This is a genomic window from Curvibacter sp. GW821-FHT09D12 (assembly GCF_059416245.1).
Window position 1 is genome coordinate 1 of the sequence record NZ_JBWKOU010000032.1, and the last position, 57,671, is coordinate 57,671.

Annotated in this window: 44 protein-coding genes and 1 pseudogene (1 of these 45 running past the window's edge); 24 read left to right on the top strand and 21 right to left on the bottom strand. The window is 59.3% G+C overall.

Features of this window, described 5'->3' with window-relative positions:
* Nucleotides 1-115: 115 nt before the first annotated feature.
* The 7 genes from AC07PT_RS27955 to AC07PT_RS27985 are packed head-to-tail and all read right to left on the bottom strand — an operon-like array spanning nt 116 to nt 6,839.
* Entirely contained in the window at nt 116-901 is a 786-nt protein-coding gene (locus AC07PT_RS27955) for a glycosyltransferase family 2 protein (RefSeq protein ID WP_494658858.1), read from the bottom strand.
* Nucleotides 902-956: 55 nt separating this feature from the next.
* A complete protein-coding gene (locus tag AC07PT_RS27960; protein ID WP_494658859.1) occupies nt 957-2,909 on the bottom strand; it encodes a hypothetical protein in 1,953 nt (650 codons plus the stop codon).
* Complete coding sequence (gene rffA, locus AC07PT_RS27965) at nt 2,906-4,054, bottom strand: dTDP-4-amino-4,6-dideoxygalactose transaminase (protein WP_494658860.1); 1,149 nt, start codon at nt 4,052-4,054, stop codon at nt 2,906-2,908. The genes AC07PT_RS27960 and rffA overlap by 4 nt, the downstream gene beginning before the upstream one ends.
* Complete coding sequence (locus AC07PT_RS27970) at nt 4,051-4,824, bottom strand: class I SAM-dependent methyltransferase (protein WP_494658861.1); 774 nt, start codon at nt 4,822-4,824, stop codon at nt 4,051-4,053. The genes rffA and AC07PT_RS27970 overlap by 4 nt, the downstream gene beginning before the upstream one ends.
* Nucleotides 4,821-5,189, bottom strand: a complete 369-nt coding sequence (locus AC07PT_RS27975; RefSeq protein ID WP_494658862.1) for a GtrA family protein — start codon at nt 5,187-5,189, stop codon at nt 4,821-4,823. The genes AC07PT_RS27970 and AC07PT_RS27975 overlap by 4 nt, the downstream gene beginning before the upstream one ends.
* Nucleotides 5,177-5,872 carry a GNAT family N-acetyltransferase gene (locus AC07PT_RS27980; protein ID WP_494658863.1) on the bottom strand — a complete coding sequence of 232 codons (696 nt, stop codon included), beginning with the start codon at nt 5,870-5,872 and terminating at the stop codon, nt 5,177-5,179. Before AC07PT_RS27980 ends, AC07PT_RS27975 begins: the two co-directional genes overlap by 13 nt.
* Nucleotides 5,865-6,839, bottom strand: coding sequence for a glycosyltransferase family 2 protein (locus tag AC07PT_RS27985; protein WP_494658864.1), 975 nt, complete (start codon nt 6,837-6,839; stop codon nt 5,865-5,867). The genes AC07PT_RS27980 and AC07PT_RS27985 overlap by 8 nt, the downstream gene beginning before the upstream one ends.
* A 1,230-nt stretch (nt 6,840-8,069) precedes the next feature.
* On the opposite strand from AC07PT_RS27985, the gene AC07PT_RS27990 reads away from it, so the two are divergent.
* Nucleotides 8,070-8,942 carry a sulfotransferase domain-containing protein gene (locus AC07PT_RS27990; RefSeq protein WP_494658865.1) on the top strand — a complete coding sequence of 291 codons (873 nt, stop codon included), beginning with the start codon at nt 8,070-8,072 and terminating at the stop codon, nt 8,940-8,942.
* A gap of 380 nt (nt 8,943-9,322) precedes the next feature.
* On the opposite strand, the gene AC07PT_RS27995 is transcribed toward AC07PT_RS27990, so the two are convergent.
* The 6 genes from AC07PT_RS27995 to AC07PT_RS28020 form a co-directional block, all read right to left on the bottom strand.
* Nucleotides 9,323-11,200, bottom strand: coding sequence for a glycosyltransferase family 2 protein (locus AC07PT_RS27995; protein ID WP_494658866.1), 1,878 nt, complete (start codon nt 11,198-11,200; stop codon nt 9,323-9,325).
* 231 nt (nt 11,201-11,431) lie between these two features.
* Complete coding sequence (locus tag AC07PT_RS28000; protein WP_494658867.1) at nt 11,432-11,866, bottom strand: DUF2304 domain-containing protein; 435 nt, start codon at nt 11,864-11,866, stop codon at nt 11,432-11,434.
* 57 nt (nt 11,867-11,923) lie between these two features.
* Nucleotides 11,924-13,906: a tetratricopeptide repeat protein gene (locus tag AC07PT_RS28005; RefSeq protein WP_494658868.1), complete on the bottom strand. Its 1,983-nt coding sequence runs from the start codon at nt 13,904-13,906 to the stop codon at nt 11,924-11,926.
* A 48-nt stretch (nt 13,907-13,954) separates the two neighbouring features.
* Nucleotides 13,955-15,793 (bottom strand): glycosyltransferase, encoded by a 1,839-nt coding sequence (locus AC07PT_RS28010; protein ID WP_494658869.1) that lies wholly within the window; start codon nt 15,791-15,793, stop codon nt 13,955-13,957.
* Nucleotides 15,794-15,951: 158 nt separating this feature from the next.
* Nucleotides 15,952-18,519, bottom strand: a complete 2,568-nt coding sequence (gene cphA / locus AC07PT_RS28015) for a cyanophycin synthetase (protein WP_494658870.1) — start codon at nt 18,517-18,519, stop codon at nt 15,952-15,954.
* 41 nt (nt 18,520-18,560) lie between these two features.
* Complete coding sequence (locus tag AC07PT_RS28020) at nt 18,561-20,780, bottom strand: cyanophycin synthetase (protein ID WP_494658871.1); 2,220 nt, start codon at nt 20,778-20,780, stop codon at nt 18,561-18,563.
* 183 nt (nt 20,781-20,963) lie between these two features.
* Between AC07PT_RS28020 and AC07PT_RS28025 the strand changes: the two genes are divergently transcribed.
* The 10 genes from AC07PT_RS28025 to mdtD all read left to right on the top strand — a co-directional run bounded on the left by AC07PT_RS28025 (nt 20,964) and on the right by mdtD (nt 29,376).
* Nucleotides 20,964-23,267 carry a cyanophycin metabolism-associated ABC transporter gene (locus tag AC07PT_RS28025; protein ID WP_492348905.1) on the top strand — a complete coding sequence of 768 codons (2,304 nt, stop codon included), beginning with the start codon at nt 20,964-20,966 and terminating at the stop codon, nt 23,265-23,267.
* Nucleotides 23,268-23,276: 9 nt separating this feature from the next.
* Entirely contained in the window at nt 23,277-23,750 is a 474-nt protein-coding gene (locus AC07PT_RS28030) for a cyanophycin metabolism-associated DUF1854 family protein (RefSeq protein ID WP_492348906.1), read from the top strand.
* 35 nt (nt 23,751-23,785) lie between these two features.
* Entirely contained in the window at nt 23,786-24,490 is a 705-nt protein-coding gene (gene queC, locus AC07PT_RS28035; RefSeq protein ID WP_492348907.1) for a 7-cyano-7-deazaguanine synthase QueC, read from the top strand.
* Nucleotides 24,491-24,638: 148 nt separating this feature from the next.
* Entirely contained in the window at nt 24,639-25,094 is a 456-nt protein-coding gene (locus AC07PT_RS28040; RefSeq protein ID WP_492348908.1) for a hypothetical protein, read from the top strand.
* A gap of 260 nt (nt 25,095-25,354) precedes the next feature.
* Complete coding sequence (gene rplM, locus AC07PT_RS28045; protein ID WP_019575878.1) at nt 25,355-25,783, top strand: 50S ribosomal protein L13; 429 nt, start codon at nt 25,355-25,357, stop codon at nt 25,781-25,783.
* 9 nt (nt 25,784-25,792) lie between these two features.
* Entirely contained in the window at nt 25,793-26,185 is a 393-nt protein-coding gene (gene rpsI / locus AC07PT_RS28050; protein WP_492348909.1) for a 30S ribosomal protein S9, read from the top strand.
* A 93-nt stretch (nt 26,186-26,278) separates the two neighbouring features.
* Nucleotides 26,279-26,986, top strand: coding sequence for a DUF6776 family protein (locus AC07PT_RS28055; protein ID WP_492348910.1), 708 nt, complete (start codon nt 26,279-26,281; stop codon nt 26,984-26,986).
* A 39-nt stretch (nt 26,987-27,025) separates the two neighbouring features.
* A complete protein-coding gene (locus AC07PT_RS28060) occupies nt 27,026-27,421 on the top strand; it encodes a bactofilin family protein (RefSeq protein WP_492348911.1) in 396 nt (131 codons plus the stop codon).
* A gap of 58 nt (nt 27,422-27,479) precedes the next feature.
* Nucleotides 27,480-27,845, top strand: coding sequence for an iron-sulfur cluster insertion protein ErpA (erpA, locus tag AC07PT_RS28065; protein WP_027476533.1), 366 nt, complete (start codon nt 27,480-27,482; stop codon nt 27,843-27,845).
* A 79-nt stretch (nt 27,846-27,924) separates the two neighbouring features.
* Entirely contained in the window at nt 27,925-29,376 is a 1,452-nt protein-coding gene (gene mdtD / locus AC07PT_RS28070; protein WP_492348912.1) for a multidrug transporter subunit MdtD, read from the top strand.
* Nucleotides 29,377-29,468: 92 nt separating this feature from the next.
* Here mdtD and AC07PT_RS28075 read toward each other — a convergent pair whose 3' ends face one another.
* Together AC07PT_RS28075 and AC07PT_RS28080 are read right to left on the bottom strand one after the other, a co-directional pair.
* Entirely contained in the window at nt 29,469-30,599 is a 1,131-nt protein-coding gene (locus tag AC07PT_RS28075) for an anhydro-N-acetylmuramic acid kinase (protein WP_492348913.1), read from the bottom strand.
* A 56-nt stretch (nt 30,600-30,655) separates the two neighbouring features.
* A complete protein-coding gene (locus AC07PT_RS28080) occupies nt 30,656-32,011 on the bottom strand; it encodes a peptidoglycan DD-metalloendopeptidase family protein (protein ID WP_494658872.1) in 1,356 nt (451 codons plus the stop codon).
* A 202-nt stretch (nt 32,012-32,213) separates the two neighbouring features.
* Here AC07PT_RS28080 and tyrS point away from each other — a divergent pair, with 202 nt between their 5' ends.
* A complete protein-coding gene (gene tyrS / locus AC07PT_RS28085; RefSeq protein ID WP_494658873.1) occupies nt 32,214-33,449 on the top strand; it encodes a tyrosine--tRNA ligase in 1,236 nt (411 codons plus the stop codon).
* Between the two features lie 61 nt (nt 33,450-33,510).
* Here tyrS and AC07PT_RS28090 read toward each other — a convergent pair whose 3' ends face one another.
* Entirely contained in the window at nt 33,511-34,506 is a 996-nt protein-coding gene (locus AC07PT_RS28090) for a LysR substrate-binding domain-containing protein (protein WP_494658874.1), read from the bottom strand.
* Between the two features lie 128 nt (nt 34,507-34,634).
* Between AC07PT_RS28090 and AC07PT_RS28095 the strand changes: the two genes are divergently transcribed.
* Nucleotides 34,635-35,180 carry a DUF2917 domain-containing protein gene (locus AC07PT_RS28095; RefSeq protein ID WP_494658875.1) on the top strand — a complete coding sequence of 182 codons (546 nt, stop codon included), beginning with the start codon at nt 34,635-34,637 and terminating at the stop codon, nt 35,178-35,180.
* A gap of 30 nt (nt 35,181-35,210) precedes the next feature.
* Here AC07PT_RS28095 and AC07PT_RS28100 read toward each other — a convergent pair whose 3' ends face one another.
* Nucleotides 35,211-36,131, bottom strand: coding sequence for a DUF6279 family lipoprotein (locus AC07PT_RS28100; RefSeq protein ID WP_494658876.1), 921 nt, complete (start codon nt 36,129-36,131; stop codon nt 35,211-35,213).
* Between AC07PT_RS28100 and glmU the strand changes: the two genes are divergently transcribed.
* Together glmU and AC07PT_RS28110 are read left to right on the top strand one after the other, a co-directional pair.
* Nucleotides 36,130-37,539: a bifunctional UDP-N-acetylglucosamine diphosphorylase/glucosamine-1-phosphate N-acetyltransferase GlmU gene (glmU, locus tag AC07PT_RS28105; protein WP_494658877.1), complete on the top strand. Its 1,410-nt coding sequence runs from the start codon at nt 36,130-36,132 to the stop codon at nt 37,537-37,539. The genes AC07PT_RS28100 and glmU overlap by 2 nt on opposite strands.
* Nucleotides 37,539-38,303: a sensor histidine kinase gene (locus AC07PT_RS28110; RefSeq protein ID WP_492348920.1), complete on the top strand. Its 765-nt coding sequence runs from the start codon at nt 37,539-37,541 to the stop codon at nt 38,301-38,303. Before glmU ends, AC07PT_RS28110 begins: the two co-directional genes overlap by 1 nt.
* 31 nt (nt 38,304-38,334) lie before the next feature.
* On the opposite strand, the gene AC07PT_RS28115 is transcribed toward AC07PT_RS28110, so the two are convergent.
* Nucleotides 38,335-38,829 carry an Lrp/AsnC family transcriptional regulator gene (locus tag AC07PT_RS28115; RefSeq protein ID WP_492348921.1) on the bottom strand — a complete coding sequence of 165 codons (495 nt, stop codon included), beginning with the start codon at nt 38,827-38,829 and terminating at the stop codon, nt 38,335-38,337.
* 158 nt (nt 38,830-38,987) lie between these two features.
* On the opposite strand from AC07PT_RS28115, the gene glmS reads away from it, so the two are divergent.
* From glmS to AC07PT_RS28145, 6 genes are all read left to right on the top strand, one after another.
* Entirely contained in the window at nt 38,988-40,889 is a 1,902-nt protein-coding gene (glmS, locus tag AC07PT_RS28120; RefSeq protein ID WP_494658878.1) for a glutamine--fructose-6-phosphate transaminase (isomerizing), read from the top strand.
* A gap of 815 nt (nt 40,890-41,704) precedes the next feature.
* Nucleotides 41,705-45,208 carry a type I restriction-modification system endonuclease gene (gene hsdR, locus AC07PT_RS28125; RefSeq protein ID WP_494658879.1) on the top strand — a complete coding sequence of 1,168 codons (3,504 nt, stop codon included), beginning with the start codon at nt 41,705-41,707 and terminating at the stop codon, nt 45,206-45,208.
* A 42-nt stretch (nt 45,209-45,250) separates the two neighbouring features.
* Complete coding sequence (locus tag AC07PT_RS28130; protein ID WP_494658880.1) at nt 45,251-46,708, top strand: class I SAM-dependent DNA methyltransferase; 1,458 nt, start codon at nt 45,251-45,253, stop codon at nt 46,706-46,708.
* A 101-nt stretch (nt 46,709-46,809) separates the two neighbouring features.
* Complete coding sequence (locus tag AC07PT_RS28135) at nt 46,810-48,075, top strand: restriction endonuclease subunit S (protein WP_494658881.1); 1,266 nt, start codon at nt 46,810-46,812, stop codon at nt 48,073-48,075.
* A complete protein-coding gene (locus AC07PT_RS28140; RefSeq protein ID WP_494658882.1) occupies nt 48,072-49,748 on the top strand; it encodes an AAA family ATPase in 1,677 nt (558 codons plus the stop codon). Before AC07PT_RS28135 ends, AC07PT_RS28140 begins: the two co-directional genes overlap by 4 nt.
* Nucleotides 49,748-50,839 carry a hypothetical protein gene (locus AC07PT_RS28145; protein ID WP_494658883.1) on the top strand — a complete coding sequence of 364 codons (1,092 nt, stop codon included), beginning with the start codon at nt 49,748-49,750 and terminating at the stop codon, nt 50,837-50,839. The genes AC07PT_RS28140 and AC07PT_RS28145 overlap by 1 nt, the downstream gene beginning before the upstream one ends.
* Nucleotides 50,840-50,847: 8 nt before the next feature.
* Here AC07PT_RS28145 and AC07PT_RS28150 read toward each other — a convergent pair whose 3' ends face one another.
* Entirely contained in the window at nt 50,848-51,003 is a 156-nt protein-coding gene (locus AC07PT_RS28150; protein WP_494658884.1) for a hypothetical protein, read from the bottom strand.
* A gap of 332 nt (nt 51,004-51,335) precedes the next feature.
* Between AC07PT_RS28150 and AC07PT_RS28155 the strand changes: the two are divergent.
* Nucleotides 51,336-52,123: pseudogene (locus tag AC07PT_RS28155) on the top strand (IS3 family transposase); the annotation flags it as partial.
* A gap of 523 nt (nt 52,124-52,646) precedes the next feature.
* On the opposite strand, the gene AC07PT_RS28160 reads toward AC07PT_RS28155, so the two are convergent.
* A complete protein-coding gene (locus tag AC07PT_RS28160) occupies nt 52,647-53,285 on the bottom strand; it encodes a hypothetical protein (protein ID WP_494658885.1) in 639 nt (212 codons plus the stop codon).
* A 174-nt stretch (nt 53,286-53,459) separates the two neighbouring features.
* Here AC07PT_RS28160 and AC07PT_RS28165 point away from each other — a divergent pair, with 174 nt between their 5' ends.
* Both AC07PT_RS28165 and AC07PT_RS28170 read left to right on the top strand, forming a co-directional pair.
* Nucleotides 53,460-55,199: a TnsD family Tn7-like transposition protein gene (locus AC07PT_RS28165; RefSeq protein ID WP_494658886.1), complete on the top strand. Its 1,740-nt coding sequence runs from the start codon at nt 53,460-53,462 to the stop codon at nt 55,197-55,199.
* A gap of 429 nt (nt 55,200-55,628) precedes the next feature.
* Nucleotides 55,629-56,981: a TniQ family protein gene (locus tag AC07PT_RS28170; protein WP_494658887.1), complete on the top strand. Its 1,353-nt coding sequence runs from the start codon at nt 55,629-55,631 to the stop codon at nt 56,979-56,981.
* A gap of 34 nt (nt 56,982-57,015) precedes the next feature.
* Here AC07PT_RS28170 and AC07PT_RS28175 read toward each other — a convergent pair whose 3' ends face one another.
* Nucleotides 57,016-57,671 carry the 3' portion of an AAA family ATPase gene (locus AC07PT_RS28175; RefSeq protein WP_494658888.1) on the bottom strand. Its footprint extends 460 nt past the window's final position, so only the last 656 of its 1,116 coding nucleotides appear in the window; its start codon lies beyond the right edge, outside the window; the stop codon is at nt 57,016-57,018.

The following is a 57,671-nucleotide window of genomic DNA, read 5'->3' on the forward strand; positions in this document are numbered from 1 at the left end:
CATGTCCGCGCTGATTGGCGTGGACATGAATACCTTATGGCGAGGGCTCTGGATAGATGACTTGGCCGGTTGCTTACCGTTACCCGCCCGGTGCCGGGGTCGATACAGTACGTACTCAGCGATTGGCACGTGATCGATACCAGACCGCATAGGGCTGAGCCAGCCACCATTTGAGAGGCACACTGCCATGGTATTTGCGCACCACTGTCATGGCCTCCTGATAGTGCAGGCGACGTAAAGTGTTCGTCTTGGTTGCAGCGTGTTCACGATTGGTGGCTACAAAGCGATCGATAAAATGCAATGGTCCCATGGTTTTATACATGCGCCACCATAGGTCGTAATCCATCGCCATATGCAGATTGGTGTCCAAGCCACCAACTGCCTCCCAGGCGGACCGGCGCATTAACGTCGCTGGTTGTGCCACTATGCATAGTTGGGAGAGCCACCACTCGCTGAATGAACGCGTCCAGATCGCGTGGCTTTTGCCGTTTCGCTCAACAAAGTTCCAGGCTCGACCATAGACCATGGCTGCCGTTGGGTGGCATTGCAGTTCCGAGAGCAATGCTGTCAGCCCATTCGGTAGATACCAATCGTCACTGTTTAGCCAACATACATAGGGTGCGCTGCCAAGGGAAATTCCCTCATTGATGGCGGCCGATTGGCCCGCATCGGCGTGGCTACGCCAACCCGCCAGTTTCGATTCCCACCGCCGGATGATGTCCAGTGAGTTGTCGCTAGAACCACCATCCATGACAAACACCTCAACTGGCAGATCATCAGCAAACACCGATGCCAACGCCTGCTCAAGGTACATGCCTTGATTGAAGGAAGGGATGGCAACGGTAATGAGGGGCAGAGGGATAGGCATCAGTTCGGAGTTCGGCAGTTTAAAAACTGGCATGCAGAAGTCTAGATTGTAAGCGATTCAGACTTGTACACTATTTTCTACTTATAAACTACTGAATTTTATCAAATCTCAAAGTACTTTGTTGTTGAATGAATTGAGCACTGAGACGTCGTGCATCAGTTGGCGTTGAAAATGATTTATCGAAAGATATTTCATAATCGTCGCATTGCACATGTTTAAGAGGAAAGGTTAATTCGTTTTCACCAAATCTCTGTGCCTCAACGGTGGCTATAACTGTTCCAGAATCTCTTGCTTTCATTACCATTGAAAATGGAGGTAGAAATTCCGATTGATTTGGGTTGGCTATCATTACTTTCATCGTTAAGCGCCCACTGAGAGTGAGTTTGTTGCAGAATTCGGCCTGTCCGACCGAAAGATGCAGTTTTTCCGCAATCCAGTTGTCATTGTATTGTGCGAATTGCAGATGTTCTTTTGAGGTTGGCCGGTACCATATATCGAAATATTTCCCATTTTTGTGAATCGTTGTCATCATTCTGAACCCAAGCTCAGGGCCGATTGTTTTAAAAATTCCAGAAGTTTCTCGTATTGCATCATTAATTCCGAAGTGAGGTGGGAAGAGATAGTTCTCACGAGCTGCAATGTAGAAATTGGTTGAAGAGTTGAACTTTATATATTCCCGAGCAGGCATGCCTTTTTCATAAACGTTGGCGAGGTTGCCGGAGGTTAATTTTTTATCTACATTCCAGGATAAGCCAAGAAAATCCAATGGGCCGATGCCGTGATAGTTTGTCGCAACGACCGGTTCTATATCGGATTTGTTGAGGAGGAGGGCTATGTCGTTGGTAATGATGTTGCTCTCACGTAATCCTATCAAATAGCTCGTTTCATAGCGCCATGATCCAATGAGGAAGTAAGTTGCGTAGATGGCGGTTAATATCGTGAGGATAATGGACTTATATTTTTTGTTGTTGGTTGGTTGTAATGCTGGTCGGTGCACTTTTTTGTAAATGAGTGCGATGCATTCAGAGAGAATTAATGCCGAGCAACAATATATCCAGAAAACAACTTGTATGTTAAGCGTTGATGCCATTAATAATGGGATACATACGGAGAACGCTGTGGGTAGGAAAGAAAATATTTTTAGTTGTTCTTGAGCACTTTCCGAACGATATGCAAGGGCAACGGCGACTATCGTGGCAAGTGTGGCGGGAAGAATTATTGGGTTGTAAAGAGTTAAGTATTTGCCATACTGTATGATCACATCAGTCCTGCTGGATACGCCGCCTAATGACTTCCAGGCTGCTGCAGTGGCGCCAAAACTGGCTTCATACATATAATCGAATGTGACTTGATAGTGTTTGGCAAATATGGGGGCACTTAGTAGTAGGGTCAGGCCGATTCCACTGGCGGTGCCTATTGCATTTTTCTTGTCTCTATTGATTAGGCAGGTGCTGAATATGTGTGTGAATGCAGCGATCAATATAAAGACAATATCTACAGTTCTAAGTATTAGGCCGAGTGCTGTGAGAATGCTTAAGTGAGTTGGGCGATTTTTATGCTTTGAATTGAGGGCGATTAGATAAGATATTATCCAAAGCCCCACATTGAATTCCGTTGTTAGAGTTGTGAATAATCTGAAGAAAAAGGTATGACTGCATATTATTGCGCACAAGAGTAGGGCGTATTTGGCAGACTTCATCTTGCTGGCGTAGATGAAGAAGCTGAATAAATAAATAGAGTTAACTAAAATCGGAATATAGTTCCTGGGGAGGTTGTTGTAGCAAAGCGCTGCGATAATCGAGCTTAGTGCGTTGCTTATCGGCCAGAAATATACCTCGCCACGGGCATGTGGTGTCGATATGGTGTGCTCGGATGCATAAAAAAGCCAGTCATTCATCAGCCTGGCGGTAGCAAAATAGTTGAGTCCATCATAATCTGGAATGAAGGGGGAAAATCGGCCGATGAGTATAATCGCACTCGCAATGAGTAGTGCTATTGAAATCAATGCTAGGCGATTGGGGGTTGGACGGGGGCGGGTCATTTGTCTTGAAAAAATTGGTATATCATGTCAATGATCTGATGAGTATGGCTCTCCACGCCGATCCAAAGTGGTAGCCTGAGCAAACGATCAGAGAAGATTTTTGTATTCACAAGAGACCCGCTGGTGCGGCCATACTGTAAACCTGCTGGTGAATCATGCAGAGGTACATAATGGAAAACTGAATTGATATTTTTTGAGCCAAGATATGTAATTAGTTCTGTTCTTATCTTTAGTGATTCTACGATAATGTAGTACATGTGTGCATTGTGTTTGCAGTTCGAGGGTATGGTGGGGCGAATAATTTTGCCGCGCTCAGATAATTCCCGAAGTTGGATATTATATGTATCCCAAATGGCAAGTCGTCTCGCGGTGATGTCATTAGCCTTTTCCATCTGAGCCCAAAGAAAAGCGCTGATAACTTCGCCGGGTAAATATGACGAGCCAATGTCTGTCCATGTATACTTGTCAACTTGCCCTCGGAAAAATTGACTTCTATTTGTTCCTTTTTCTCTGATTATCTCTGCACGTACAGTGAATTTTTCGTCGTTCACTAGGAGTGCACCCCCCTCACCAGATATCAAGTTCTTGGTTTCGTGAAATGAATAGGTGCCTAGGTTTCCGATAGATCCAAGAGCTCGCCCTTTGTAAGTTGACATAATGCCTTGCGCGGAATCCTCAACCACTAACAGGTCATGACGTCGTGCAATCTCCAGGATGGCGTCCATCTCGCAGGCTACACCTGCATAATGTACAGGTACGATGGCCCGAGTTTTTTCTGTTATTGCTGCTTCAATTTTTGTTTCATCAATATTCAACGTGTCCGGTCGAATGTCTACAAATACCGGTACACCGCCCCGAAGAACAAATGCGTTAGCGGTCGAAACGAAGGTGTATGACGGCATGATGATTTCATCGCCGGGCTTGATGTCACAAAGCATCGCTGCCATTTCCAGCGCGGCGGTGCAGGAATGAGTTAGCAGAGCCTTCCTAGTTTGGCAGTTGCTCTCCAACCAACGATGGCATTTTTTTGTAAATTCACCATCACCTGATAAATGCCCGTTGAGATGGGCTGCTTCAATGTAAGAAAGCTCCCTGCCAGTCATATATGGCTTATTGAAGGGTATCGCCTTGAGATTCGTTGTCATAGTGTGGTGGCGGTTTTTTGAGCTACGATGAAGCGGGACCCACCTAGAGGGAGGGTGACGATTTTTGTAAAAATAAAGAACTCAATTTTTAGTATTTTTGAGAGTATTGAGTTTGTAAATTTATTGATCTTTAGTCCCGGAATTTTTTCTGCTGATAGTTTAATATTTTTATTGTTGCGTAATCGTGATACGTACATGATTGGAAGTAGAAGGCTAACGAACGATGTGCTGAAAATGGGGTTTAAGCCAGCAGCAGTTAATTTATTTCTGATTTCTTCGTGCGAATATCGTCGTACATGGCAGGCATAATTATCAATATGACTCCATAGCCATCTGTGCTGTGGCACTGTGATGTACAGTAATCCGTTGGGTTGGAGGGCCTCGGATATTTGTTGTAAAACTAGTTCGTCTTCTTCTATGTGTTCAAGAACATCGAATGCCCCGATTGCATCAAATTCGGATTGGAAAGGAATATGGCGAGCATCCATCTGCATGAAATTTACTCGTGGAGATCTGTTTTTGGCATAAGATATTCCTTCTTCAAAGTACTCACTTGCATAGATGCTCGTACTCGGAAAATTATCCGAGATTGCAGATACTACAAAGCCGGTGCCGCAGCCGATTTCTAGAAATTTGTCAAGCTTCTTGCTGTATTTGTTTAACGCCCAGATAATCAGTATATTTCTGAATTGGAACCAAAAGTTGGATGATTCTAGTCTGAATAATTCGTTGAAATATTCGGCTTTAAATCCTGGCGTGTTGGTTTTCATTTTTGGGCAAATACGAATATTTTGAAGACGAAAAACAAGTTGATTGCAACGACCGCAATGCCTATCGCTTGAGCGATTCTTGCATCAAAATTCAAATAATCGATTAAAAAAGTGAGGGTGATAAAATTAATTAGATAACCGATTATGTGTGCAATTAAGAAGCGAGGTAAAGTCTTTTGATAGCTTGCTCTGTTGGAGAAAGTCCAGTTCTTGTTCCCGAGAAATCCAATGCATGCCCCAGATGCATAGCACAGTGTCATGGCGATGATTGGCGGTAAATTAATGTGAAGTGCGAGTAGGTAGAGGCAGTATATGGAAAGGTTGCTGGCCCCGCCAATCAAGATATATCGTATTAGTTGATGCATTCGATCGTGGCCGAGTTAACTCTGTGGTAGATGTCTTGCGGGTTTTTGAAAGAAAAACCGAGAGATATAAAGAGTTTTAGCATGGCAAGATTGGCGGCTGATATTGAACTTCGCACGCAGGTATGTCCTTTTGCAAACATATCAATACATGTGGAGCTCCACCAATATTTGGTCAAGCCTCGACCCCGAAAAGCTGGGTCCACTGCATGAAGTACCAATGAATTGTCTTGATATGCGATGAATCCGCAGACCTTCGTTTGCCAGCAAAGTGCGTAAACTTGATTTAATTGAATCAATTGCTTTAACCAATTGTCGTAGCGTTGGTCGGCATCTTCGTTCTTAATTTTGAAGTCTCTGTGAAATCGTCCATGAGAGAATGCACCATGACAGATGGTGAGAAGCCGATCTGCATCAAAATTTTGAGAAATGGTTACGTCAGGATGAACGTGTGATTTTAAATTCTCAGGTGTGCAATAGGGCTCAATTAATGTGTCTGTGTAATAAAACCCATAATCATGTAGTAATTTCTTTGAAGCAAGTGGATCAATTTTTATGCTCTGATGCCCATCTAACTTGTTTGCTGCTTTTAATGTGTCTTCGGAGTAATCCATAATTTGCCATGCGGGTATTTTGAGCGCAATTGCGTCCCACGGGCTTGCAGTGATTTTGGATGAGTTATTCATGGAATGTTGTCCTTCTGATAATGTAAAGAGGCCGTTTTTTGCATTCGTCAAATGTTTTGCCTAAATAAATTCCGAGAATGCCGAGTATTGATATTATGAGGCCGCCAATGAAGTATAGAGAGACGATTAGGCTATTCCAGCCCGGAATGGCAGATCCATACAAGAGCGCATGCATCAAGATATAGCTTCCATACAGGAAGGAGCATAATGCCATTATGAATCCGAAGCGCACGGCCAAGCGAAGTGGTTTGTCGGAGTAGGCAATGATTGTCTCTGTTGCCAGTTTCCATAGTTTTTTTAAGGTATAGCTGGACTGACCTGCATGGCGTTCTGCATGAGTTACTTCAATACTGCACGTTGGGAAACCCAGCCATTGAATTAGTCCACCAAAAAAGCGCAGTTGTTCGTCCATTTTTTTAAAGCTGGAAACTACTTTTCGAGAAATGATTCTAAAGTTTCCTACTTCACCATCGAACTCAATTTCCGCAAGGTAGGAGAATATTTTGTAAAATATTTTGGAGCTGAATCTCTTTAGGATGGGGTCCTGTCGCGATCCGCGCCGTGCGAGTACGATGTCAAAGCCTTCCATTGCTTTCGCATAAAGTCGAGGGATTTCCTCTGGGCGATCTTGAAGATCGCAATCCATTACGACAACCCAATCTCCAACGCTATGATGCAGGCCCGCAGTAATGCCATAATGTTGACCAAAATTGCGACTGAATTGAATGCCTCGAACCCTGTCATCAGCCTTCGAAAGGCGTTCAATATGCTCCCATGATTGGTCTCCTCCGCAGTCTTCAATCAAAATGATCTCGAAATCTGAAGATATATGGTTCAAAGCAACGCAGAGACGATGGTAAAGCTCATCAAGGCACTTTTCTGCCTTGTATACAGGAATGACGACGGATATGATAGGTTGCTTATTTGAACCGGTCATGGCTGCAAGGTCGGGTGCATTGTGTGGCATATGGCAGTTATTTGTGGCGGGGGAAACTACGCACAATACAAGTACGAAGGGCGAAAAGCCCTGTACAAGGTGTGTGCGTCAAGCCGTTGATCGAATTACCATTCAGACCTAACGTAAGTCTGGCGCAGTTCAATGCTGCTACTAAGTGATTGGTACCAACAGAAAGGGGGAGCATGTTCTCGGGTTGCACATTGGTTTCCCTGCATCCTGGATGCCATACATATCGCATTTCAAAAGTACCGTAGTCAAAATATGTGGGCAGGCGAGGTTGGGGGCTCACAAGTGATCGTGTCCTCGGGTTGGGCCACTTTGTGGCTAGCGTTGTCAGCGGACCAGGCAACAAATATCTCCATGCCGTAGAAGTTTTGCACTTGTGTGTTCAATGTCGCTCTGTATCAATGAACTGCCCTGATGGACTTAACCATAACAAAGCTTGACTTGGCAGGGGAACTGTTACGCGCCTCGTCTGGGCCAAACTCAAGCCAACGCAACGCGCAGCACGCTTTGTTGGCTGCCTCGCGTGTACGGCCAATACCTCACCGTCAATATGGTCGGCGCTCTACTGGGCGGCAGGCGGGTATGCTCGCGCAAAGATTTCGCATGTGTTGTAGACGGGCCTTGGCCTGCATGTGCCGCACACTACGGCTTAGACTGTTCGGAAATGGGCAGTTAAAGCGAGCATTCTGCATGACTTTGGGTCCTGATTTCCTCACTTTTCAATCCTCATCTGCCGCTGGTGCTCCTAGACGCGAGGTGGCTCGATTGGCGCGATGTTGGACATGGGGGTCCTAATAGCACGGATCGAAGCAGCAGATGTCGTAGGGTCACAGGGCTGGTGCGATGTGAGCTGTGTGTTGGTTGAGTTCAGTTTGTACGATCGCAGAGAGCCACCCAAGCCCCTATAGAGTCTGCATTTCTCATGGCACTCGCTAACCTAGGGCGGATGACGCGGATGACGCGGATGACCTGGTGGCATGGCGGCAGCCGTCACGCACCGCACCAAGCCAGGTGCAATGTTGACGACTTCGCCTGCGAGACAGGGGAATTCAACGGTAACTGACTCATTGCTGGTGGGCTGCAAGCTAGGCGATACGACATCGAGTCGAAGTGGCGATCAGTCACTGTACCGCGCCTGTTTCTACCCGGCATGAGGACCATGAATGCTATGCTTCAGCAGCTCGTGTTCCAGCCATTGCCGGCCACAGCGAAACAACAGATATACGATAATTTATGATCACTTGGCTGGCTTCTTACCCGCGGTCCGGCAATACCTTGCTGAGAACCCTCTTTCAAAGCTGCTTTGGCCTGCAAACTTATGATGCCGAGGCGAGACATGAGCGTGATGAGTTTTTTTCAGCTCCGGAGGGGCAGGCCATAGGTCACCTGAACCTTAATATGCCCTGGGAAGAGTTTTATGCAGATGCATCCACTTCCCCCGAGATGCATTACGTGAAAATCCATCGATCTCCCCTGGATAGGCACAAAACAATTTATGTCGTACGGGATGGGCGAAAATCAATTCTCAGTTACCTTGAATACCATGCACGGTTCACGCAGGGCTTGAGTACATCGCTGCCCGCCTTGATCATGGGATTGGATTTTTATGGTGGATGGTCTGAACATTATCGCTCATGGCAACAGGGTGATGGGCAAATGCTGTTGCTTCGCTACGAGGATCTCGTCAATGCGTCAGACGCGATTTTGCAGAAAATTGGGGATTTCATAGCGTGCCCCGTGCTCAGGCCTTGGAACAATCCATTTGAGAAGCTTCATCAAATGAAGCCGGAGTTCTTTCGTCAAGGACGTGCAGATTGGGGGGGGGACTCACGATGGACTTCGTTGATTAATGGGCTATTTTTTCACGAGCATGGCGAATTGATGCTTGAGCTTGGTTATGCGTCAAGTGACGAAGTTCAGATGGCGCGTACGTCACTGCCTAGCGAAATAATAGAACTTAGTGGATCTCTATTGGGGCTGAAGAACGAGATTCAATATTATAAAAAAGAATGCGAGGCGCGATTGAGGGTAATAGAGGAGCTTGATCAAGCCTGTAAAGATCGCTTGAGAGTAATTGAGTCCTTGACCCCATGTCTCAAAATTTAGAGCTTGTAGATCGCGAGAATAGAGTTTTCAAGTTAAAAATCCCATTAATATATTTGAGTGAATGTGGCGGGCTGCATGAGGCTTAACAGGCCGAAGAAATACCTCACTGATCAGACTGTGTGCTGAGGCCGCAGGCGGTAAGCTCCCGGCACCCTGGGATTCCTGACTCCCATGCGCGTCACCGACACATTCACCGAGAGCCTGTTTTCCTTTCGCAAACCTACTGAGTTCGGGCCAAGGCCTTTCTCGGGGCGGGGCAGTATTTCAGCAGCCTGCTAGGTCTTCGTGACCGCTTAGATTGCTTGCGCGAAATTGTGACGATTTGGGGCGCCGTGCCTAAGCCTGAGCCAGGGTTTCTTGCCTGGCAGGGCCGACAAAGTTCAGTGTGTCAGGCGATGCAGTCGGTCGGCGACCAGATGCTTGAGCATGAAGAACCAGATTGCATTTCTGATCTCGTGATGGCTGGGTTGCCGCCCCAGCAAGCGCTCCCGGATCCTCGTCATTTCCTGTTGACCGATCTCATTGATGTTGGCCGAGGTTTTTTGTGCTTCGTGGATTCGGAAAGCGCCAATAAGTTGCGGGATGTGGGCAAATTGGGCACCCGCATCTCGGAAGCGCACCAGCAGGTCCCAGTCCATGGCAAAACGGAACGACTCGTCAATCTGAGCCCCTACCTTGTCCCAGATACGACGGCGCCAGAACATGGTCTCTTGTGGCACGAAGTCCGCCCATGACAGTACCTCTCCGTCATGACCTGGCATGATCCATCGACCTATCTCTTGATCGTTTTCGTCGATCAGCACGCGGTTGCCGTACACCACGTCGACTTCGGGATGGCGTAGGAAGTAATCCGCTACGGCACCCAGGGCATTGGGCAGCAGCAGATCGTCGGAGTTGAGCCAGCCCATGATTTCGCCGTTGGTCTTCTGGAAGGCACGGTTAATGGCCTGGGATTGACCGCTGTCCTTTTCCGACACCCAGCCTGTCAGACGGCTTTGGTAGCGCTGCAATATGGCGACGGTGTCGTCTTGCGAACCACCGTCTTGCACAAAGTATTCTAGGTTGGGGTAACCTTGTTCGAGTACGCTCAATAGGGTGCGCTCAATGTAATGCCCTTGACCGTAACTGGGCGTGACGATTGAAATCTGCGGCGCCTTTTCAGCCGCCAACATGACCATCTTGGTAGGCGGAAGCACCATGGTCTTTGGGGGGTACTGGTATAAGACTCCAAGGCCAGGTTTCATTGCTGATCTCAATACATTGAATCCCCAACGCAGCGGCAGCAATATAATTCGAACGAGCTGTAAGCCGTGGCGAATAAAGTTGCTCAACAATCGTCCTGGCAAGAATGCCAGATAAAGGATGCGATAGGCGACAAGAGCTTTAGCCAACGCTCGAATGATTTCTTCTTTTTCGATCAGTATCGTTCGCAGCGCTTCTGTATGTTGCAACGGTTCTGTTGTTACTGCGCACGGGACCTTTGGTTCCCCATCGGGGACTCCCGCTTGGCTCTGGCGAAAATTCCTGTTGTCGACCGTATCATTCAGCATGGCGTGCTGGCGTTGTATCAGAATATCTTTGTCTATTAACTGTTGTTGAGCATGGTTGAATTGGACAGCCAGATTCGAATAGTCTCGAACTTGGTGCATAACAGTCAGCCAATTTGTGCCACGGTGTTGACCGTATGCTTGCAGCGCCTCACGAGCATTCGCCGGAAAGAAAGCAATGACATCATTGACAACCATGATTTCATGATATGAGCTCAAATTCCGCAACGCGCTTATTACCTGTTGTAGCGTGGGCCATTGCGAGATGTCGTGTGGCGCTGGGGGGGGGGCAAGAAAAAATCTTGCATCATCGATGAGTACCACGGAGCTTGGATTTAACGTTCGGAGTGCTGCCAATTCCTCTAGCAGCGGGCATTGTGAGGTTTCTCCTGTGGCGCCAGAGGCCACGCACCAGTGAGCATCGAGCCAATACAACACGGCGGTCTGGCACAACTTCTGCTGCAGTTCACCAAGTCGCGTTGGTGAGTGGCCGTGGTGGATGGTGACTCCGGAATGCCCTTCAAAACGCGCACTGGCAGCTTTCCAAAGGGTGTCAGAGTCTTCGATGGAGTGAACTACATCAAAGCGCGACGCCATTGCTTGTGTGGTGTCGCCTTTGAAGGTGCCAGACTCCACGAACACCTTGAGTTCGAGAGTTGAACACAGTGCATCCACCAAATGGGGATCTAATGAAAAAGTGACGGCACCCATGGGTCGTAATTTATCCTATTGATAGAGCGGCGCCTCGTGGCTGGCAGTGCGTACGTTCCAGGCGCACGGACTGAGGACTTGGTGAAGTCGACAGCAGCGTTGAGGTTACAGCAACCATTGTCAGGGGCGTTGCTGCGCCCTTTGAGGCGCACCTCATTGGACCGTAAGTGGCGTGGTATATCGAGGTTACAGGAGAAGCGTGGGCACGAGGAAGGCCATGAAGGGAATCCTTCACATTTCCAGTTCTCGCTGGGGATCAGATTGGAGGCACGTGGTCAATTCATTGATTTGGTGATCAGGTGCGTCTATGGCGGCTTTCACCTGAACAGTGGAGCAGGAGGTGTTGAGATCATCGACTTGTTGGGCTAGCAAGGCAATTTTTTGGTTGATTCGCTTGAGTTGTAATTCAAGACGTGTATTCAAAAGGTCAGCATGCAAGGCCTTGACCAAGGCAACAAGCAATGCCAGCAGCAGCAGCAGTGTCGGAGGATAGGCAATGCCGACAAAGCCCGCAAGATGATCGATCAATCCTGGCCAGAGCCCAAAGAGGGCCGCCACAGCGGCAATCAGGATCCAGAATAGGCCATGGCTCAGGTGCAGATGGTCCCGCCGCAGCAGGTACAAAATAAGGCCCGCCAGCCCCAGGCCCAGCAGGCTGGTGGTCAATTGAAGATGCGCCATGTTAATGAAGTTGAAAGGCCCTTGAGGCCATGTTGCTTATGATTACTTCTTGGGCGGCGGGATGCTAGGTAAAAGCTCGCTCTTTAGGGCCAAATAAATTGGATTGTGTGGCTCGGCTCGCAGCGCAATTTCAAGATCTTTTTGCGCCGCGCCGTTTTGTCCAAGGTAATGTTGTGCCAGAGCCCGTGCATAGATAGCCTCTGCGGTTGGTCGCTTGTCGATCAGCGGGTTCAGTATCTCAATGGCTTTTGAGGCTTCATTTTTTCCGATATGTGCCATTGCCATGCCCACCAAGGTGCGGATGTTGTCGGGCTTTTTCTGCAGCAGGAGTTGGTAGTCTGCTATTGCTGTATCGTATTCTCGCGCAGCAACGGCGGCTTCAGCATGGCGACGACGGCCCAATTCCTGCTCCTGTGCAGTCTGTGGCTTGTTCAGCGCCTGTGCGTAACTTTGCATGGCGGCCGCGAACTGACCTTGGGCATACAAGATCTCACCGCGCTGGAAGTACAGCGCCGCCTCCTGAAAGCCCATGGCCTCGGCCTGACGCAACTGGGCGAGTGCTTGCGCGGGTTGTTTGAGTTGGGCGTAGCTCATGGCCAGGTTGAAGCGCGCAGAACCCAGTGGCTCGCCAAGTTGGGTGGCCAAGCTGAACAGGCGCAAAGCTTCCTGGTACTCCTCGCGCTCGAGTTGCGCGCTCCCCATGTTGAGAAAGGGTCGCCAGCGGCCTACAGCATTGGCTTCTGCCTCAATGTCCACTTTATCGGCTGCATCGGTCCAGGCAGATTGGGGATCGCGCAGCGATTGCACGCGTTCAAAGCTCAGTCCTGCCAACACAAGGGCAAGCAATACGGTGGCTGGGTAGATCAGTCGATGTTTGAATCCGATCAAGGGAAGGGACGCTAGCATTGGAAGGCTGAGCGCCCACAAATAGCTGCGGTACAGCACGAACGGATCTTGAATCCAGACAGTACTGAACTCCGTGCCGAACATCAAAAGTGGAAACAATAGACCCAGGCCGATCAAGCCAAGAACGTCGGACCGACGCAGTACCAGCCAAGCGGATACGCCTAGCAGGCACAGGTAGGCAAGCGCTCCGCCAATGGCCTGCATGCTGAGTAGACTGAGCGGAAACTCCGGACGCAGGTCGATAGACATCCAGCCCACATTTGGGATGAGCCACAGCAGACCGTAGCGGAAGAAAAGACCCATTTGGTTCGCGATGCTCAACGACCAAATATGCTGGCTCACGCCGGGGTTAAGCGCATCCAGTTGCTGGGCGTAGGCCTTGGACGTGTCGTCAAACAACTGTCCCAGCACTCCGGGGTAGTGTCGGGACAGGAGCAGTGCGCTCAGCGCTAACACGAGCATTGCTGCGGCCGCGAGCATCGTAATCCGACGGCACCCAGGCCGTCGCACAAATATATACAAAGGCAGGGCGAGTGTCGCAGCGGTCACGGCGTATTCCTTGCTGAACACTGCCAGAAGATAGGCCAACGCGGCGACGCCAAGCCAGGACTTGCTGCCGCGGCTCAGACCGTGCACCCAGGCAAGGCAAGCCATCGCTACGAAAAATGCCGCCATGACGACCGAGCGTTGGATCAGGTAGGCCACTGCATACACCGCTACAGGATTGAGTGCGAACAGGACTGTGCCGAACTGTAGCGCGGCCTTGTTCGAGGACTCAAATTGAGGTGCCGCCGCCATCTCCTCGGGAAACGTTGTGTGTTCAAGCAATGCGCGGCCGAGCGCATAGAGTAGAGCGCAGGTGCCAAGGTGCCAGAAAACATTGAACAGGCGCTGTTTCCACCAACCTTCGCCGAACAGCGACTGCAGCCAGACAAAACTGCCGTAAGAAAGCCCGCGGATCTGTGGCCACAGCCCCCCGTAGTGTTCGAACACTGTGCCATCACTGAGTCGGGCATCGTCGAACAACAATTGGTTGCCAAAACCCGAGCCATAGACGACACAGACCAGTGCGGTTAAAAGTACGCCAAAGGCAAGTGAGTGGACGGGAATCTTTTTCATTGTGTGGCTGTGACAGGCTTTCGTTGGAATCCTGGCTCAAATTGAAGTTCACGCGATGACACGGCGCTTGGTTTCCCAACGCGCCAGACATAGCAATGTGGTTGCTGCCATGTACTTCAGCACGCTGAACCATGAATTGAAGATGCGCGAGGCTCCCACTTGGCGCAGGTTCATCGACACAGGCACTTCGGTGATGCTCAGTCCGGCCTTGCGGATCAGCAGCAGGGCACCTACGTCTTGGTAGTCGAGCAATGTCGCCTCAGGGGAGGCAACTACCTGCATTGCTGCCTGGTTATAGAGCCGGAAGCCCGAGGTCAGATCCTGCAGTTCGAAGCCGGTGAGGCTACGGAACCAATTCCAGGCCAGTTGCCGCAAGGGGCTACCGCGCTCAGGAAAGGATCCGATCACGACGTCGGCATCGTTGCGTCGTGCCAGCAGAGCGCTGATTTCTGACACCTCATGCTGCCCATCGGCGTCCATGGTGAGCACTGCCTCATGGGCTCGGGTCAGCCCTAGCCTGATGCCCGCCTGCATTGCCCCCCAGGCGCCCAGCGGTAGTGCTGGACGCAGCACGGTTGCGCCATGACGAGTTGCTACCGCACCGGTATCGTCTTGGCTACTGTCATCGATGACCACCACGTCATGAAAGCCTGCCTGTTGCAGCGCTTCCAATAGCGCTGGAAGGGTCAAGGCTTCGTTGCGTGCTGGGATCACTATCAGTAGCCCTCGAGGGGCCACCGACAGAATTGGGGTGTCGAGGTGTCTTTGATAGATACGTGTCAATTTTGCGCTGCACGATTCGATGGTGAAGCGCCGCAGGAAAGCATGGCGCCCTGCTGCGCCTGCGCGCGCACGTTCGTCAGGTGACTGCTGCGCACGCACCAGGGCCGCTCGCCACGCTGGCACATCGTGAGGCGGCACACACCAGCCAGCTTGGCTGCTGTGAACAATCCATGGCAGGCCAGAGCCGGTCAACTCTGACACCAGGCACGGTACGCCAGCCCGCATAGCTTCTAGTACAACCAGTCCGAAGGCTTCAGTGCGCTCGCACGAGGCTAGGCAAAACAGCTCGCAGTCGTCTAGCAACTGCTGCTTTTCGATGTCATCGCAGCGGCCCAACAGTCGAACCGCGGGTGGTTGGCCTGCGGGCGTATTTTGAGTAATCAATAGTTCGAGCGAAGGGCGCAGTTCCCCATCGCCGGCTATCAGCAGCTCCACGCCGGGCGTGGCGGCCACGGCGCGTATCAGCGTCTCGTAGCCTTTGTAGTGGGTCAGGCGGCCGATTGAGAGTAGGCGCATGAAGCCTGGGCGCCAGCGCTGAGCGCTGGGCATGGGGCATTCGGCGGTGGCCGACGCGTTCAGGCCAAGAGGCACAACCGTGCATTGTTTGCGCCAGGGCAACAGTGGGCGACTGGCGCGCAAATAACTGGGGGATGTGGCAATGATGGTGGTGGCTCGCCTAAGCAGGGCGTCCTCAAAAGGCTTGTAGGCCAGATAGGCCAGCCGCAACGCAAGGCGCCGCGGGTTCACCACTACGTCTGAGTGCCAGTGCAATACCCAGGGGATGCGTTGAGCTTGGCCTAGGGTTAGGCACCAGAATGCCGCGTTGTTGGGCAGATGAAGGTGCAGCAGTTCGGGCTGAAACTCAGCCAACAGAAGCTTGAGCCGATGCCTGAAACCGAGTGCGATCGGGGCATAAATCAGTTGGGTTTGCACGGGCACCCGCGTCAGCCAGGAGGGGTCGTCGGCCCGCGGTTGCCCGTGCACAAGTGCTCGCGCGTCAATACCCTGACGGCGCTGCTCCGTGATCAGATCGGCCAGGAACGTTTCCATACCTCCCAGATCGGGTGGAAAGAACTTGCCGATATGAAGAATGCGCGCCGTCATGCCCTCTGCTGTACTCCCTGTTGGACTGCGTAAGCTACTGAGCGGCAATCCTGTCAGGCTTGCGGCTGAGGCAATCGTTTTAAATTGCAGATTTTACCGACTCGATGTACGCATGGTGAACAAGACGGGGATGATTCGATACCGCCTTGCTAAGGCATTCACCCCTCCGCCACTCGCTTCGCCAGATGCGCCAGCGCCTCTTCCACCTGATCCACCAGCACCAGGCACAGGTCGCCGGGTTGCAGTCGGTCCAGGGCCGCGTCGATGGCCTTGAACTCGCCCTGGATCTCTTCGACATGGCGGGTGCGGGTGGCGCCGGCCAGGCCTTGACGCAGCAGGGCCATCACCTCGCCGTCGGCGCGGCCGCGCTGGCAGGCGTCTTCGTACAGCACTACGTCATCAAAGGCCTGGCCCAGGATGGCGGTCTGTTCGGTGATGTCTTCGTCGCGCCGGTCACCGGCACCGCTGATGACCACGGCGCGGCGTTGGGCCGGCATGGCCTCGACGGCCGAGACCAGGGCGCGCATGGCGTCGGGGTTGTGGCCGTAGTCGGCAATCACGGTGGCGCCGCGGAAGTCCATCACATTGAAGCGGCCGGGGGCGTTGTCGCTGTCGTTGACAAAGCTGGCCACGCCGCTGCGGATGGTGTCCCAGCTCAGGCCCACGCCCCAGGCGGCGGCCACGGCGGCCATCACGTTGTCGACCTGGAAGCCGATGGTGCCGTTGCGGGTGATGGGCACGTCGCGCAGCAGGATGTGCTCGCGCCAGGTGCCTTCGGCCACCACGATGGCGTCGCCGTCCACATAGACGGTGCGCTTGCCCTGGGCCCGGTGGGTGGCCATGACGGGGTGGTTGCGGTCTCGGGCAAAGTAGATCACCTGGCCTGGGCAGCTTTCGGCCATGGCGGCGACCATGGGATCGACGGCATTGAGCACGGCGTAACCCTGGGGGGCCACGTTCTGCACGATCACGCGCTTGACCACGGCCAGGTCTTCCACCGTGTCGATGTAGTTCATGCCCAGGTGGTCGCCGGCGCCCACATTGGTGACCACAGCCACCTGGCAGCGGTCAAAGCCCAGGCCTTCGCGCAGGATGCCGCCGCGCGCGGTCTCGAACACGGCCGCATCCACATCGGGGTGCAGCAGCACGTTGCGGGCGCTCTTGGGGCCGCTGCAGTCGCCGCTGTCGATCTGGCGGCCGTTCACGTACACGCCGTCGGTGTTGGTCATGCCGACGCGCAGGCCGCTGGCGCTGAACAGGTGCGTGATCAGGCGGGCGGTGGTGGTCTTGCCATTGGTGCCGGTGACGGCCACCACCGGGATGCGGCCGTTTTCGCCGCTGTTGTACAGATGCGAGACCATGGCCTCGCCCACCTGGCGGCCCTTGCCAAAGGAGGGCATCAGGTGCATGCGCAGGCCGGGGGCGGCGTTGACTTCGACGATGCCGCCGTGCTGCTCTTCGAGCGGACGCAGCACGCTTTCGCAGACCACGTCGACGCCGCAGATGTGCATGCCCACCATCTGGGCTGCGGCCACCGCACGGGCGGCCACTTCGGGGTGCACGTCGTCGGTCACGTCGGTGGCGGTGCCGCCGGTGCTCAGGTTGGCGTTGTTGCGCAGGATCACGCGCTGGCCCTTGGGCGGCACGGATTCAGGCTTCAGGTCTTGCAGGGCCAGCCGGGCGATGGCAATGTCGTCAAAGCGGATCTTGGTCAGCGAGGTGGCGTGGCCCACGCCGCGGCGCGGGTCGGCGTTCACGATGTCGACCAGTTGGCGCACGGTGTGCACGCCGTCGCCGATCACCTGGGGCGGGTCGCGGCGGGCCGCAGCGACCAGGCGATCGCCCACCACCAGCAGGCGGAAGTCATTGCCGGGCAGGTATTTCTCGACCAGCACTTCGCCGATGTCGGCGGCGGCCTTGTAGGCCAGGTCTAGGTGGGCGCGGTCGACGATGTTGACGGTGACGCCCTTGCCCTGGTTGCCATCCTGCGGCTTGAGCACCACGGGCAGGCCGATCTCCAGCGCTGCGGCCCAGGCATCGTCGGGGCTGGTCGCGGGGCGGCCCAGCGGCACGGGCACGCCGGCGGCGCGCAGCAGCATCTTGGTCAGGTCTTTGTCTTGCGCGATGGATTCGGCCACCGCGCTGGTGGTGTCCACTTCGGCGGCCTGGATGCGGCGCTGGCGCGAGCCCCAGCCAAACTGCACCAGGCTGCCCGAGGTCAGGCGACGGTAGGGGATGCCCCGTTTGACGGCGGCTTCGACGATCGAGCCGGTGCTGGGGCCCAGGCGCTCGTCTTCATCGGTTTCACGCAGCTTGGCGATGGCCTCATCGATGTCGAAGGCCGCGTTGTTCTGCGCTGCCTGGATCAGGGCCAGCGACAGGTCGAAGGCCTGGCGGCCGACGGCTTCTTCGCTGTACTCGATCACCACCTGGTAGATGCCGGCTTCGGAGGTCGTGCTGGTGCGGCTGTAGGTGACCGGGCAGCCGGCCTGTGATTGCAGGGCCAGGCCGGCGGCTTCGAGCACGTGGGCCAGCGAGACCGGGCCTTCGTTGCTGTCATGGCGCAGCGGCCCCAGGCCCGGGAAGAGGGCTCGGATACGGGCTTCGAAGCCTTCCAGGGCGGCAATCGAGCGCTCGGCGGGGGCACATTCCACCACAGCCTCAATGGCGGTGTGGCGGCTCCAGATGTTGGGGCCGCGCAGGGCCCGGATGCGTGAGACTTCCATCTGTTTCTCTTGGGTGTTCAGGGGCGCAGGGGGGCCGTTGTTCAGCGGAAAAAGGCGGTGCTGCCGGCCGGGCGGACCGGTTGCGGATCGGGATCGAAGGTCTCGATGCCGGCGGCGATCAGGTCGGGCGAGATCTCCAGGGCCCAGGCTGTGGCCACGGCGGCCAACAGGGCCTCTTCGGTCATGGGGAAGGCGGTGCTCTGGCGCTCGCGGATGTCGCCCAGGTCGGACAGCACCTTTTCGTGGCCGCCTTCGGCCAATACCACGTAACCTTGCTTCAGGTAGACGGCGCGGCCCTGGCTTGCGCGGTGGGCTTCGATGGCAGGGATGCCGGCCTGCAGGCCGTACAGCACCACCGAACCATCGCACAGCGAGGCCATGTCGCTGACGCGGGAGTCGGCGGTGTTGAGCACGGCCACGCCGTCGGGCAGTACCACGTCCACCTGGGTGCGCATCACGCGCACCATCTGGTCGGGCTCGTGCACGTCGTAGTGGCTGAGGGCCTCAAAGCCTTCGAGGTCGGTCACCACGCCCACCTGGCAGCGGTCGTAGGGCAGGCCATCACGCAGGATGGTTTCAGCACCGTTTTCGATCACGGTGGCTTGCACCGAGTGGTTCATCAGCAGGCGGTGGCCGGCCTCCCAGTGGGCGCAATTCACCGATTCGACACGGCGGCGGTCCAGGAACAGGCCGTCTCTGCAGGCCAGACCGGTCTGGCGGCCGCTCAAATGGGCCAGCCAGGCCACCATGCGGGCGATCTTGTGGGTGTCGCGGGTGCCTGCCACGCCCACCACCGGGATGCGGCCGGGGGCGTTGTCGCCCTCGGTTTCGGGGAACAGGTGGTCGACGATGGCGCGGCCCACCGGGCGGGGCGAGCCCTCGGCGGGCTTCAGGTGCATCAACAGGCCGGGGCCGGCGTTGACCTCGACGATGGCGCCGCCCTGGTCGTTCAGGGGGCGCGAGATGTCCTGCGCCACCATGTCGATGCCGGCGATGTCCAGGCCCACGACCCGGGCGGCCAGGGTGGCGGCATGAGCCACTTCGGGGTGCACGCTGTCGGTGCAGTCGATGGCCACGTTGCCGTTGCGCTCGATCACCACAAAGCGGCCGGCAGCCGGCACGGCTTCAGGCGTCAGGCCTTGGCGCTGGATTTCAAGCTGCACCTTGTTGTTGGTTTCGATGACGATGGTCTCCAGCGGAAACTCTTCTTCGATGCCGCGGCGCGGGTCGGAGTTGAGCTGGCTGTCGATCAGCTGGCGCACCGTGCTGCGACCATCACCGGTGATGCCGATGATCTCGCCGCGGGCCGCGGCCACCACCCGGTCGCCCACCACCAGCAGTCGGTGTTCGTGACCGGGGATGAAGCGTTCCACCATCACGTCGCTGCCCTCGGGGTAGGCCACGTGGTAGGCGGCTTCGATGTCGGCTTGTTCGTGCAGGTCCAGGGTCACGCCACGGCCGTGGTTGGCGTCCGAGGGTTTGACCACCACCGGCAGGCCGATGTCCTGGGCGGCTTCCCAGGCTTCCTCGGGGCTGTTGACGATCTGCCCCTCGGGCACCGGAACGCCGCACGATTTAAGCAGTGATTTGGTCAGGTCTTTGTCGCCCGCAATGCCTTCTGCGATGGCGCTGGTGAATTCGGTCTCGGCTGTCCAGATGCGGCGCTGGCTGGCGCCGTAGCCCAGTTGCACCAGGTTGCCGTCGTTCAGTCGGATGTGGGGAATACGGCGGTCGGTGGCTGCGTCAACGATGCAGGCGGTGCTGGGGCCCAGGTAACAGTTGTCGACCTCGGTGCGCACGCGGTTCACGGCGGTCTTCACGTCGAAGGACTCGCCCTGGATGGTGGCGATCAGCAGTTTGTGGCCTTCGTCCAGGGCGGCCCGGGCCACGCGCTCTTCGCGGGCACGGAACACCATGCGGTACACGCCGTGGCGTGAGGTGCTGCGCGTCTGGCCAAAGCCGGTCGGCATGCCGGCCAGGTTCAGCAGCTCGATGACGATGTGCTCCAGGATGTGCCCGGCCCAGGTGCCTTCCTCCAGCCGCTGCAGAAAGCCACCACGCTCACCGACACCGCAGTGGTGCTCGATCAAGGCAGGCAGCAGGGCGACCAGCCGGTCTTTGAAGCCGGGGATCTTGTTGGAGGGGTAGTCTTCCAGTTCCCCGAGGTCCAGCCAGACTTCCAGCACGGAGCGGTAAGTCCAGATGTTGGGGCCGCGCAGGTAATTGATGCGCAAGAGCTTGAGATCGTCGGCTTTGATCATGTTCGAGTCGGGTTCGGTGCCTGGCGCCATACCGGCAGTCAGGCGAGATTGTGCGCTCAGTTTGGGGGCTTGGCCGTGGCTGCATTCTCCTGCAGCCTGCCGCATGGCCTCGGTTTCGGCGAAAATCGACTTTTCCTGCTTGAGCGCGGGAGGTCGAACGGTGCCGCGCGGTACGGAATCAAAATGCAACATTCACATCCTGTAGGTTCATCTGGCGAAGCGGCGGATCCCGGAAGAATCAACCCCCAAACTCAGCTTGCACGTGGTGAAAACGTGCTCGCTTCCCTGCCGGTTGACCTGGACGAGCGTCTTTGTTTTGCAAACGGGCTGCTGGTGGTCACCGAGCAGCGCCTGCTCAGTTGGGCGCCGGGCGCCGGGCAGTGGCAGTCCTGGCCCTTGCAAGAGGGCCTGATGCTGCGCCACAGCGACCACGCCGGCGTGGGCCAACTGGAGCTGCTGGGCCCGGGGGCGCGGCTGGCCAGCTGGCGCTTCACGATGGCGCTGGACGTGCACGCGATGCGCGTGATCAAGGTGTTCGAGCAACGGCTGGCCGTGCTGGCCGGGGCCGCCCCGGAAGAGGCCGAGGAGACTGCCGCCTGCCCATCGTGCGGGGCCCCCTTGCCCGCCGACAGCGACGAATGCCCGGCCTGTTCGCGCGAAGCGAGTGCCACCACCTCCACCTGGGTGCTGCTGCGCCTGTGGCGGTTTGCCCGGCCTTACCGCAAGCAACTGTTCACCGGTTTTGCGCTGACGTTGGCCTCCACGGCGGCCACCCTGATCCCGCCTTACCTGACCATCCCGCTGATGGACGACATCCTGATCCCGTTCCAGAACGGCAAGCAGATCGACCCCATGCTGGTGCTGCTGTACCTGAGCGGGCTGTTGTTGTCGGCGCTGGCGGCCTGGGGCCTGAGTTGGGCACGCACTTACATATTGGCGCTGGTGTCCGAGCGCATCGGGGCCGACCTGCGCACCACCACTTATGAGCATTTGCTGCGCTTGTCGCTCGATTATTTTGGCGGCAAGCGCACGGGCGACCTGATGAACCGCATCGGGTCAGAAACCGACCGGATCAACGTCTTCCTGTCCTTGCACGCCCTGGATTTCGTCACCGATGTGCTGATGATCGCCATGACCGCGGTGATTCTGTTCTCGATCAACCCCTGGCTGGCCTTGGTCACCCTGGTGCCGTTGCCCTTCATCGCCTGGCTGATCCACACCGTGCGGGATCGCCTGCGAACCGGCTTCGAGAAAATCGACCGGGTTTGGTCGCAGGTCACCAACGTGCTGGCCGATACCATTCCGGGCATCCGGGTGGTGAAGGCCTTTGCCCAGGAGCAGCGCGAGGCCGACCGCTTCAAGCAAGCCAATCGCCATAACCTGGAGGTCAACGACAAGCTCAACCGAACCTGGTCGCTGTTCTCGCCCACGGTGTCGTTGCTGACCGAGATCGGCCTGCTGGTGGTGTGGGGCTGTGGCATCTGGCTGGTGTCCAGGAGCCAGATCACGGTGGGCGTGCTGACCGCCTTCATTGCCTACATCGGGCGCTTCTACACCCGGCTCGATTCGATGAGCCGCATCGTGTCGGTGACGCAAAAGGCCGCCGCGGGTGCCAAGCGCATTTTTGACATCCTGGATCACATCTCGAACGTGCCCGAACCCAGCCAGCCGGCGCCCCTGCCGCGGGTCTTGGGCCGCATTGAAATGAGTGGCATCGGCTTCCGTTATGGCACGCGCACGGTGATCCGTGGCGTGGATCTGGACATCCAGCCCGGCGAAATGATCGGTCTGGTGGGGCACAGCGGCTCAGGCAAAAGCACCTTGGTCAACCTGATCTGCCGCTTTTACGACGTGACCGATGGGGCGATCAAGCTCGACGGAACCGACGTGCGCCGTTTCAAGGTGTCGGATTACCGCAGCAACATCGGCCTGGTGCTGCAAGAGCCCTTTTTGTTCTTTGGCACGATTGCCGAGAACATCGCCTACGGCAAACCGGGTGCCACCCGCGAAGAGATCGTGGCGGCCGCACGGGCCGCGCACGCACACGACTTCATCCTGCGCCTGCCCCAGGGCTATGACTCGCTGGTGGGTGAGCGCGGCCAGGGGCTGTCGGGGGGCGAACGCCAGCGCATCTCGATTGCACGCGCCTTGCTGATCGATCCACGCATCCTCATCCTGGACGAGGCCACCTCGGCGGTGGACACCGAAACCGAGAAGGAAATCCAGCGCGCCCTCGACAACCTGGTGCAGGGGCGCACCACCATCGCCATCGCCCACCGGCTTTCCACCCTGCGCAAGGCCGACAGGCTGGTGGTGATGGACCGCGGCCAGGTGGTCGAAGTGGGCCCGCACGACGAGCTGATGGCCAAGCAAGGCGCCTACTGGCGTCTGTACGAGGCCCAGGCCCGGCGTGTGGACGGCTCGGACGACGATGGCGCCACCCTGACCCCCAGCGCCCATTCGGCCCACCCGGCCGGCCAACCCTGAGCTGCCTCCATGACCCCCCAAGCTGATTTCAAGTTGAGCCGCCACCCGCTGGGCCGGCTGGTGCTGACCGATGCCGAAGGCCTCGATCACCTGGGCGTGACCCCCGTGCGCGCCTTTCCGATTGCGGCACCCGATGAAGGGTTGTCGCTGGTGGGCCCCGAGGGCCATGAACTGGCCTGGGTGCCTCGCCTGTCGGCCCTGGCGCCCGAGTTGCGCCAGCTGATCGAGGAAGAGCTGGCCAGTCGCGAGTTCAGCCCTGAACTTCGCAAGCTGCTGGCCGTGTCCTCTTTTTCCACCCCCTGTACCTGGACGGTGGAGACCGATCGCGGGCGCACCGATTTTGTGCTCAAGACCGAAGACGACATCCGCCGTCTGGACCGTGGGCGCCTGCTCATCACCGGCAGCCAGGGCATCGTCTATCAGATCCGTGACCTTCAAGCCCTCGACCGGGGATCGCGCCGGCTGCTGGAGCGCTTTCTCTGAGTCGGACTCTTTCAACCTCCATCCATTCGATTGCCATGCACAAATCCGCACTGGTTCTTTTCTCAGGGGGGCAAGACTCGACCACTTGTCTGGCCCACGCCCTGTCGCGCTATGAGCGGGTTGAAACAGTGGCTTTTGATTACCGCCAACGCCACAGCGTTGAGCTGGACGCGCGCCTGGCGGTGCTGGGGGCCCTGCGCCAGCAGTACCCTGCCTGGGCCGCCAAGCTGGGGGAGGACCACCTGCTCGACCTGGCGGTGTTGGGTCAGGTCAGTGAGACCTCACTGACGCGCGACATGGCTTTCAAGATGGAGCAGGGGGGCTTGCCCAACACCTTTGTGCCCGGGCGCAACCTGCTGTTTCTGACCTTGGCCGCCGCGCTGGCCTACCGGCGTGGTCTGGAGGTCATCGTGACCGGGGTGTGCGAAACGGATTACTCCGGTTACCCCGACTGCCGGGATGACACCATGAAGGCCATGCAACTGGCCTTGTCGCTGGGCATGGACCGGCGCCTGTTGATCGAAACCCCTCTGATGTGGATCGACAAGGCCGACACCTGGGCTTTGGCCGAGCAACTGGGGGGGCAGGCCCTGGTCGACTTGATTGTGGAACATTCCCACACCTGCTACCTGGGCGACCGTGAGCACCGCCATGCCTGGGGTTGGGGTTGCGGTAGTTGTCCGGCATGCGAACTTCGTGCACGTGGTTACGAGCGTTACCGCGCTGCTTTGGTCGGCTGATCAAGGTTTTTCGGAGCGGCACTCAAAAAAACTGAAAATTTTTTGAAACGGGCCTCAACTTTTCCTGCGCAATGCCGTTACACCGTACGAGGACGCCTAAAAACCTTTCCCGTCATGATGTAAACAAACTGTATCCGCCGGAACTGCCATGCAACTCCCTCCTGTTGACCGATCGATGAACTGGGCCTATTCAGGCGCCGGCCAGTCGTTGGCAGGCGCGGACAAGGCCGTCAGTACCAAGCCGGCGGCCACGACCGTGACGAATGCGCCCACCGAGTCGACCATCGTGACCGTCTCGGGGCAGAAAGCGGCAAGCCCCGATAAACCTTCTGCTTCCAACGATCAGCCCAACAAGGATTGGACGGCCGTCAAGAAAAAGGCCACGACCGAGGAGCCCAAGACCCCGCCACCAGAGCCCATCTCCAAGAAGTTGATCGACTTCCTGAATTCGATGTGGAAGGCCAGTGGCTCGGTGGTCGAATTGGCGGCCGAACAAGCCAGTGCAGAGGCGAATCGGCTTGAAAAGGAAAAGCAGAAGCAGGGTCTATCGACCAATCTGCTGGTCTACACCGACCCCAAGGTCAAGCGCAGCGGCGGTTTGTGAGCACACCGCTCGCACGGCCATTGCGACGCATATAGACGACCAACTGCACTTTTTGTAGAATGGAAGGCTTCGCAGCGTTTTAGGCCCCGCGGCGAAGTTCGTTGGAGGCTTGCGGCAGGCTGTTTTTTCAGCTTGGCAGCCAAGCCCCCGACACCCCCCACCTAAGAGGTTTCCAGCAGAGAAACACCGACCGTGGAAAAGGGCCTTTTGTAGCCAGCCCGCGATTTCGCAACGGCTGGCAACCAACTCGAAAGCAATACATGTCTACGTTCAGCGCTAAGCCCGCAGACGTGAAGCACGAGTGGTTTGTGATTGACGCCACCGACAAGGTGCTCGGCCGGGTAGCCAGCGAAGTTGCCCTCCGTCTGCGCGGCAAACACAAAGCCATTTACACGCCTCACGTCGATACTGGCGATTTCATCGTCATCATCAACGCCGCCAAATTGAAGGTCACCGGCACCAAGTCCCTGGACAAGGTGTACTACCGTCACTCCGGCTTCCCCGGTGGCATCACTGCTACCAACTTCCGCGACCTGCAAGCCAAGCATCCTGGCCGTGCACTCGAGAAGGCCGTCAAGGGCATGCTGCCCAAGGGTCCTCTGGGTTACGCCATGATCAAGAAGCTCAAGGTGTACGGTGGTGCTGAGCACCCCCACACCGCGCAGCAACCCAAAGTGCTGGAACTGTAAGGAGCCGAGATGATTGGTGAATGGAACAATGGCACCGGCCGTCGCAAATCCAGCGTCGCCCGTGTGTTTCTGAAAAAAGGCACCGGCAAGATCACGATCAACGGTAAGGACATCCAGGCCTACTTCGGCCGCGAGACCTCCATCATGATCGCGAAGCAGCCGCTGGTTCTGACCAGCCATGTCGAAACCTTCGACATCCAGGTCAATGTGCACGGTGGTGGTGAATCCGGTCAAGCCGGTGCAACCCGTCACGGCATCACCCGCGCTTTGATCGATTACGACGCGACGCTGAAGCCCGCACTGAGCCAAGCCGGCTTCGTGACCCGCGACGCTCGTGAAGTCGAACGTAAGAAGGTCGGTCTGCACTCTGCTCGCCGCGCCAAGCAGTTCAGCAAGCGTTAATCCGCTTTCTTCTCTGCAAAAAGCCGCAACAAGTTCTGCTTGTTGCGGCTTTTTTGTTTTACGCTCGCGGTTTTTCCAGTTTCAAGCCTGCTCATGCGTCTTCGCCTGCTTCGCCGCCGCCTCACCATCAGCACGCCCCGCATGGCGGTGCGCAGTGCCATGCCCTGGCCTTTGCGCTGGGTGCTGCTGGCCCTGGTGTTCGGCTTTTGCGCGGCCGTGGCGCTGTGGGCGTTCGAGACCGGCAAGAACATCGCCGGGCTGGACCGCCACTCGCGCGAAGAACTGGCGGCCTTGCGTCAGCAGGTGGCCCAGATGCAGGATGAGCGGGACAAGGCGCAATCCATTGCCAACACCTCGGGCAGCTTGCTGACGGCCGAACGTGCCACCCAGGAGCGCCTGTTGGCGCAGATCCACCAATTGGAGCTCGACAACCGCAGCCTGCGCGACGACCTGGGCTTTTTTGAAAAGCTGATCCCGGCCAACAGCGTCGAGGACGTGGCGATTCGCGGTCTGCAGGCCGAAATCGTGGCCAGCCAGCAGTTGCGCTGGCAGGTGCTGGTGATCCAGCCCGTCAAGAGCGGCCCCGAGTTCAAGGGCCGGCTGGAACTGGTGTTGACAGGCACGCTGGCCGGCAAGCCCTGGGAGCAGCCCTTGCCGCAAGGCCCGGTGCCCTTGCAATTCAGGCAATATCGGCGACTCGAGGGCCTGGTGGATCTGCCGCCGCAGGTGTCGGTCAAGCAGGTCACGGCACGCATTTTTGATGGCAGCAGTTCGCGTGCCGTCCAGACACTCAAGCTCTGAGTTTTTCCCCATCCGGCACACTTCCTGAAAGGACGGCCCATGTTCGCGAAAAAGAAGCAACCGCCCATCAAAAGCCTGATCGCGCAAGGCAGCCGCATCGACGGCAACATCACGTTTGCCGAGGGCCTGCGGGTTGATGGTGACGTGGTGGGCGACATTCGGGTCGATGAGTCGCAACCCAGCCTGCTGGTGATCTCTGAAACGGCCACCGTGATGGGCGCGGTGTACGCCGATCACCTGATCATCAACGGGCGCATCAAGGGGCCTGTGCATGCCCGCGAGTTGCTGGAACTGCAGCCCCATGCCCGCATTGAGGGGGATGTGTATTACAAGGCACTTGAGATGCACCAGGGTGCGGTGATCGCCGGCATGCTGTGCCCGGCGGCTCCGATCGAAGAAAAACCCCTGTTGACACTAGCGGCAAATAGCCGTTGATCTGAATTCCCGAGCGAATTCTTGTACTATTCGCCCAAACCCGTTTCCGGAGAACCCCATGAGTGCTGTTGTCGAGTCGCTGCCGACCGAAATGCCCGCCCCCATTCTTTTCACAGACAGCGCTGCCGCCAAGGTGGCCGATCTGATCGCTGAAGAGGGCAACCCCGACCTGAAGCTGCGCGTGTTCGTGCAGGGCGGCGGCTGCTCGGGCTTTCAGTATGGTTTCACCTTTGATGAAATCACCAACGAAGACGACACCACCATGACCAAAAATGGTGTTTCGCTGCTGATCGACGCCATGAGCTACCAGTACCTGCTGGGGGCCGAAATCGACTACAAAGAAGACCTGCAAGGCGCCCAGTTCGTGATCAAAAACCCGAACGCCACCACCACTTGCGGCTGCGGCTCCAGCTTCTCAGTTTGATGGCGCGCCTGCCGCCCTCCTGGAGAACCGCCCTTGAGGCGGTTTTTTCTTGTCCAGCTAACCTTCAATCATTCAAAGCATGACGGTCGTCGATCCCGAAAGTCGTTCCCAGCAACGCCTGCTGTGGCTAGTGGCCCTGGGCTTTTTCATGCAGACGCTGGACGCCACCATCGTCAACACGGCCCTGCCGGCCATGGCGCAAAGCCTGCACGAAAGCCCGCTGCGCATGCAGTCGGTGATCGTGGCGTACTCGCTGGCCATGGCCATGTTGATCCCTGCCTCCGGCTGGGTGGCCGACCGCTTCGGAACCCGGCGGGTCTACGTGGCGGCGATCACCCTGTTTGCCCTGGGCTCCCTGCTGTGCGCGCTGTCGACGTCCCTGCCACTGCTGGTGGCCTCACGGGTGGTGCAGGGCCTGGGCGGTGCCCTGCTGTTGCCGGTGGGGCGACTGGCTGTGCTGCGCACCTTTCCGAAGGAGCGCTTTCTGCAGGCCATGAGCTTCATCGCCATCCCGGGCCTGATCGGACCCCTGATCGGACCCACCCTCGGGGGCTGGCTGGTGGAGGTGGCCTCCTGGCATTGGATCTTTCTGATCAACCTGCCGGTCGGGGTGATTGGCGCGGTGGCGGCTTATTTCTTCATGCGCAGCGGTCCTGCAGTCACCGTGGCCCGGTTCGACTGGTCGGGCTACCTGTGGCTGGCCACGGGCATGGTGACCCTGTCGCTGGCGCTGGATGGGCTGTCGGGCCTGGGCCTGGGGCAGGCCGGGGTGTTGGTGCTGCTGGTGTTCGGGCTGGCCAGCCTGGTGGCATATTGGCTGCACGCCATGCGAAGCCCGGCGCCCCTGTTTTCGCCCCAGCTGTTCAGCGTGGCGTCGCTGGCGATTGGTTTGCTGGGCAACCTGTTTTCGCGCCTGGGCAGTTCGTGCATGCCTTTTCTGGTGCCCCTGCTGCTCCAGGTCAGCCTCGGCTACTCGCCTTTCGAGGCCGGTCTGATGATGCTGCCGGTGGCCATGGCCGGCATGGCCGTCAAACGCATCACCACCCCCCTGATCACCCGGCTGGGCTACCGCAAGGTGCTGGTGGGCAACACGGCACTGGTAGGTCTGGCCATGATGAGTTTTGCCCTGATCAGTCCGGGCCAGCCCCTGGGCTTGCGACTGCTGCAACTGGCTGTGTTTGGTGCGGTCAATTCAATCCAGTTCACGGCCATGAACACCCTCACGCTGAAAGACCTGGAGGGCTCCCAGGCCAGCAGCGGCAACAGCTTGTTGTCGATGGTGCAGATGCTGGCCATGGGCATGGGGGTGGCCGTGGCGGGCGCCGTGCTGGCGGGCTTTGCGGCCTTGCTGGGCCCTGGCGGCAATGCAAGTGCGGCGCACCTGGACACCCTGTCCTCGTTTCACGCTACTTTTGTCACCATGGGCTTCATCACCTTGGCGTCCGCCGCCATCTTCTGGCAATTGCCTTCGGGTCTGGAGCCAGGGCTGGTGCGGGGCGATGCCTCTGCGGCCGGTCCGCACGAACCCTGAGCAGCAGGGGGGGCAGCGGGCCTGGGACTCTGCGCCGGAATTCAGCGCAGGGGTTTGGCACAGGGGCTTGGCGCCGGCGTGTAGGCCCGGATTCAGGCCGGATAAAGCGCGCCCAGAATGCGCGGCCCCTGGGCACCGGTCACGCTGGGCAGGTTGCCGGGCTGGCGCTGCAGGGCCTGGCGTGCCAGCCAGGCGAAGGCGACAGCCTCGACCTGCAGCGGAGGCAGGCCGGCCAGACCGCTGGATTCGACATTCACCTCGGGCAGGTGATGTTGCAGGCGACTGATCAAATGCCCATTCAGTGCCCCGCCGCCACACACCAGCAGGCGACGGCTGTCCGGTGCGTGCATTTGCACAGCCTGGGCGCAGGAGAGGGCGGTGAACTCCGTGAGAGTGGCCTGCACCTGGGTGGCACTCAGGTGCGGGTGGGCTTTCAGGTGAAGCTCCAGCCAGGCCGGGTTGAACAGATCACGCCCGGTGCTTTTGGGGGGCGCTTGCTGCAGAAAGGGCTCTTGCATCAGGTCGGCCAGCAAGCCTGCATGGATCTGGCCTTGAGCGGCCCATTGGCCATCCCGGTCGAAGGGCTGGCCGGTGTGCTGCAGGCACCAATGGTCCATCAAGGCATTGCCGGGCCCGCTGTCAAAGCCGAGCACGGGCGCCGCAAGCTGGCTTTGCGGCGGGATCACGGTCAGATTGGCAATGCCGCCAATGTTCAGCACCGCCTGGGTCTGGTCAGGCTGTCCGAACACCCGCGCGTGAAACGCGGGCACCAGCGGCGCACCTTGCCCGCCGGCCACCACATCGCGGGTGCGAAAGTCGGCCACCACATCAATGCCGGTGTGCTCGGCCAACAGGGCCGGGTTGTTGAGTTGCAAGGTGTAGCCGGTGCCGTCGTACTGGCCGGGCTGGTGTCGCACGGTCTGCCCGTGGGCGCCAATGGCCGCCACATGCCAGGTCGGCAGCACAGCCTCGGCCAGCAGGCGCGACACCACCACCACATAGGTGCGGGCGAGGGCATTGGCCGCGATGGCCGCACGATGCAGCTCGTCGGGGCCGGGGCTGTTGAGTTCCAGCAGCGATCGCTTGAGTTCGGCCGTGAAGGGCAGGGCCACATGCGCCAGGACCTGGGGCTGATCGCCCTCAAAACGGCACAGAACGCCATCCACCCCATCGAGTGAGGTGCCGGACATCAGTCCGATGTAGTGGTCTGCCTTGCCTTGCATGGGCCGATGATAGCGGGCTGTGCGCTTCGCTCAGCGTGGCGCCTGCACTCCCGCCGTCAATCGGCGCTGGCCTGTTGCACCGACGCCGCAGCCGAGAGCTGGATGCGCATGGCGGAAGCCAGGCGGTTGAAGGCGGGGCGGGCTGCCGGGGAGACCGGAACCGCTTGGGCCTGGTGGGCGATGGTCATCGGGTCTTGGTGCACGCCATTGACGCGGAATTCAAAATGCAGGTGCGGCCCGGTCGCCCAGCCGGTGGCGCCCACGGCCCCCACGGTCTGGCCCTGGCTCACGGTCTGGCCCCGGGTCACGCCGATGCGGCTCAGGTGGGCATACACCGTCATCTGGTTGTTGCGGTGCTTCAGCATCACCACATTGCCGTAGCCGTTCTGTACCCCTGCAAAATCGACCACACCATCACCCACGGCACGCACGGCGGTGCCGGTGGGGGCCGCGTAATCGGTGCCCAGATGGGCGCGCCAGGTTTGCAGAATGGGGTGGAAGCGCATCTTGAAGCCGCTGGTCACGCGCGAGAACTCGACGGGCGAGGTCAGGAAGGCGCGGCGCATGCTGTTGCCGTCCAGCGTGTAGTAACTGCCCTTTTGACCGGGTTCCTGGAACCACATGGCCTGGTAGGCCTTGCCATCGTTGATGAACTCGGCGCTCAGCACACGGCCAGCGCGCAGGGGTTCGCCGTCGGCCTCCAGGGTTTCGTACACGACCGAGAAGCGGTCGCCCTTGCGCAGGCTGCGGTGAAAATCGACGTCGCCTGAGAAAATTTCGGCCAGTTGCGTGGCCACCGTGTCGGGGATACCGGCCTCATCAGTGGCCGCAAAAAGCGAGCTGCGGATGGTGCCGCCGGCCAACTTGCTGCTGGCGCTCAGTGGGGCTGTTTCGATGTGCGAGCTGTAGCTGCCGCGCGCGGTCTTTTCAAATACCAGGCGTTGAAAGGTGTTGCTGTCGTCAGGCGTCCAGCGTGCGACCAGGCGCACCAAGTGGTGGTCTTCGCTGGCTTCGGCCGTCACCTGGCGACCATTGCGACCGAGCAGGCTGATGCGCACCAGCGCATCATTGCGCAAAAAGGCGGCAGCCACCGGGTCGCTGATGCCCAGGCGTTGCAGCAGGGTGTCCACGCTGTCGGTGGGGCGCACCATGTCGGAGCGAAACAGGTTGAACCGGTGGATGTCCAGTGCCTCAGCCTGCTCGGTCACCGAGATCGGCTGGACGGTTTCGGTGATCTGGCGCACTGGCAGGTCGGCCGCGTCGGGGGCCATGGAGGCCACGGCGAAGGCGCCTCCGCCACCGCCCAGCAAGAGGGCGGCCACCAAGGTGGTGATGCGTTTGGGGTGATGTTCGACCTGGTGGGCCAGTCGTGTCAGCAAAAGCTCGCCGGCGGCGAAGAAACCGTTTTTCAAGAATCTATCCCCAGGATCGTTCCGCCTCTTTTCAAGGCAGTGGGTCGGGCACGATGGGATGCTATTCCTGACGATTCCCGACGGTGGCAGGTGTTCGGCCTGTGCCTGAACCTGTTCGCAAAAAGCGGGCCAATTAAAATCCACTTTTGCGAGCCGAACGAGTATAGCTGCCCGCCCCGCCCCGACATCTGAAAAAACCCTTATGAATCAAGCTGCTGCTGTTACAAATCACCCCGTCACCGACCGTGTGCGGGAGGCGCTGGCCGTGACCCTGCGGGGCTGCGACGAACTCATCCCACAAGACGCCTGGGTGCAAAAACTGGCCCGTTCCGCGGCCACCGGCGTGCCTTTGCGCATCAAACTGGGGCTGGACCCGACTGCGCCTGACATCCACATCGGCCACACCGTGGTGCTCAACAAAATGCGCCAGCTGCAGGACCTGGGGCACACCGTCATCTTTTTGATCGGTGATTTCACCAGCATGATCGGTGACCCGTCGGGCCGCAACAGCACCCGCCCGCCCCTCACAGCGGAACAGATCAAGGTCAATGCCGAGACCTATTACAAGCAGGCCAGCCTGGTGCTCGACCCGGCCAAGACCGAGATCCGCTACAACAGCGAATGGAGCGATCCCCTGGGCGCGCGGGGCATGATCCAGTTGGCGGCCAAGTACACCGTGGCCCGCATGATGGAGCGCGACGACTTTCACAAGCGCTTCACCACCAACCAGTCGATCAGCGTGCACGAGTTCCTGTACCCCCTGATGCAGGGCTACGACTCGGTGGCCCTGAAAAGCGACCTCGAACTGGGCGGAACCGACCAGAAATTCAACCTGCTGATGGGCCGTCACCTGCAGCAGGAGTACGGGCAAGAGCCCCAGTGCATCCTGACCATGCCCTTGCTCGAAGGCCTGGACGGCGTGGACAAGATGTCCAAGAGCAAGAACAACTACATCGGCATCAGCGAAGACCCGAACACCATGTTTGCCAAGGTGCTGTCGATCTCCGACACCCTGATGTGGCGCTGGTACACCCTGTTGTCGTTCAAGAGCGAAGCCGAGATTGCCGCCCTCAAGGCCGAAGTGGAGGGGGGTCGCAACCCCAAGGACGCCAAGGTGGCCCTGGCCAAGGAGATCACGGCACGCTTCCACAGCGCGGCTGCTGCCGACGCGGCCGAGCAGGACTTCAACAACCGCAGCAAGGGCGGTGTGCCCGATGAGATCCCGGAAGTCAGCCTGTCGGGCGCCCCCATGGGCATCGGTGCCCTGCTCAAGGCGGCGGGCCTGGCCCCCTCGGGCAGCGAGGCCAACCGCCTGATCGATGGCGGTGGGGTGCGTGTGGATTCCAGCGTGGTCAGCGACAAGGGCCTGAAGCTGGCCGGCGGCACCTACGTGGTGCAGGTGGGCAAGCGCAAGTTCGCCCGGGTGACGCTGAGCTGAGCGCAGGCCTGAAGGGCCGTCGTGCGGCGGCCTTGCGGTGGTGGCCGTGCGGCCGCCGGGCTCAGCCCAGGTCGTCGCACAGATCGGTGTCCGGCACTTCTCCCACGGTGTGGCGGGTGCGTGAGGCCTCGTCCACCAGCCAGTCGCTGAAGGCCTTGACCTCGGGGCGGTGGGCCGTGCGCGGGCCCACCAGCAGCCAATACACCAGTGGGGAATCGAGGCGGAAGCCCGGCAACACCTCGACCAGATCGCCCGAGGCCAGGCTGTCGGCAATCAAGGGCATGCGTGCCAGGGCCACACCCTGGCCGGTCAGGGCAGCCTGCACGATCTGGTGGGCGTAGTTGAAATACAGCCAGCGCTTGGGCTCGACATTGCTCAGGCCCTGGGTCTCGAACCAGCGCCGCCAGGACAGCCACTCCATGTGCTGGGTGCGATGGGCGTCACCCGCCTCGATCAGCGTGAACTTGGCCACGTCAGCGGGTTTGCGGATGGGCTGTCCGCTTTTCAGCAACCAGGGGCTGGCCACCACGGCCAGTTGTTCGCCAAACAGGCGTTGTGCCCCGCGCACGGAAGCCCCGGGCAGGCTGTAGCGCAAGGCCAGGTCGATGTCGGCCGTTTCCAGGTCGACCGCGGTGTCGGTGGCGTCGATGCGGATGTCGATGTCGGGGTGGCTGCGCTGAAAGGCCTCCAGCCGCGGGATCAGCCACATCGACGCGAAAGAGGCCCAGGTGGTGATGGCCACGCTCTTGCGTCCTGCACTCTGGCGGATCTGGCGCACCGTGCTGTCCAGTCGCTCCAGCGTGGGCAGCAGGGTGCGCAGCAACTGCGAGCCGGCACTGGTCAGCTCCACCGCCCGGGTGTGGCGCAGGAACAGGGGCACGCCGATCTCATCTTCCAGCGACTGGATCTGGCGGCTGACGGCCGACTGCGTCAGCGCCAGCTCTTCGGAGGCGGCGCGGAAGTTCAGGTGTCGGGCCACGGCTTCGAAGGCGCGCAGGTGGCCCACGGCCACGGGGCGGGTGCGCAGATGGGTGATGGAAGGGCTGGCTTTGCTCATGCGGCAGGCATCGTCTCATTCATGCGAAAGAGGTATCAATCGCGGGTGTGCAATTCATTGGACCATCTGCATTCTGCCGCCGATCATGAAGGCTCCTCAACGGTTTTTTCTCACTCAAGGAGTTCATCATGCTGTCCCGCCCTGTTCTGGAATCGCAACAATCCGCCGCCTTTGCACCGGCTGGCCGCGCGTTCCCCGGCGGTTGGAACATCTTGCCCGGGCGCGCACTGACCCTGTGCCCGCGCGAGCGCAGCGTGATCGAAATGAACCAGGGCCGCCTGTGGCTTACCTTCACTGGGCCGCACCGCGGCCACGCCAACGACCTGGGCGACCGCTTTCTGATGCCGGGCGACTGGCTGGTGATTGAACCCGGCCAGACCGTGGTGCTGGAGGCCTTTGTGTTGGCGCAGGAGTTGACCCAGGCGGCGCCGGTCGACGTGGTCTTCCGCTGGGACCGTGCACTGCCTCTGGTGGCGCAGGCTCCAGGCCGTTTGCAGGCGGCCAGCGCCTTGCCCACCGACCTCGCCTTGCCCCTGGCCGACCTGAGCCGGGGCTTGTGGCAGGGTTGGCAGGCCGGTGGCGCCGTGGTGGGGGCGCTGGGGCGCCTGGCCGTGGGCAGCGCACGCTGGAGCTGGCTGTTGCTGCAGGGCGGCCGGCAACGGCACCCGGCCTGAGAACGTCAACACGTTCTGAGACCGCGGGCCTCAAGGCTGCTGCGACAAGGCCTGCACATCGCCGGCCCAGCCACGCAGGCGTTTGGCCGCCTTGTCGCGTTGTTCGGGCGTGGCCTGGCGCTGCAATTGCGCGTAGATCTGGCAGCCCTCTTCGATCGAATGCTCCTGCTGCAGGCGGTGGGCTGGCACCGGCGGGCTCAAGGCCCGGGCCAGCCAGCCCAGCCAGGCCTGTTCGGCCTGGGCTTGGCTGGCGCCGCTGCTGCGCAGGCGGCGCAGGGTGTCCAGCATGTCCTGATGGCGCCGCTGCTGCTCGGCCAGGCGAATGCGCGGGTCAAACGGCGACGCTTGCAAGGCCTCGCGCAGGCTTTGGCGCTGCGGCAGGCTCAGCCGCCCGTACAGCGCCTCGGCCCGGTCTGTGTACTGCTCGACGCGCTTGTCCAGCAACTCGCCGGGCGACAGGTCGACCCACTCGCTGCGCAGCTTGGCCTCGTTCTTGGCGAATTTCTTGGCCATGTGCTCCAGTTGGGCCGGGCTCAGGCTCAAGGCCTGGCGGGCGATCATGGGGGCGCTTTGTTCAGCCAGGGCCTGCAGGCGCTCGCGCGCCGGGGGCAGCAGGCTGCACAACTGGGTGGCGTCGGGCTCGGTGCCGGTCAGGCGTTCCAGGTTTTGCAGCAGTTCGCGGTAGCGCGGCAGCTCCCGCGAGCGGTGCCAGGCCTGCAGATCGGCCAGGTCCTGTTTCAGGCGCAGCGACTGTTCACCATTGAAATCCCCGTACGCATCGGCCCACCAGTACGTCACCTCGGGCAGGGCGTTGTAGCTCAGCTTCACGGCGCTGCAGGCACTCAGCCACAAAACCGCCATGAGCAGCGTTGCCAGCGAGATAATCCGGCGCAATGACAGGATGGCCGGCGTTGTTGTGACCGGGCCGCCAAAAGCAAGAGGACGTTTCATGTCGGGATTTGGATCTGCGCTGGATGTGGTGGTGATGGCTGCGGGCAAGGGCACGCGAATGAAGAGCAGTTTGCCCAAAGTGTTGCACCGTGTCGCGGGCAAGGCCATGGTGCGCCATGTTCTTGACACTGTCGAGTCGCTGTCGCCCCGCCGCGTGGTGTTGATCACCGGGCACGGCGCCGAAGCCGTCGAGGCCCACCTGGCCGGGCACCCGCTGCGCCAGGGTGGCCAGTTGCAGTTTGCCCGCCAGATGCCCCAACTGGGCACCGGCCATGCGGTGCAACAGGCCGTGCCCTTGCTGCCCGACGATGGTGTGGTGCTGATCCTCAATGGTGATGTGCCCCTGATCGCCGCCGACACGGTGCAGGCCCTGGTGCAGTCCTGCGACGGCCAGCACCTGGCCCTGCTCACCGTGGTGCTGGACGATCCCACCGGCTATGGGCGCATCCTGCGCGAGGGGGATGCCGTGCGCGGCATCGTCGAGCACAAAGACGCCAGCGAAGCCCAGCGCGCCATTGCCGAGACCTACACCGGCATCATGGCCGTGCCGGCGGCCCGTCTGAAGGCCTGGCTGGGTCGCCTGCGCAATGACAACAGCCAGCACGAGTACTACCTGACCGACATCGTGGCCATGGCCGTGGCCGACGGCGTGGGCGTGCTGGGCCTGCCCACCACCGACGAGGTGCAGGTGGCCGGCGTGAACAGCCCCCAGCAACTGGCCGCCCTGGAGCGCGCCTGCCAGGCCCGTCGCGCCGACGCCCTGATGGCCGAGGGCGTGCGCCTGGCCGACCCGGCCCGCCTGGATGTGCGCGGCACCTTGCAATGCGGCAGCGACGTCGAGATCGACGTCAACTGCGTGTTTGAAGGCCAGGTGGTGCTCGGCGATGGCGTGCGCATCGGCGCCAACTGCGTGATCGCCAATGCCCGGATTGCCGCGGGCGCAGTGATCCACCCCTTCACCCACATCGAAGGCGAGAAGGCCGGGGTTCAGGTGGGCCCTGGTTCGCTGATCGGGCCGTTTGCCCGCCTGCGTCCTGGCGCCGTGCTGGGGGCCGAGGTGCACATCGGCAATTTTGTCGAGGTCAAGAACTCCACCCTCGCCGCGGGCGCCAAGGCCAACCACCTGGCCTACCTGGGCGACGCCACCGTGGGTGAGCGCGTCAACTATGGTGCCGGCAGCATCACCGCCAACTACGACGGCGCCAACAAGCACCGCACCGTGATCGAGGCCGACGTGCACGTGGGCAGCAACTGCGTGCTGGTGGCGCCCATCACCCTGGGCGCTGGTGGCACGGTGGGTGGCGGCTCCACCCTCACCAAAGACACCCCGGCCGGCGCCCTGAGCGTGAGCCGGGCCCGCCAGGTCAGCATTGCCAACTGGCAACGCCCCGCCAAGGGTGGCCAGTGATGGGGGCGGCAAGCGACACGGATCGTGATGGGGATCTGGGGGCCGAACTGGCCCGGCTGCGCGCCGAGCTGGCCGAGCAACGCGAACAGCAGCAGGCCTTCTTGCGCGCCATCTCACACGACCTGCGTTCCCCGGTGCGGCACATCGTGTCGTATGGCCAACTGGTGCGTGAACTGGTGCAGGACAGCAATGCCGACCCTTCGGCGGTGCAGTACCTCGACACCATCACCCAGTCGGCGCGCCACCTGGGTCAGATGATCGATGGACTGATCGCGCTGGCCCGCATCGGCGCGGCCGAACTCCATGTCCAGCCTGTGCCGCTGGCCGATGTGCTCAGCGAGGTCGTGAGCCAGGCCAAGGCCGCCTGTGGCGAGCGCGCCGTGCAATGGCAGTGGCCCGAGGCCCAGGACCTGCCCCGGGTGCAGGCCGACCTGGCCCAGTTGCGCGACCTGCTGCGCCTGCTGTTGGACAACGCCGTCAAGTTCACCCGCCGTCAGCCCGAGGCCCGCATCGCCATTGATGTGCAGAGCCAGGGCCCGCAGGTTCAACTCACCTTGCAAGACAACGGCGCCGGCTTTCGGCCTGAGCACGCCGACCAGTTGTTTGGCGTGTTCCAGCGCCTGCACACCGTGCGCGACTTCGAGGGCCTGGGCCTGGGGCTGGCCATGGCGCGCCGCATGGTGGACCGCCTGGGCGGCGAGTTGGCCCTGCAGGGCCAGCACGGCCAGGGCTGCACCGTGACCTTGCGCTTGCCGGCAGCCTGAGCTTAGGGCCTGTGAACAGGCCCACCAGGCCCTAGCCCCTGGTCAGCGGCACCGGCAGGCGCGGCTCGAACTTGCTTCGCTTGACGCTGAAGAAGGTCTTCACGTTGCGCACGTGAGTGTCGCTGTTGAACAGGCGCTGGGTCAGCGCCAGGTAGGCCGGCATGTCGGCCACCCCCACCACCAGCACAAAATCCGGGCCCGGCGACACCCGGTAGCACTGCTGCACCGCCTCATCCGCCCCAACTCGGGCCTCGAAGGCCGCCAGGGGCTCGGCGTCCTGGCGGTCCAGCGTTACCTCCACGATGGCGGTCAGACCATGCCCCAGCGCCAGGGCCAGGCGCTCGGGCTGCAGCAGCGCCACCTGTCGCTCGATCAGGCCAGCTTCGTGCAGGCGTTTCACCCGGCGCAGGCAGGTGGGTGGCGAAATCCGCAGGCGCTCGGCCAAGGCCTGGTTGCTGGCGCTTGCATCGCGTTGCAAGGCATCCAGCAGTTGCAGATCGAGGTCGTCGAGTTCGATTGATTCCATATTTATTTGTTATTTGAATGAAAATTTCAATAACGAATTCGAGTGAATTTTAATTTCATATCCTATTGATAAATTCGCTGAATATTTTTCTTTGTCCTCCCTAAGATTCGATCCAATCTTTTCTGCAACCCGTTTTCAACCCTTCCGGGAGCTTGCTCATGTGTGGCATCGTTGGCGCCGTCTCAACCCGAAACATTGTTCCTGTGCTGGTGCAAGGCCTGCAGCGCCTGGAGTACCGCGGCTATGACTCCTGCGGTGTCGCGGTGTGGGCCGACGGCCTCAAACGGGCCCGCAGCACCTCGCGCGTGGCCGAGCTGATCGCCCAGGTGCAGGCCGAGCAGGTGCAGGGCGTGACCGGCATCGCCCACACCCGCTGGGCCACCCACGGCGCTCCCGTGGTGCACAACGCCCACCCCCATTTCAGCCAGGGGCAGGGGGCCGAGGAGGGGCGGGCCCCGCGCGTGGCCCTGGTGCACAACGGCATCATCGAGAACCACGACGAGCTGCGGGCGCAACTGCAGGGCCGCGGCTATGTGTTTGCCAGCCAAACCGACACCGAAGTCATCGCCCACTTGATCGACAGCCTGTACGACGGCGACCTGTTCGAAGCCGTGCAGGCCGCCCTGGTCCAGTTGCACGGTGCCTACGCGATTGCCGTGCTGCACAAGGACGAGCCGCACCGCGTGGTGGGCGCCCGGGCCGGTTCGCCCCTGATCCTGGGGGTGGGCCGCAGCGAGGGCGAGGGCTCGGGTGAGAACTTCCTGGCCAGCGACGCCATGGCCCTGGCCGGCGTCACCGACCAGATCGTGTACCTCGAAGAGGGCGATGTGGTTGACGTGCAGTTGGGTCGCTACTGGGTGCTGGGGCGTGATGCCCAAGGCGCCCTCAAGCCGGTGACCCGCCCGGTGCGCACGGTGCACGCCCACAGCGGCGCAGCCGACCTGGGCCCTTACCGGCACTACATGCAAAAAGAGATCTTCGAACAGCCCCGCGCCATTGCCGACACCCTGGAAGGGGTGGAAGGCATCGTGCCCGAGTTGTTCGACGGCGTGCCAGCCCAACCCGGCGAAACCGGCGCCGCGGCCTGGCGCGTGTTCAAGCAGATCGACTCGGTGCTGATCCTGGCCTGCGGCACCAGCTACTACAGCGCCTGCACCGCCAAGTACTGGCTCGAATCCATCGCCAAGATCCCCACCCAGGTCGAGATCGCCAGCGAGTACCGCTACCGTGAATCGGTGCCCAACCCCAAGACCCTGGTCGTCACCGTCAGCCAGTCGGGCGAAACTGCCGACACCCTGGCCGCCCTGCGCCACGCCCAAAGCCTGGGCATGGCGCACACCCTGACCATCTGCAACGTGGCCACCAGTGCCATGGTGCGCGAGTGCAAACTGGCCTACATCACCCGGGCTGGCGTCGAGATCGGCGTGGCTTCCACCAAAGCCTTCACCACCCAGCTGGCCGGCCTGTTCCTGCTCACCCTGGCGCTGGCGCAAAGCCGCGGCATGCTCAGCCCCGAGCAGGAGGCCGAGCACCTCAAGGCCATGCGCCACCTGCCGGCCGCCTTGCAGGCCGTGCTGGCGCTCGAGCCCCAGGTCATCAGCTGGGCCGAAGACTTCGCGCGCAAAGAGAACGCCCTGTTCCTGGGCCGAGGCCTGCACTACCCCATCGCTCTTGAAGGGGCCTTGAAGCTCAAGGAGATCACCTACATCCACGCCGAGGCCTACGCCGCCGGCGAACTCAAGCACGGCCCGCTGGCCCTGGTCACCAGCGAAATGCCGGTGGTCACCGTGGCGCCCAACGACGCCCTGCTCGAAAAGCTCAAGAGCAACCTGCAGGAGGTGCGTGCCCGCGGCGGCGTGCTGTACGTGCTGGCCGATGCCGACACCCGCATCGAAACCGGCGAAGGCCTGCACGTGATCCGCATGCCCGAGCACTACGGCGCCCTGTCACCGCTGTTGCACGTGGTGCCCTTGCAACTGCTGGCCTACCACACCGCCTGTGCGCGAGGCACCGACGTGGACAAGCCGCGCAACCTGGCCAAGAGCGTGACGGTGGAGTGATCGGGCATAGATCGACGGCGCGTTTATTTCGGGTAATTAAAGTCGTAAACACGCAAATAAAGTCGTAAACAGGCCCACAGCATTCATGCGGGTTTGCGGGTCGGTCATTTGTAACTGTGAAGTCGTAAACTCGAATTCAACAGGTAAAGAAGACCTATAGATGTGAACCAGGCCCAGGCCTAAATTGGACTTGTTGCTATACAAAAAAGAGCGATCAAGATGAGCGCTCTTTTTTGGGGTCTTGCGAGAAGTCTTGCGGTCTAAGCAGGCTTTAGATGTTCAAAGACTGCAAGAGGCTGGTTGCAGTCGGTTGAATTGCACCCCTCGAGTGACTGCTGTGATCACAAGCGGACGATGACAAACATCACCACGAGCCCCTTTCTGTTGGGTAATTTTCCCTGCTCTAGCGGCGATCAGACTTCTATTTAATGCCAGCCGAACAGAGTTTCGGCCGGTGAACAGCAAGGCTACATTCGGGCAGAGGCCGCCAGTCGCGAAGGGCGGCTGGTAGTCGACTCTGCTAACCTCTGCAAAACGCTTGTGTTTTTACATATGGGCAAGTTCTCGCCGTCATGAAGACTGAGGTTGCTCGAGTTCGAGTCCTGCGGATGTCAAGGGCGTGCTGATCGCCTCCGCCGAGGGTAAGAGCCTCAGCTTTGGTAGCAGGCATGGTTCACAACTACTGCAGATCGCGCGGCATCGGACGTGAATGAGCCGAGGACGGCACAGGAGTGCAAAATAGGGATATGAAAGGGTTAGCCCACAATAAACTGCGGGCAAATGAGCCTACACGGACCAAAGGGAGTAAGAAGTCAATGGCGAGAGACATCGCGCAAGGACTCAGCAATTTTGGATTTCTGACTGAGCACAGCCCGTTGCTCGCTGATCTTGGGGCGACCGCGGAGCGGCTCTATCCTTTCGATCCGGCCAGCTGCGTGCTCAAGCTGCGGTTGTTGGCCGAGTCGATCACGCAGGATATGGCGTCCCGCGTTGGTGTGCGCCTGGTCCAACCAACCCAGGCCGAGCTGCTGCGGGCGGTGGACCAGCGCCTGGGACTTGATCCGCAAGTGCGACAGATGTTCCATTTGCTGCGCCAGAGGGGCAACGAGGCTGCACATCAGGTTGACCATCGTATCGGCTACCGCGAGGGTCTAGAGGCGCTGAAGGTTGCCCGTGAAGTCGCGCTTTGGTTCCATCGAAGCTTCGGCAGCGACGCAGACTTCAAGCCCGGTCCCTTCATCCTGCCAGACGACCCCAGCCAGCGGCTGCTTACGCTGCAGCAGCAAGTGGCTGACCTCACGCAGAACCTGCAGCAGGCCCAGTCGGAACAGGCGGCCAAAGCTCAATTGGCAGAGTTGCTGGCAGCCCAGGCCGCGCAGGAGCGTGTGTTGGCCGAACGGGCCACCGAAGAGCGCAGCGTCTACGAAAGTCTGGCCGAAGAGGCTGGCAGCCGCTACGTCGCCCTCAAGGCCGAGTTCGACGCCCACCTGCAAGCCGCCAATGCTGCGCAGGCCGTGCCCAGCTCGCAGGACATCCAGGCCTTTGCGCAGCGCACCACCCAGGCGGCACGGAAGGTGGCGATGGACGAAGCGTCCACTCGCGTGCTCATCGATCAGATGCTCAAGGACGCCGGCTGGGAGGCCGACACCCACGAGCTCACCCATGCCAAAGGCGCACGGCCGGAACGCAACCGCAACTTGGCGATCGCAGAATGGCCCACTGCGGGCAAGCAGAGCGCCGACTACATGCTGTTTGCCGGGCTCACACCGATTGCTGCAGTCGAAGCCAAGCGCCTGAACGTCAACGTCGCGGGGAAGATCGGTCAGGCCGAGCGCTACGCCCGCGGCTTGCAAATCGAGCCCGAGCACGAAGCCGCCTGGCTGGCTGAAGGCCGCCAGGGCCCCTGGCCCGACGGCCAGGGAGGCGTGTTTCATCTTCCCTTCGCCTACTCGTGCAACGGCCGCCCGCTGGTCAAGCAGAGCCCTGAAGCCAGCGGCACCTGGTTCCGCGATCTGCGCCACCAGGGCAACCTGGCCAAGCCGCTGCAAAGCTTCCACTCACCTGACGGCTTGCTCGACCAGCTCCGCCGCAACAAAGCCGAGGCGGAAGCCAAGCTGCAACAAGAAGGCTTTGCCTACTTGGGTCTGCGTGACTACCAGCAAAAAGCTATTGGCGCGGTGGAAGCCGCGCTGGCCGCCGGCCAGACCAACTGCCTCCTGGCGATGGCCACCGGCACGGGCAAGACGCGCACGATCATCGGCCTCATCTACCGCCTGCTCAAAGCCGAGCGTTTTCGGCGCATCCTGTTCCTGGTGGACCGCACGGCGCTTGGCGATCAGGCCATCGACGCCTTCAACGAAGCGCCGCTGGAGCAAAGCCAACCCCTGTCCAAGATCTACAACATTGCCGAGCTGGGCGACATGGCCGCCGAGGCCGAAACCCGCGTGCAGGTCGCCACGGTGCAGGCCATGGTCAAGCGCATCTTCGACAGCGACAACCCGCCTCCGCTGGACGCCTTCGACTGCATCATCGTGGACGAAGCCCACCGTGGCTACACGCTCGACCAGGACATGACCGAGGGCGAACTCGCCCTGCGTGACCAGGCCCAGTACCTCTCCACTTTCCGGCGTGTGCTGGACTACTTCGACGCCGTCAAGGTGGGCCTGACCGCCACCCCCGCGCGCCACACCACCGAAATCTTCGGCCGACCGGTCTACACGTACTCGTATCGTGAAGCCGTGGCCGACGACTGGCTCATCGACCACGAGCCACCGATCCGCTACCAGACCTTGCTGAGCCAGCACGGCATCCACTTCGACAGCGGCCAACAGGTCGAGGCCATCAACCTCGGCACCGGAGAAATCGAAACAGCCGAGCTGGACGACGAACTGCACTTCGAGCTGGAAAGCTTCAACAAGCGAGTCATCAGCGAACCGTTCAACCGTGTCATCTGTGAACAGCTCGCCCAGGAGCTGGACCCCATGGGCGAAGAGAAGACCATGATCTTCTGCGCCACCGACGCGCATGCCGACATGGTCAAGCGCCTGCTGGGCGACGCATTCAAGGCCGTGCACGGCGAGCACTACAACCAGGCCGCGGTGGAAAAGATCACCGGCGCTTCCGACAAGGTCGACCAGCTCATCCGCCGCTACAAGAACGAGCGCTTCCCCACCATCGCAATCACGGTGGACCTGCTGACAACTGGCATCGACGTGCCGCCCATCTGCCATCTGGTCTTCATGCGCCGGGTGCGCTCACGCATCCTGTACGAACAGATGATCGGCCGCGCCACCCGGCGTTGCGACGAGATCGGCAAGACGGTCTTCAAGATCTACGACCCGGTGGACTTGTATGCCTCGCTCCAGGCCGTCAACACCATGCAGCCGCTGGTGAAGGATCCCAAGGTCACGCTGGAACAACTGTTCGAAGAGCTGAACAACCCGGCCGCGCACGAGGCCGCGGGCAGCGCCCCCGGCCGCAGCCACGCGCACGATGTACTCGACCAGCTCAACCAGAAGCTCATGCGGGTTCTGCGCGACGCCGCACACAAGTCCGAGAAGAAGCCCGCCCTGAAAGAAAAGCTGGATCAGCTTGAGCAGCAATGGGGTGTGCCGCCGCAGCAACTGCACCGCCACTTGCATCAGATTGGGCAAGAGGGTGGTCCCCAGGCAGCAGCCGAATTCCTGCGCCACAACACCCGCCTGCTGCTGCAACTTGCCGAGGTTAGGCAGCTCCTGGGCACGGCCTACATGCCCGTCATCGCAACCCAGGCCGACGAACTGCGGGAACGCAGCCAAAGCTGGGGCCTTTACGCCAAGCCCGAGGACTACCTCGACAGCTTCAGCCACTTCGTGCGCGACCAAATCAACCAATCGGCTGCCATGGCCACGGTGGTCAACCGCCCCAAGGACCTCACCCGCGAACAGCTCAAGGAAGTGCGCCTGTTGCTTGACGGCGCTGGCTACTCCGAAGCCAGCCTCAAGGCCGCTTGGCGCAATCACAGCAACCAGGACATCGCTGCCGGCGTCATCGCCTACATACGCCAAGCGGCGCTGGGCGAAGCGCTGCTGCCCTTCGACCAGCGGGTGGCCCAGGCCATGCAGAAGATCTACGCCCAACACGCCTGGACACCGGTGCAACGCAAATGGCTGGACCGCCTGGCTAAACAACTCACGCACGAACTGGTCATCGACCAAGCTTTCGTCAACAACGCCTTTGCCAACGATGGTGGTGCGAAGCAGCTGGACAAACTGCTGGGCGGGCAGCTTGACAGTGTGATGGGAGCGTTGGCTGCCGGTCTCTGGCCACGAGCCGCCTGACAATTCAGCGATTGACGCACAACAGATTCACAGAACTCAAAAATGACCACCCAAGACATCGTCCAGAAGCTCTGGAATCTTTGCGATGTGCTGCGCGACGACGGCATCAACTACAGCGACTACGTCACCGAACTCGTGCTGCTGCTCTTCATCAAGATGGAGCACGAGAACACCGAGAGCGGCATCCTGCAAAGCCACAAGCTGCCGGCCTACGCTCGCTGGCCCGAGTTACGCGACAAGAGCGGCCTGAACCTGCTGCGCCACTACCGTGAAACGCTGCTCAAGCTGTCCGCCAGCGACGACCGCCTGATCGCCGCCATCTACGCTGACGCGCAGACCAGCCTGAAAGAGCCGCGCCACCTTGAACAGCTCGTCAAAAGCCTGGACAGCATCGACTGGTTCAGCGCCCGGCAAGACGGCCTGGGCGACCTGTACGAAGGACTGCTGGAGAAGAACGCCAGTGAAACCAAGAGCGGCGCCGGCCAGTACTTCACGCCTCGCCCGTTGATCGACGCCATCGTCCAGGTCATCAAGCCCCAGCCCGGCGAAACCGTGCAAGACCCAGCCGCGGGCACCGCAGGCTTCCTGATCGCGGCCGACCGCTACATCAAGGACCAGACCGACGACCTTTACAACCTCAGCGAGAGAGAACGCAAGTTTCAGCGCAACCAGGCATTCCTTGGCATGGAACTGGTGCCCGGCACCCGCCGCCTAGCACTGATGAACTGTCTGCTGCACGGCATGGAAGGCGATGATGAAGGCGTGGTGCACGTCGGCAACACGCTGGGCAGCGCCGGTAGCAGCCTGCCCAAGAGCCACATCATCCTCAGCAATCCGCCCTTTGGCACGGCAAAGGGCGGCGGCGGCCCGACGCGCGACGACCTGACTTTTGCGACAAGCAACAAGCAACTCGCCTTCCTGCAGCACATCGTGCGCCACCTCAAAGACGGTGGCCGTGCCGCCGTGGTGTTGCCCGACAACGTGCTGTTTGAGGCCGGCGTGGGCGGCGACATCCGCCGCGACCTGATGGACAAGTGCCGGCTGCACACCATCCTGCGGCTGCCAACCGGCATCTTCTACGCTCAGGGCGTCAAGACCAACGTCCTGTTCTTCGAGAAAGTCAGCCAGGCAGCCACCGGTAGCACTCAAGAGATTTGGGTGTACGACATGCGCGCCAATGCGCCCAAGTTCGGGAAACGCACCCCGCTGACCGACGCACACTTTGCCGACTTCATCGCCGCGTACGGCGGCGAACCCAACGGCAAGGCCACTCGACAGGACCAGGGCGAACAAGGCCGCTTCCGTCGCTTCAGCCGCGATTGGATCGCAAACGAGAAAGGCGACAGCCTGGACATCGCCTGGCTCAAGGATGAGAACGCCGAAGGCGCCGCCGACCTGCCCGAGCCGGCGGTGCTGGCACGCGAGGCAGTGGAAGAGCTGAACGGGGCGCTGGCGGAGCTGGAGGCGATCTTGGCGGAACTCGGTGAGGAAGCGCTGTGAGTACTCTGCCCACCTCGTGGGTTGAGACCCACTTAGGCGCGGTCGTGCCCTATGGCACCACCGTAAAGGCAGAGCCAGAAAGTCTTACACCCGACACTTGGGTGCTCGAACTCGAAGACATCGAGAAGGACACTACCAAGGTATTGCAACGACTGACATTCTCTGAGCGTCAATCAAAGAGCACAAAGAACCGGTTTGACGCGGGCGACGTGCTCTACGGGAAGCTGCGACCGTATCTCAACAAGGTCACATTCGCTGAGCAATCAGGTGTGTGCACGACTGAAATCGTTCCGATCAAACCAAACGATGCAGTCAATGGCCGGTACCTGTTCCATTGGCTTCGCCATCCCAAGTTCTTGGCTTACGTGACCGAGGTGAGCCACGGAGTGAACATGCCTCGTCTCGGTACTGAGGCTGGCAGACAAGCGCCTTTTGTCTTGGCACCAAAGAATGAGCAAAAGCGCATCGCCGACAAACTCGATACTCTTCTGGCCCGCGTGGACGCCGCCAACACCCGCTTGGCCCGCGTCGCGCCCATCCTCAAACGCTTCCGCCAGTCCGTCCTCGCCGCCGCCACCTCGGGACGGTTGACGGAGGATTGGCGTCAAGATGTGTTGGGTACTCGACAGCATGAGTACCAAGTCACCGAGATATCAGTTCCGTACCCTCAGCGCATAACAGGACCTAAAGGCTGGAAACCCCATACTTTTGATCAGGCGGTCGATTTGGTCGGAGGCAGCCAGCCTCCCAAGACAACTTTCGTGCACGAAGAACAACCTGACTATGTCCGACTAATTCAGATTCGGGACTACAAGTCGGATCGACATCTCACATATATACCTCGTGCACTCGCTCGCCGGTTCTGTTCAGCCACCGATGTGATGATTGGACGGTACGGCCCCCCCATTTTTCAGATCCTCCGCGGACTAGAGGGGGCATACAACGTCGCGTTGATGAAGGCTGTGCCAAAGGGTAACCTTCTGACGAACGACTACCTCTACTACTGGCTGCAGCGCGACGATCTACTGAAGTTTGTCGAAGCAGGCTCAGACAGGACGGCCGGCCAAGATGGCGTCCGCAAAGAGCACCTGATCAAGTACCCCGTGTTTGTTCCAACCGTTCCGGAACAAGTCGAAATCGTCCGCCGCGTCGAAGCCCTGTTCGCCTTCGCCGACCGCCTTGAAGCCCGCTTGCAAACCGTACAGACCGCCACCGAGCGTCTGACCCCAGCCCTGCTGGCCAAGGCCTTCCGCGGCGAACTGGTGCCGCAAGACCCGAACGACGAACCGGCGAGTGAACTGCTGCGCCGACTGCAGCAGGAAACACCGACGACCAGTGTGAAGCGCGGGCGGAAGAGCGCGGCATGAAGCTGCTGTCGATTGAGCTGTTCGGGCAATACAAAGGCCTGAGGGATCAGGCATTTGACTTCTCATCGGTGAGTAGAGACGTGGCCGTCCTCATCGGCGCCAACGGCTCGGGCAAGTCGCAGGTCATGGAGCTCATCGCCGAAGCCTTTGCCTTCCTTGAACGTCGGCAGCGACGGGACTTCCGGGTGCGTGCGCCGATGGGCTATGACTTCCGCGTTACGTACGAGATGGCTTCGTCTCGCTACGACGGCTTGCGCCGGTTCGCCGTGGATACGCGGGATGGTCTTCGCATTTCGGTGCATGAGCTCGCCGACCAGCCGCGCGATGGTGTTGCGCAGCCTGCCCAGGGTGTATGGAGTGAGGTGACGACGTGTGGCTCATTGGAAGAGTTGGCGCTTCCACGGGTCATCGGATACGCCTCTGGCATGTCCGAGAACCTTCAGCGAGCCTTCATGCGCAATGCGCTCCAGTACTTTGACGTGATTCGAGTCCGGGCAAACTTGAAGAAGGAGCTTGCGCAGCCCAAAGTGGATGAGAAGGCAACGCTGGCCATCAATGAGCGCTATCTCAGGCGCAACCCGGGCATATTCGCTGCCGAAGGGGAGGATCCAGAATCGGGCCTTTTCAGACTGCGCGAGACCGACACGGCGATACCCAGAAACCTCTTCCTCGACTATGACTGCGCAGCGCTGCTGATCGCCACACTCGGCATGCTTTCGCATGCTGATCGCGACGAGGTTTGGAATGAGATCCCTTTCCGCCATCCAGCGCGCGTGGTGTTGCGGTACGACCTGCGGGGCCAAGCGACTGCTTCGGACAACGCTCGTGACATCAAACGCTTGATCGAATTGGCGGGGCCAAACAGCTGTAAACCGATCTCCCCCAAGACCAGCGAGCCCGAGTATGAGTTGCTGGAGCTGGACTACTTGGCGGGTGACATCGAGATCAACTTTCAGGACCCGGAAGTCGTCCAGCGCATGGCTGATAACTCGCGAGCGCCTGACCAGTGGTTCTCGGCGCTGTACAAGCTTCAACTTCTGGGCGTTGATGAATGGTCTGGGACGGTGAAGCGCGCACTGCGTCGCGACGACTTTCAAGGCCATGTAGAGAAGCCGCTGAAAGGGAAGCTCCCACTGTCTGTGCAGGAACTCTGGATGTCTGATGGCGAGCGTACCGTCGCGTTTGACGACTTGAGCGATGGGGAAATACAGCTTCTGTTGACACTTGGAGCCGTGCGACTCTTTGGAGACGATGAGACGCTGTTCCTCTACGACGAGCCCGAAACGCACCTGAACCCAAGCTGGCGCACCCGATTCCACTTGGACTTTGAAAAGGCGAATGAGGCCAACGGAAAAGCACAGGCCATCATCTCTTCGCACTCGCCCTTTCTGGTCTCTTCGCTACCTCGCGAAGCTGTCTTCCATTTCAAGAAGGTCGATGGCGTGACCGACATGGCGAATCCGCCAGGAGAAACCTTTGGCGCATCGTTTGACGTGCTAATCAAAAAGCACTTCAACCTGCATGCAACGATCTCCGAGACGGCTGTCCAAGAAATTCGTGAGCGGCTCGCAAATCAGCAAATTACGAATCAAGAGAAGTTGGACTGGCTCGAAGACTCAGTCGGCGAGTCGATGGAACGTTCGTACCTCATCAACAAGCTGCGGGCTAGCTGATGCTGTTTGCGATCCGACCAAACCTTGAGCAGTCGAAAGTTTTTGACGGGCTCAACCTATTTCTCGTGGAGACGATGCTGGCAACGCTGGAAAGCCGACCAGTGGATGAAACACACCTCCCGGTCGGCCTGTGTGCTGCGATTGCTGGAAATCAGGCGACTCGTGCTGCAGTTGATACCCTGACGGCAAACTTAGCGGCGCTTGGTCCGGGGCAAAAGCAAGCTCTCAGGGACGCACTGACCGTGAGAACTGATCCTTGTGCTTTCCTGTCTGATCGTGGCGCGCCGCTGCCAGCCATACCCGAATCGGTCTTTCCTGCCTTAAAGGCCCTTGCCGTTCACCTCTTCCAGCGCACTGCGAAGCTCAGTGGCGTAGAGCTGGCATGCGGAGAGTGCATCGATGACCACTACGCTCGCTTCCGCCAGCGCAACGCGCCGGGCAATGGCAATGTGTGCTGCGTTTGCGGGACGGAATACCTTGCTCAGATTCGGGCCGGCGAGAACGACAACGAGCAGTGGCGCGGCCCGTACGACCACCTTCTGGCAAAGGATCTGTACCCGCTATACGGAGTCGATCCCAAGAACTTGCTGCCCATCTGCAACACCTGCAACTCCAAAGCCAAGCTGGCCAAAGACTTGGTTCTCAAGGATGGGGTCCGTCGCCTCAGCTTTTCGCCGTGGACTGAGCAAGCGTCTTTGCAAGAGATTGAGGTGGTCGTCGATGACGCGAACGACCTGTTTCCACGCGTGGTCGTGAACCTCCGGAGCGCTGATCCAGATCGACAAGAGAAGCTTGCTACCTGGGATGATGTCTACGAGATCAAATCTCGCGTTGAGGGCGAGTTCAAAGAATTGGCCGCAAAGTTGGCCGAGGATGCTCACGCGCCCAACGATGCATCCTTTGTGCGGAAACTCCGGAAGGTCGGGCTTGCCAAAGCTGAAGCACAAAGGCTGACGCCCTTCAACTACTGGCGTGCGCGTGTCTACGCTGCGGTGAGAGGCATGAATCCACGAAGCCGTGAGGCATTGCGTAAGGCGACTGCTCCCACGCCCCAAGCGGTTGATGACATGGAGGCGCTATTCTTTCAATGAGCGGCGCTTCAATGCACCACCTTTTGCCGCCCAACGTGCGACCATCCCTCGGGGAGCCCTCCGCTGTCTCCTATTTCGAGCAAGGCATGAACTTGAGGAGCAAGGGCTGCTTTAAACACGCATTCGACGAATTGGTGCTGGGCCACCAGCAGCATATTGGTCATTCACCTGTGTTCACGTCTGCATCCTGACCGCCTGCTGTTAACCCCAGACCAGTTCCCCGCGGACGGCTTGCTGAAAGGCGGCGATCGCTGCAGTGCGGACAGATCATTGACGTGAAACTTCAAACGAGGCGCAGTTTCCAGGTCACCTTCCCTGAGTGCTAGACAAAGTTCAGAGTCGAAGGTCATGTGGTGACACGAGTGTCGGCCACCTCTGCAGAAACTGGTGCAGGATAGAGTTGATTCAAAATTTCAGCGACCAGCTGACCTGCCCCCTCCCAGCCGTACCAACCTGAAGTTAGTGAAGTCCGTCAGCCAACCGGAGAATGACGGATATGAAGAAGAGCAGATTCAGCGAGGAACAGATCATTGGGTTCCTCAGACAGGCCGAGGCAGGCATGCCTATCAAGGAGCTCTGCCGTAACGGCGGCTTCAGTGATGCGACGTTCTACAAGTGGCGTGCCAAGTTCGGTGGCATGCAGGTCTCGGAGGCCCAACGCCTGCGAGAGCTGGAGTCTGAGAACGCCAAGCTCAAGCGGCTACTGGCCGAGGCGCACCTGGACATGCATGCGCTCAAGAGCGTTCTGGGGGTAAAGCGCTAGCCCCGCAGGCCAAGCGCGAAGCGGTTGGGCTTATGGTGAGTGATCACCATTTGTCCCAGCGTCGCGCATGTAGGCTTGTGGGGCTCTCCCGCGACAGCTACCGCAACCCACCGCAGGCCGATCAGGCTACGTTGGAACTACACGAGAAGATCGTGCAGATCGCCCATGTGCGTCGCCGCTTTGGATACCGGCGCATTCACGACCTTTTGCGCCCAGAGTTTGCGGGTGTCAATCACAAGCGGGTGTACCGTATTTATCGACAGGCCAACTTGGCTGTGCGCAAGCGCAAGAAAGGCAAGCGCCCCGTCAACGAGCGGGTGCCACTGCAGTTGGCTCGCACGGTCAATGAGGTGTGGAGTATGGATTTCGTCAGCGACAGCCTTGCAGGTGGGCGGCGCTTGAAGTACCTCACTGTGGCCGATGACTTCACCCACGAGAGCGTTGATATCGCTGTGGACTTTGGCATCTCAGGTCAGTACGTGACCCGAGTATTGGATCGTGCCGCGCTGTTTCGCGGGTATCTAAGTTAGCCAGTTGTCCGTCAATCCGCGCTTTGAGGACTTCCATAGAAACCCGCTCTTGCGCGCTCAGTTCAGCAGCCCTGTGCCATCTCCGAAATCCTTCGTTTTTGACCAAGCCGATATCGATCGCGTGATGAAGTAGGTTGCGAAGCGTGGGACTGCACTTGGGGTTCTGCTCAAGCAAACTGCAGCGCAGCCTCTCCCGAAGTCCGAACTCCAGCGTCGCGAGCGCCTGTGCAGACGCGGTCATGTAAAAGCGGTAGACGTACCATCCGTAAAGGTAAAGGTTCTTGGCAACCTCGAACTGAACCGCGACCGGTTCTGGCACCGCAGTGCTGAGCCGAATGGCCGCGATTTCAGCATGATGGCTCGCAAGAGACGGCGCATGGGGTGCTGCCGCCATGACCGTCCGCTGATCGGGTTCCAGAGCGCTCGATGCGCTGCGAAGCGCATCGGCGGGGTGAATGCCTGATCTTGTCATGGTCGCGACTTCTTCAGGCTGTGGCCCCATCTGTTGGGACGATCACGCCAGCCGGTAGAACCCATCGGCATCAATCACCAACTTTTGCGTCTCCTGCAGCTTCTTGATCGAAGCCCCGATGGACCCGCGTGGCAGCCCGCTGGCTTGGGCCAATTCGACCTGGCTTACCGTCTTGGCCTTTCCCTTCAAGATCTTTTGCAACGCCTTCAACAGTCTTTCTGGGTTTGATGGCTTGGCCGACTTGGCAGTTGAAGAGACTGTTTTGCCCGCAGATGTTTTGCGTGCCTTCTTGAGCTTTGACGCTGTCGCCTCAATGGTCTTCACGTCTTCGACTTCGGCAATCTCCGGCGCTAGGGGCTCTGTGTTCCGCCTGATGCGTCGACTGCGACTTGCTGAAGGCAGGGCCGGCAACACAGAGATTTCAGCCTGGGCGAATTGGGCTGCCTCTTGGTATATGGCCTTGAGCTGCTGTTCCAAAGAATTGATCTCGTGCACCAGACGCGCCACCTGGCGCATCTGCTGGTACGAACCATCCGCTTCAGCCCCAAACGGCTGCAGAGCCATTTGCTCCATCAAGGCCTGCGAGTGGGCTTGAAGTTCCTGCTGCAATGAATGAGCAGCGACATTCAAAGCCGCACCGGCGGCCTGTAGATTGGACAAGGTCTTGGGAGCGATGGTCATTGCAGTTTTCGATGGGTGAACGGGATGGTCAAATATTATCCCCATCCGTCAAATTGACTAATGAGCCAATCTACAAGCTTGCGCAGCGATGATGGACCACGTTGGAGATATGGGCCTGGGTGGTTGGATCCGAAGCCCCTATCCTGCCCAGCGAGGCCCTGCTAGATTCGAGAAATGCGCCGCTTCGATGGCCTCTTTCCGCAGTACCAGCTGCTGTCTTGGCTCCCAGACGAGACATTCTTCAGTCTGGTGAGCCGGCATCACTTTCTTTGGGGGCACACCACTGCGGCAAAGACTTGTGAGCTGATCTTCGGGCGTCTGCGCGCGGGCACGCATCACGATTTCCCGAACTCTCTGCAGGCATTCATTGATCGAGTGGGTGAGGCCGCAGGCGATGTGCAAACCATCGCACGAGAACATACCCTCCTCAAGTACTACCAGGCGTTCCTTGGGGCGAACGCGGTCGACGATGTCGTATCAAGCATGGCTGGGCCCGACGTTTCCCACCTGAAGCTGAGGTTGGGAATTCTGACCAGTCGATTTCGGTCGAACCATCCATTGAAGGCGTGCCCATCGTGTATGGCTCAGGATGCACAGACCTACGGTTGGGCCTATTGGCACTTGCAGCATCAATATCCAGGCGTCTGGGTGTGTGCATCTCACAGGGTGCCTTTGCTCCAATCTTCACTCAAGGCAACCGGAGTCCAGCGATATCAGTGGCTGTTACCCAATGGCGGTGAATTGCAGCCGGTGCCAATGGACGGGGCCCACACATTCGACGCGCTGATGAGCCTTGCAGCGCTCGTTCAGGACATCGTCGGTCAAGGTGCGGAACAACCGCTATTTGTGGCTCGTCTGCACGAGGTGTACCGACACGAGTTGCAGCGCCGCAGTTGGATCACACCCGCTGGCCAACTCAGGGGTGCCGAAATCGCCGGCGCGTTTCTCCAGTACGCCGAACTGCTTAGGGGTGTTCCGGAATTTTCCGGACTGCCCAAAGACGCTGCAGAGGCATCGACTCAATTGTCTCGATTGCTCAGGCCTCCACGCTCCGGCACGCACCCCCTGCGCCACCTGATGCTCATCCATTGGTTGTTTGGTACTACAACTAAGTTCCAAGAGGTGTGTGAGCGCACTTTCAAAGGCGTTGATGTCCCAAGGCACGAATACACACCCGAATCGCCAACTGAAGAAGAGGATCCGCGTCTCAACCTGCTATCGCGATTGATCCGTGAGGAGGGGCAGTCCGTACGCCAGGCGGCCTGCGCAATTGGCATCGATACCCAGACCGCGATGGTTTGGGCGGGCCGCATGGGCTTCCACCTGTCAAGAAGACCAAAGAAGCTTTCTCCGATGGTGAGAGCTCAGGCCGTGCGGCAATTGCAACGGGGCGCGGACAAAGTGGATGTTGCGACTGCTGCAGGGGTGTCAGTCGAAACTGTCACACGGGTGCTGCTTGGAGAGCCGGGGTTACATGCTGCCTGGACTGCAGCAAGGCAGGCCAGAGTGCGTGCTCGGGCGAGAGCTGATTGGCTCACCCAGCTTGAGGTCAACGGAGCCCTCGGCCTCAAGTGGATGAGGGAGCTGGCACCTGGTGCATATGCCTGGCTGTATCGCAATGACCGCGCCTGGTTGAACGCGCATAAACCCGTATCGATTCCACCGAGCAAGCGCAAGAGGGTGTCCCCGGTGGACTGGTCAGCCCGTGACCTGGATTTGAGCGCCCAAGTCCGTGAAACTGCGCTGCGGTTGATGACGGAGGAGGGGCTGCGTCGCATCCGGTTTTGGCAGCTGTATCAAGCTATCCCTGAACTCAAGGCCAAGATGAATTCGCTGGATGCATTGCCCATGACGCGGCAGGCCATCGAACTTGCCATGAAGGCCACGCCGCCTGCCTCTGATTCCTTCATCTGACTCGGTCAAGTCACGACAACTCGCCATTGCGTGCTTGATATGCGTATATGCATTAAGGTATGCTTTACGAATGATTGAAGCGAAGTTGCGCGCCCGCGCAGAAAACGCGCGCCGAGTCTGCAAAGCCCATGGGATTGCGCAGGCCGATATCGCCGCGCATGTCGGCGCAAGCCAGCCTCAAGTAAGCCGGATTCTCAATGGTGAGGCGGTCAGGGCCTCGCGCTTGTTTGAAGAGGTCTGTCTGTTTGTTGAAAGGTTCGAGGGTGGGGTCACTGCGGACGCCGTGCGGGCCAACCTAGACCTCATTGAGGCACTTCAAGCGACATGGGATGGGTCAGCGTCCCATGCCAAAGCCTTGGCGGCCGTCATTCGGTCACTGGCAGTCCTGAATCACCCAACCCCTGGTTCACCCCATCGAGGAGAACGTTCATGAACATGCTTGTGCAGCCTGCTCCCTTGCCAGAGGAGTTGGATCGTGGATACCTGGGCCGGATCATGAGAATCAACGGCTACAGGCATCTGAAGGAGATGACGGATGCCATGGCGGCGCACTTCGGATACGAAGGAGTGAAATGGCAAGAGCGGACAACCCACGAGTTGCTCAGCAGAATGGCAGGAATGACCACAGAGCAATTTGCACAGCGACATACAAGTTTGCCGCTGAGAAGAGGGATCACCTCCTACTTTCCTGAAATTCCGCATGGTGCGTTAGCAAGGAGGTCGATATTGCAACTCAGCTCCATGCGGCGTAAGTACCATGCGGCTTACTTCTGCAAGAAATGCGTGAGCGCTGACGTGCATTTTCATGGTGTCAGCTATTGGCGCAGAGACCATCAGATCCCGGGGCAGATGTGGTGTCCAAAGCATAAGAGCGCTTTGAATTTCGTGTCATCAGGTGATCCATTTTTGAGCTCACCCATCCAGTTTATGGCAGCGAGTGAGGCCATTCCAGATTCCTGGGTCAAGGAATCATCGCAGAACGTACATGTCCAGAGGTTTCTGGACATGGCAGCCGCTCTTTATGATCAAGCGGCGCCATTCAGCGTAGCCCTCTTGGCCCCTGTGCTGTGTGACCTTGGCCGGTCGCTAGGGTTCAAGACCAATCCAGGTCTGAGCAGGGGCGAACTGATCAGCGACCGAATCATCGAGGTGTTTCCTCGCCCATGGCTCGACTCGGTATTTCATGGACTATCGGGTAAGGAGCCTGGTACCTTCTCACACCAGATCGACGGTGTGTTGTACCTGAGGACTTCGGCGTCCTCTGTCACCGCCTACCTTTTGGTCTTGGCCGTGTTGTTTGATAGCGCTGACACTGCGATAAACGCGTTATCGAATACTTGTCGAAGCGGACTGGTCCCTGCTGTACGCCGATCTCGGCGTAAACATAATTTGCCGGACGGAGATGCTTTGATCGACCTGTATGTCGAGGCTATGGGCGTTCATAGCGAAGTGGTGAAGCAGTTGCAGTTTCCCGCCCAAACAGTACGCAATGCGCTCCTCAGCCTCGGGCTTCCTACCTTGTCAGATGCGGATGATCCAGAGGCAAACGGTAGCGTTGCTGGGCTCAGAGCTTTCTATCTTCAACGACTTTCATTTGGCGCGAGTGCGAAAGCCGCTGGACTGTCAGAGCGAAGATTTGAAGGTTTGCTTCGAATGTGTGGTCCCAATTTACTCAAGGCATTGAAGAGGATGAACCCGAAAAACAGCGTTAGGCCCAGGGCTCGGCAAGCAAAGCAGATCTTGCCAACGCAGATAACGGCAATGGCGGAGCACGTAAATTGAACGGGCTCCGCCATCGGAATGAGCCCATCAACTCTCAGGTGCTTCCTGGCGTGCCCCAGAATTGAGCCCAGAAGCTGTGGTCCCGGGTAACCAGGTCTTCGTATCTAGCCATGCGCTTGGGATCGCTGCTGCGCAGGGCGTCGACGGCGGGCCCCACCGGTGCGAGGTAAGTGTACGCAGCTATGCGGAAATCATCAAGCCGCAGGTCGTCGTCTTTGCGCTCAAAAGCAACTCGATGAGCGGCGACCCAGAGGGCAATTATCAGACGTTGGACACCAGCAGTTTTCTCCAAGATGAGCTCAGCCAGTTCATCCGTAATCGGCAAAGGTTTCGCAACGTACTGGTACAGCCCCAACCTGGGCAGAAATTGTTGCCGAAACACTGGGTCCTCGACATCTGTAAAGTGCTTGAACGCGTGATACCCCGAGGTCACGATTCGCTCGGCGTTGCTCAGCCGCCTGGTCAACGCGCTGATGCCATCGGGCGTACCTGAAACCAGTAGCGGAATTTGCCAGGTGTTCATCAATGTGAGGACCCACTTGATGCACTGATCCTCGACAATGCTGAGCTCTGGCGGATCTTCTCCGACCTTGCGACGTCTGCGTCGATCCAGCGTTGAAAGCTTGAAGAAATTTTGGATTTCATCGAGGTGCAGCAACCCCAGGAAATGGGTCGATGCAACCTGTCTCC

Bases quoted from the DNA above. Each gene is read 5' to 3' on its own strand.
- AC07PT_RS27955 (WP_494658858.1), bottom strand. From the start codon at position 901: ATGCCAGTTTTTAAACTGCCGAACTCCGAACTGATGCCTATCCCTCTG.
- AC07PT_RS27960 (WP_494658859.1), bottom strand. From the start codon at position 2,909: ATGACCCGCCCCCGTCCAACCCCCAATCGCCTAGCATTGATTTCAATA.
- rffA (WP_494658860.1), bottom strand. From the start codon at position 4,054: ATGACAACGAATCTCAAGGCGATACCCTTCAATAAGCCATATATGACT.
- AC07PT_RS27970 (WP_494658861.1), bottom strand. From the start codon at position 4,824: ATGAAAACCAACACGCCAGGATTTAAAGCCGAATATTTCAACGAATTA.
- AC07PT_RS27975 (WP_494658862.1), bottom strand. From the start codon at position 5,189: ATGCATCAACTAATACGATATATCTTGATTGGCGGGGCCAGCAACCTT.
- AC07PT_RS27980 (WP_494658863.1), bottom strand. From the start codon at position 5,872: ATGAATAACTCATCCAAAATCACTGCAAGCCCGTGGGACGCAATTGCG.
- AC07PT_RS27985 (WP_494658864.1), bottom strand. From the start codon at position 6,839: ATGCCACACAATGCACCCGACCTTGCAGCCATGACCGGTTCAAATAAG.
- AC07PT_RS27990 (WP_494658865.1), top strand. From the start codon at position 8,070: ATGATCACTTGGCTGGCTTCTTACCCGCGGTCCGGCAATACCTTGCTG.
- AC07PT_RS27995 (WP_494658866.1), bottom strand. From the start codon at position 11,200: ATGGGTGCCGTCACTTTTTCATTAGATCCCCATTTGGTGGATGCACTG.
- AC07PT_RS28005 (WP_494658868.1), bottom strand. From the start codon at position 13,906: ATGAAAAAGATTCCCGTCCACTCACTTGCCTTTGGCGTACTTTTAACC.
- AC07PT_RS28010 (WP_494658869.1), bottom strand. From the start codon at position 15,793: ATGACGGCGCGCATTCTTCATATCGGCAAGTTCTTTCCACCCGATCTG.
- cphA (WP_494658870.1), bottom strand. From the start codon at position 18,519: ATGGAAGTCTCACGCATCCGGGCCCTGCGCGGCCCCAACATCTGGAGC.
- AC07PT_RS28020 (WP_494658871.1), bottom strand. From the start codon at position 20,780: ATGATCAAAGCCGACGATCTCAAGCTCTTGCGCATCAATTACCTGCGC.
- AC07PT_RS28025 (WP_492348905.1), top strand. From the start codon at position 20,964: ATGCAACATTCACATCCTGTAGGTTCATCTGGCGAAGCGGCGGATCCC.
- AC07PT_RS28030 (WP_492348906.1), top strand. From the start codon at position 23,277: ATGACCCCCCAAGCTGATTTCAAGTTGAGCCGCCACCCGCTGGGCCGG.
- queC (WP_492348907.1), top strand. From the start codon at position 23,786: ATGCACAAATCCGCACTGGTTCTTTTCTCAGGGGGGCAAGACTCGACC.
- AC07PT_RS28040 (WP_492348908.1), top strand. From the start codon at position 24,639: ATGCAACTCCCTCCTGTTGACCGATCGATGAACTGGGCCTATTCAGGC.
- rplM (WP_019575878.1), top strand. From the start codon at position 25,355: ATGTCTACGTTCAGCGCTAAGCCCGCAGACGTGAAGCACGAGTGGTTT.
- rpsI (WP_492348909.1), top strand. From the start codon at position 25,793: ATGATTGGTGAATGGAACAATGGCACCGGCCGTCGCAAATCCAGCGTC.
- AC07PT_RS28055 (WP_492348910.1), top strand. From the start codon at position 26,279: ATGCGTCTTCGCCTGCTTCGCCGCCGCCTCACCATCAGCACGCCCCGC.
- AC07PT_RS28060 (WP_492348911.1), top strand. From the start codon at position 27,026: ATGTTCGCGAAAAAGAAGCAACCGCCCATCAAAAGCCTGATCGCGCAA.
- erpA (WP_027476533.1), top strand. From the start codon at position 27,480: ATGAGTGCTGTTGTCGAGTCGCTGCCGACCGAAATGCCCGCCCCCATT.
- mdtD (WP_492348912.1), top strand. From the start codon at position 27,925: ATGACGGTCGTCGATCCCGAAAGTCGTTCCCAGCAACGCCTGCTGTGG.
- AC07PT_RS28075 (WP_492348913.1), bottom strand. From the start codon at position 30,599: ATGCAAGGCAAGGCAGACCACTACATCGGACTGATGTCCGGCACCTCA.
- tyrS (WP_494658873.1), top strand. From the start codon at position 32,214: ATGAATCAAGCTGCTGCTGTTACAAATCACCCCGTCACCGACCGTGTG.
- AC07PT_RS28090 (WP_494658874.1), bottom strand. From the start codon at position 34,506: ATGAGCAAAGCCAGCCCTTCCATCACCCATCTGCGCACCCGCCCCGTG.
- AC07PT_RS28095 (WP_494658875.1), top strand. From the start codon at position 34,635: ATGCTGTCCCGCCCTGTTCTGGAATCGCAACAATCCGCCGCCTTTGCA.
- glmU (WP_494658877.1), top strand. From the start codon at position 36,130: ATGTCGGGATTTGGATCTGCGCTGGATGTGGTGGTGATGGCTGCGGGC.
- AC07PT_RS28100 (WP_494658876.1), bottom strand. From the start codon at position 36,131: ATGAAACGTCCTCTTGCTTTTGGCGGCCCGGTCACAACAACGCCGGCC.
- AC07PT_RS28110 (WP_492348920.1), top strand. From the start codon at position 37,539: ATGGGGGCGGCAAGCGACACGGATCGTGATGGGGATCTGGGGGCCGAA.
- AC07PT_RS28115 (WP_492348921.1), bottom strand. From the start codon at position 38,829: ATGGAATCAATCGAACTCGACGACCTCGATCTGCAACTGCTGGATGCC.
- glmS (WP_494658878.1), top strand. From the start codon at position 38,988: ATGTGTGGCATCGTTGGCGCCGTCTCAACCCGAAACATTGTTCCTGTG.
- hsdR (WP_494658879.1), top strand. From the start codon at position 41,705: ATGGCGAGAGACATCGCGCAAGGACTCAGCAATTTTGGATTTCTGACT.
- AC07PT_RS28130 (WP_494658880.1), top strand. From the start codon at position 45,251: ATGACCACCCAAGACATCGTCCAGAAGCTCTGGAATCTTTGCGATGTG.
- AC07PT_RS28140 (WP_494658882.1), top strand. From the start codon at position 48,072: ATGAAGCTGCTGTCGATTGAGCTGTTCGGGCAATACAAAGGCCTGAGG.
- AC07PT_RS28145 (WP_494658883.1), top strand. From the start codon at position 49,748: ATGCTGTTTGCGATCCGACCAAACCTTGAGCAGTCGAAAGTTTTTGAC.
- AC07PT_RS28150 (WP_494658884.1), bottom strand. From the start codon at position 51,003: ATGACCAATATGCTGCTGGTGGCCCAGCACCAATTCGTCGAATGCGTG.
- AC07PT_RS28160 (WP_494658885.1), bottom strand. From the start codon at position 53,285: ATGACCATCGCTCCCAAGACCTTGTCCAATCTACAGGCCGCCGGTGCG.
- AC07PT_RS28165 (WP_494658886.1), top strand. From the start codon at position 53,460: ATGCGCCGCTTCGATGGCCTCTTTCCGCAGTACCAGCTGCTGTCTTGG.
- AC07PT_RS28170 (WP_494658887.1), top strand. From the start codon at position 55,629: ATGAACATGCTTGTGCAGCCTGCTCCCTTGCCAGAGGAGTTGGATCGT.